General features: G+C 41.4%; 53 protein-coding genes, 1 tRNA gene and 1 pseudogene (2 of these 55 running past the window's edge). 32 read left to right on the top strand and 23 right to left on the bottom strand.

Translation table 11 applies throughout. The features are described from left to right. The 3 genes in view from G626_RS0101505 to G626_RS0101495 are tightly spaced (at most 51 nt apart) and all read right to left on the bottom strand, a layout consistent with a single transcriptional unit that may run on beyond the window. Positions 1–516: the 5' portion of an MBL fold metallo-hydrolase gene (locus tag G626_RS0101505; protein ID WP_022931027.1), read on the bottom strand. Its footprint begins 465 nt before the window's first position; only the first 516 of its 981 coding nucleotides appear in the window; its start codon is at positions 514–516; its stop codon lies beyond the left edge, outside the window. Positions 517–567: 51 nt separating this feature from the next. Beyond that, positions 568–3321 carry a transcription elongation factor GreA gene (greA, locus tag G626_RS0101500; RefSeq protein WP_022931026.1) on the bottom strand — a complete coding sequence of 918 codons (2754 nt, stop codon included), beginning with the start codon at positions 3319–3321 and terminating at the stop codon, positions 568–570. A 19-nt stretch (positions 3322–3340) separates the two neighbouring features. Continuing rightward, positions 3341–4273: a hypothetical protein gene (locus G626_RS0101495; RefSeq protein WP_022931025.1), complete on the bottom strand. Its 933-nt coding sequence runs from the start codon at positions 4271–4273 to the stop codon at positions 3341–3343. 486 nt (positions 4274–4759) lie between these two features. On the opposite strand from G626_RS0101495, the gene rpe reads away from it, so the two are divergent. From rpe to G626_RS0101415, 15 genes and pseudogenes are all read left to right on the top strand, one after another. Then, a complete protein-coding gene (rpe, locus tag G626_RS0101490; protein WP_022931024.1) occupies positions 4760–5389 on the top strand; it encodes a ribulose-phosphate 3-epimerase in 630 nt (209 codons plus the stop codon). A gap of 5 nt (positions 5390–5394) precedes the next feature. After that, positions 5395–6339: a tetratricopeptide repeat protein gene (locus G626_RS17105; RefSeq protein WP_022931023.1), complete on the top strand. Its 945-nt coding sequence runs from the start codon at positions 5395–5397 to the stop codon at positions 6337–6339. After that, on the top strand, positions 6336–7769 hold the full coding sequence (locus G626_RS0101480; RefSeq protein WP_022931022.1) for a hypothetical protein: 1434 nt from the start codon (positions 6336–6338) through the stop codon (positions 7767–7769). Before G626_RS17105 ends, G626_RS0101480 begins: the two co-directional genes overlap by 4 nt. 6 nt (positions 7770–7775) lie before the next feature. Further along, positions 7776–8867, top strand: a complete 1092-nt coding sequence (locus G626_RS14960) for a tetratricopeptide repeat protein (protein WP_022931021.1) — start codon at positions 7776–7778, stop codon at positions 8865–8867. Between the two features lie 126 nt (positions 8868–8993). Beyond that, positions 8994–10091 (top strand): recombinase RecA, encoded by a 1098-nt coding sequence (gene recA, locus G626_RS14955; protein WP_022931020.1) that lies wholly within the window; start codon positions 8994–8996, stop codon positions 10089–10091. A 24-nt stretch (positions 10092–10115) separates the two neighbouring features. Further along, positions 10116–10667: a 2-amino-4-hydroxy-6-hydroxymethyldihydropteridine diphosphokinase gene (folK, locus tag G626_RS0101465; protein WP_022931019.1), complete on the top strand. Its 552-nt coding sequence runs from the start codon at positions 10116–10118 to the stop codon at positions 10665–10667. After that, positions 10648–11457: a segregation and condensation protein A gene (locus G626_RS0101460; RefSeq protein ID WP_022931018.1), complete on the top strand. Its 810-nt coding sequence runs from the start codon at positions 10648–10650 to the stop codon at positions 11455–11457. Before folK ends, G626_RS0101460 begins: the two co-directional genes overlap by 20 nt. 134 nt (positions 11458–11591) lie before the next feature. Further along, entirely contained in the window at positions 11592–12131 is a 540-nt protein-coding gene (gene scpB / locus G626_RS0101455) for an SMC-Scp complex subunit ScpB (protein ID WP_022931017.1), read from the top strand. A 31-nt stretch (positions 12132–12162) separates the two neighbouring features. Continuing rightward, the gene (locus G626_RS0101450) at positions 12163–12921 is read left to right on the top strand and encodes a pseudouridine synthase (protein ID WP_033421543.1); all 759 of its coding nucleotides are present in this window, start codon (positions 12163–12165) and stop codon (positions 12919–12921) included. Between the two features lie 109 nt (positions 12922–13030). Beyond that, positions 13031–14065, top strand: a complete 1035-nt coding sequence (locus G626_RS0101445) for a hypothetical protein (RefSeq protein WP_156003131.1) — start codon at positions 13031–13033, stop codon at positions 14063–14065. 89 nt (positions 14066–14154) lie between these two features. Then, positions 14155–14859 (top strand): phosphatase PAP2 family protein, encoded by a 705-nt coding sequence (locus G626_RS17100; protein WP_022931014.1) that lies wholly within the window; start codon positions 14155–14157, stop codon positions 14857–14859. A gap of 74 nt (positions 14860–14933) precedes the next feature. Continuing rightward, positions 14934–17297: pseudogene (gene rpsA, locus G626_RS0101430) on the top strand (30S ribosomal protein S1). Positions 17298–17353: 56 nt separating this feature from the next. Then, a complete protein-coding gene (locus G626_RS0101425; RefSeq protein WP_022931013.1) occupies positions 17354–18262 on the top strand; it encodes a sigma 54-interacting transcriptional regulator in 909 nt (302 codons plus the stop codon). A gap of 33 nt (positions 18263–18295) precedes the next feature. After that, positions 18296–18967, top strand: coding sequence for a tetratricopeptide repeat protein (locus tag G626_RS17095; protein ID WP_022931012.1), 672 nt, complete (start codon positions 18296–18298; stop codon positions 18965–18967). A gap of 27 nt (positions 18968–18994) precedes the next feature. Further along, the gene (locus tag G626_RS0101415) at positions 18995–19711 is read left to right on the top strand and encodes a hypothetical protein (protein WP_022931011.1); all 717 of its coding nucleotides are present in this window, start codon (positions 18995–18997) and stop codon (positions 19709–19711) included. A gap of 32 nt (positions 19712–19743) precedes the next feature. Here G626_RS0101415 and G626_RS0101410 read toward each other — a convergent pair. The 6 genes from G626_RS0101410 to sufC all read right to left on the bottom strand — a co-directional run bounded on the left by G626_RS0101410 (position 19744) and on the right by sufC (position 25090). Then, positions 19744–19817: transfer RNA gene (locus tag G626_RS0101410), tRNA-Arg, on the bottom strand. An 87-nt stretch (positions 19818–19904) separates the two neighbouring features. Then, positions 19905–20333: a Fe-S cluster assembly sulfur transfer protein SufU gene (sufU, locus tag G626_RS0101405; RefSeq protein WP_022931010.1), complete on the bottom strand. Its 429-nt coding sequence runs from the start codon at positions 20331–20333 to the stop codon at positions 19905–19907. Positions 20334–20459: 126 nt separating this feature from the next. Next, a complete protein-coding gene (locus G626_RS0101400) occupies positions 20460–21704 on the bottom strand; it encodes an aminotransferase class V-fold PLP-dependent enzyme (RefSeq protein WP_022931009.1) in 1245 nt (414 codons plus the stop codon). A 68-nt stretch (positions 21705–21772) separates the two neighbouring features. After that, positions 21773–22855 carry a SufB/SufD family protein gene (locus tag G626_RS0101395; protein WP_022931008.1) on the bottom strand — a complete coding sequence of 361 codons (1083 nt, stop codon included), beginning with the start codon at positions 22853–22855 and terminating at the stop codon, positions 21773–21775. A gap of 80 nt (positions 22856–22935) precedes the next feature. After that, the gene (gene sufB / locus G626_RS0101390; RefSeq protein ID WP_022931007.1) at positions 22936–24348 is read right to left on the bottom strand and encodes a Fe-S cluster assembly protein SufB; all 1413 of its coding nucleotides are present in this window, start codon (positions 24346–24348) and stop codon (positions 22936–22938) included. A gap of 4 nt (positions 24349–24352) precedes the next feature. After that, entirely contained in the window at positions 24353–25090 is a 738-nt protein-coding gene (gene sufC / locus G626_RS0101385; RefSeq protein ID WP_022931006.1) for a Fe-S cluster assembly ATPase SufC, read from the bottom strand. A 265-nt stretch (positions 25091–25355) separates the two neighbouring features. Here sufC and G626_RS0101380 point away from each other — a divergent pair, with 265 nt between their 5' ends. Genes G626_RS0101380 through G626_RS0101370 form a run of 3 tightly spaced genes read left to right on the top strand, consistent with a single transcriptional unit; the run spans position 25356 to position 27055 of the window. Next, a complete protein-coding gene (locus G626_RS0101380) occupies positions 25356–25784 on the top strand; it encodes an acyl-CoA thioesterase (RefSeq protein WP_033421540.1) in 429 nt (142 codons plus the stop codon). Beyond that, positions 25785–26402 carry a hypothetical protein gene (locus G626_RS0101375; RefSeq protein WP_022931004.1) on the top strand — a complete coding sequence of 206 codons (618 nt, stop codon included), beginning with the start codon at positions 25785–25787 and terminating at the stop codon, positions 26400–26402. Between the two features lie 14 nt (positions 26403–26416). Beyond that, the gene (locus G626_RS0101370) at positions 26417–27055 is read left to right on the top strand and encodes a thiamine diphosphokinase (RefSeq protein WP_022931003.1); all 639 of its coding nucleotides are present in this window, start codon (positions 26417–26419) and stop codon (positions 27053–27055) included. A gap of 27 nt (positions 27056–27082) precedes the next feature. Here G626_RS0101370 and G626_RS0101365 read toward each other — a convergent pair whose 3' ends face one another. The 4 genes from G626_RS0101365 to G626_RS0101350 form a co-directional block, all read right to left on the bottom strand. Then, complete coding sequence (locus G626_RS0101365; protein ID WP_022931002.1) at positions 27083–27904, bottom strand: sugar phosphate isomerase/epimerase family protein; 822 nt, start codon at positions 27902–27904, stop codon at positions 27083–27085. A 110-nt stretch (positions 27905–28014) separates the two neighbouring features. Continuing rightward, positions 28015–28902: an alpha-hydroxy acid oxidase gene (locus tag G626_RS0101360; protein ID WP_022931001.1), complete on the bottom strand. Its 888-nt coding sequence runs from the start codon at positions 28900–28902 to the stop codon at positions 28015–28017. Between the two features lie 110 nt (positions 28903–29012). Further along, positions 29013–30569, bottom strand: coding sequence for a GH39 family glycosyl hydrolase (locus G626_RS0101355; RefSeq protein ID WP_022931000.1), 1557 nt, complete (start codon positions 30567–30569; stop codon positions 29013–29015). Positions 30570–30654: 85 nt separating this feature from the next. After that, a complete protein-coding gene (locus tag G626_RS0101350) occupies positions 30655–31701 on the bottom strand; it encodes a Gfo/Idh/MocA family protein (protein WP_022930999.1) in 1047 nt (348 codons plus the stop codon). Positions 31702–31873: 172 nt separating this feature from the next. Between G626_RS0101350 and G626_RS0101345 the strand changes: the two genes are divergently transcribed. After that, positions 31874–32632: a hypothetical protein gene (locus tag G626_RS0101345; protein WP_022930998.1), complete on the top strand. Its 759-nt coding sequence runs from the start codon at positions 31874–31876 to the stop codon at positions 32630–32632. A gap of 135 nt (positions 32633–32767) precedes the next feature. Here G626_RS0101345 and G626_RS0101340 read toward each other — a convergent pair whose 3' ends face one another. After that, positions 32768–33787 (bottom strand): glycoside hydrolase family 130 protein, encoded by a 1020-nt coding sequence (locus G626_RS0101340; RefSeq protein WP_022930997.1) that lies wholly within the window; start codon positions 33785–33787, stop codon positions 32768–32770. Positions 33788–33952: 165 nt separating this feature from the next. Between G626_RS0101340 and G626_RS0101335 the strand changes: the two genes are divergently transcribed. Beyond that, a complete protein-coding gene (locus tag G626_RS0101335) occupies positions 33953–35050 on the top strand; it encodes an SGNH/GDSL hydrolase family protein (protein WP_022930996.1) in 1098 nt (365 codons plus the stop codon). Here the strand turns inward: G626_RS0101335 and G626_RS0101330 are convergent. After that, positions 35025–36053 carry a LacI family DNA-binding transcriptional regulator gene (locus G626_RS0101330; protein ID WP_022930995.1) on the bottom strand — a complete coding sequence of 343 codons (1029 nt, stop codon included), beginning with the start codon at positions 36051–36053 and terminating at the stop codon, positions 35025–35027. The genes G626_RS0101335 and G626_RS0101330 overlap by 26 nt on opposite strands. 338 nt (positions 36054–36391) lie before the next feature. Between G626_RS0101330 and hisIE the strand changes: the two genes are divergently transcribed. The 8 genes from hisIE to G626_RS0101290 all read left to right on the top strand — a co-directional run bounded on the left by hisIE (position 36392) and on the right by G626_RS0101290 (position 45578). Next, entirely contained in the window at positions 36392–37687 is a 1296-nt protein-coding gene (gene hisIE, locus G626_RS0101325; RefSeq protein WP_022930994.1) for a bifunctional phosphoribosyl-AMP cyclohydrolase/phosphoribosyl-ATP diphosphatase HisIE, read from the top strand. Between the two features lie 79 nt (positions 37688–37766). Continuing rightward, complete coding sequence (gene hisD / locus G626_RS0101320) at positions 37767–39134, top strand: histidinol dehydrogenase (protein ID WP_022930993.1); 1368 nt, start codon at positions 37767–37769, stop codon at positions 39132–39134. Continuing rightward, a complete protein-coding gene (def, locus tag G626_RS0101315; RefSeq protein ID WP_022930992.1) occupies positions 39131–39706 on the top strand; it encodes a peptide deformylase in 576 nt (191 codons plus the stop codon). Before hisD ends, def begins: the two co-directional genes overlap by 4 nt. 11 nt (positions 39707–39717) lie before the next feature. After that, positions 39718–40668, top strand: a complete 951-nt coding sequence (gene fmt / locus G626_RS0101310) for a methionyl-tRNA formyltransferase (protein ID WP_022930991.1) — start codon at positions 39718–39720, stop codon at positions 40666–40668. A 27-nt stretch (positions 40669–40695) separates the two neighbouring features. After that, positions 40696–41787 (top strand): PASTA domain-containing protein, encoded by a 1092-nt coding sequence (locus G626_RS14940; RefSeq protein ID WP_022930990.1) that lies wholly within the window; start codon positions 40696–40698, stop codon positions 41785–41787. A gap of 81 nt (positions 41788–41868) precedes the next feature. Next, positions 41869–43371, top strand: coding sequence for a type I 3-dehydroquinate dehydratase (locus G626_RS0101300; protein ID WP_022930989.1), 1503 nt, complete (start codon positions 41869–41871; stop codon positions 43369–43371). Between the two features lie 77 nt (positions 43372–43448). Next, entirely contained in the window at positions 43449–44174 is a 726-nt protein-coding gene (gene rpiA / locus G626_RS0101295) for a ribose-5-phosphate isomerase RpiA (RefSeq protein WP_022930988.1), read from the top strand. A 72-nt stretch (positions 44175–44246) separates the two neighbouring features. Further along, positions 44247–45578, top strand: coding sequence for an RluA family pseudouridine synthase (locus G626_RS0101290; RefSeq protein ID WP_231365045.1), 1332 nt, complete (start codon positions 44247–44249; stop codon positions 45576–45578). Positions 45579–45617: 39 nt separating this feature from the next. Here the strand turns inward: G626_RS0101290 and G626_RS0101285 are convergent, their stop codons facing one another. The 3 genes from G626_RS0101285 to G626_RS0101275 are packed head-to-tail and all read right to left on the bottom strand — an operon-like array spanning position 45618 to position 48196. After that, complete coding sequence (locus G626_RS0101285) at positions 45618–46430, bottom strand: phosphatidylserine decarboxylase (protein WP_022930986.1); 813 nt, start codon at positions 46428–46430, stop codon at positions 45618–45620. A gap of 3 nt (positions 46431–46433) precedes the next feature. Then, positions 46434–47144 (bottom strand): CDP-alcohol phosphatidyltransferase family protein, encoded by a 711-nt coding sequence (locus tag G626_RS0101280; RefSeq protein WP_022930985.1) that lies wholly within the window; start codon positions 47142–47144, stop codon positions 46434–46436. Further along, positions 47141–48196, bottom strand: a complete 1056-nt coding sequence (locus G626_RS0101275) for a lysylphosphatidylglycerol synthase transmembrane domain-containing protein (RefSeq protein ID WP_022930984.1) — start codon at positions 48194–48196, stop codon at positions 47141–47143. Before G626_RS0101275 ends, G626_RS0101280 begins: the two co-directional genes overlap by 4 nt. A 131-nt stretch (positions 48197–48327) precedes the next feature. Here G626_RS0101275 and G626_RS0101270 point away from each other — a divergent pair, with 131 nt between their 5' ends. Continuing rightward, positions 48328–49089: an EFR1 family ferrodoxin gene (locus G626_RS0101270; RefSeq protein ID WP_022930983.1), complete on the top strand. Its 762-nt coding sequence runs from the start codon at positions 48328–48330 to the stop codon at positions 49087–49089. 54 nt (positions 49090–49143) lie between these two features. On the opposite strand, the gene G626_RS0101265 is transcribed toward G626_RS0101270, so the two are convergent. Further along, positions 49144–50643, bottom strand: coding sequence for a glycine hydroxymethyltransferase (locus tag G626_RS0101265; protein ID WP_022930982.1), 1500 nt, complete (start codon positions 50641–50643; stop codon positions 49144–49146). Between the two features lie 183 nt (positions 50644–50826). Between G626_RS0101265 and G626_RS17090 the strand changes: the two genes are divergently transcribed. After that, on the top strand, positions 50827–52941 hold the full coding sequence (locus G626_RS17090) for an adenylate/guanylate cyclase domain-containing protein (RefSeq protein WP_051142180.1): 2115 nt from the start codon (positions 50827–50829) through the stop codon (positions 52939–52941). 5 nt (positions 52942–52946) lie between these two features. On the opposite strand, the gene cls is transcribed toward G626_RS17090, so the two are convergent. The 3 genes from cls to G626_RS18330 are packed head-to-tail and all read right to left on the bottom strand — an operon-like array spanning position 52947 to position 54951. Beyond that, positions 52947–54548, bottom strand: a complete 1602-nt coding sequence (gene cls / locus G626_RS0101255) for a cardiolipin synthase (RefSeq protein ID WP_022930981.1) — start codon at positions 54546–54548, stop codon at positions 52947–52949. Positions 54549–54566: 18 nt separating this feature from the next. Further along, a complete protein-coding gene (locus G626_RS0101250; protein WP_022930980.1) occupies positions 54567–54833 on the bottom strand; it encodes a DUF3781 domain-containing protein in 267 nt (88 codons plus the stop codon). Then, the gene (locus G626_RS18330) at positions 54823–54951 is read right to left on the bottom strand and encodes a hypothetical protein (RefSeq protein WP_022930979.1); all 129 of its coding nucleotides are present in this window, start codon (positions 54949–54951) and stop codon (positions 54823–54825) included. Before G626_RS18330 ends, G626_RS0101250 begins: the two co-directional genes overlap by 11 nt. 348 nt (positions 54952–55299) lie before the next feature. On the opposite strand from G626_RS18330, the gene G626_RS14930 reads away from it, so the two are divergent. Next, positions 55300–56850: an ATP-binding cassette domain-containing protein gene (locus tag G626_RS14930; RefSeq protein ID WP_022930978.1), complete on the top strand. Its 1551-nt coding sequence runs from the start codon at positions 55300–55302 to the stop codon at positions 56848–56850. A gap of 220 nt (positions 56851–57070) precedes the next feature. Here the strand turns inward: G626_RS14930 and G626_RS0101235 are convergent, their stop codons facing one another. Next, positions 57071–57499, bottom strand: a complete 429-nt coding sequence (locus G626_RS0101235; protein WP_022930977.1) for a hypothetical protein — start codon at positions 57497–57499, stop codon at positions 57071–57073. A 110-nt stretch (positions 57500–57609) separates the two neighbouring features. Here G626_RS0101235 and G626_RS0101230 point away from each other — a divergent pair, with 110 nt between their 5' ends. Continuing rightward, a protein-coding gene (locus tag G626_RS0101230) for a LytTR family DNA-binding domain-containing protein (protein ID WP_022930976.1) crosses the window boundary here: on the top strand, positions 57610–57671 show its 5' portion. It continues 376 nt past the right edge of the window; only the first 62 of its 438 coding nucleotides appear in the window; it begins with the start codon at positions 57610–57612; its stop codon lies off the right edge, out of view.

Below are 57671 nucleotides of genomic sequence, written 5' to 3'. Positions count from 1 at the left end.
GAAAGTCTGGTAACTGTGACCATTAAGCTCCATAAAGGAAAGTCTACGGCCGCCTGAAAGTTCGATAATTTCATCAGCCTTAATTGCGTGGTCTAAATAAGTTGGGGAAGGCATAAAGAAGAGGGTACGCATTTCGTGAGGAGGGTAGCCGCCCCATAAAACGGTTCCCTGTATTATTGGAGTTTCCATAGCTCCCTGTTCATGCTTTGCGGCCCAGAGCTGACAGCCTGTTTCCTGTTTTAAAAAATTATGGGCACCGCAGTGATCTGGGTGCCCATGGGTTGTTATAATTGCTTTTACGTTAAAGGTCTGTCCCAGCTGTTCAAAAAAAGCTTTAAGTACGTCTAAAACGTATTCTCCGTCAATTTCTGTAGAGCCGGAATCAATAAGATATACATCTACAGAGGAGCCGTTAGAAGAGAGATTTTCATTTGTAACTACACCAACATTTGTTGTACCGGGAATTACATAAACACCCGATGACAATTCAATGATTCTTGCTGTAAGGTTATCCACTTGAAAATCTCTCCTGTCTGACTTTTCCTGCCCGCTTAGCGGGCAAGTTTATTAGAAATCCTTTGCCTTGTTAATAGACTTAATTGTGTAATCGTAGCTGTGCTCGTTGATTACGAACTTAGCATTGTCTCCAACCTTCTTGTCGAGAATTGCGTTTCCGAATGGTGACATGTAAGAAATGATGTTGTTATCCGGATCAGATTCCCAAGGTCCAAGAATTGTATAAACTTCATCTTTGTTTTCGATGTTGTCGTGGAGTGTAACTTCTGTAGCAAAAGAAACAATTGCAGTTGTGCTTGTTGTAGGGTCAAAGATAACGGCGCGGTTAAGCTCTTCCTGAAGCTTAGAAAGTCTAAGTTCAAGCTGATGCTTCTGTTCCTTAGCAGCCTGGTATTCAGCGTTTTCTTTAAGGTCTCCCTTTGCCTTTGCATCTGCAAGTTCAACCTTGTTCTTTTCGAGCTGAACATTCTTAATGTCGTCGATTTCTGCCTTCTTTTCTGCAAGCTTCTTAGAAGTTACGATCATGCCCTTAGGCTGTGTAAGCTTTTCTTCAGATACACGGAACTTGAAGTCTGGGTATTTTTCAAGAATCTTGTTACGTGCAGTTGATTTGTAAGAAGGATCAATGTCTGCAATATCATCAATAAGAGTGTACATCTTCTTAACAGTGTCTTCGTCTTTAGCGAACATGTAATTAAAGATTGTATCATTATCGAAAAGAAGCTCAGTTGCTTTCTTGTTAATCTTCTTGTTTTCTGTTGTATTAACGTGGTTGTTGATTTCGCGGAATGTAAGTTCAATTACGTTGATGAGGGTAATCAGCTGTTTTTCGTAAGAAATACCAGCATTCTTGAACCATTCGAGGTTCTGACACTTCTCAAAGAAGAAAAGAACAGTTTCGCGGTAATCTTTGTATGCTTCAAAGCTTGTTTTTGCCAGCTTCTGAACATCTGCTGTAAAGCCTGCATTAATAAGCTCGTTGATAAGCTTCATGTCGAGTACAGTAGGGAAGAGGCGGATATATTCCTTGTTCCAGTCTGGAAGCATCTTAATGCATTCAAGGAAGTCTGCCTTGAGGTGAGTATTCTTAGAATCCTTGAGTTCCTTGAAAAGCTCACGTGGATCTTCAATGCGGCTGTAGATTTCTGCGAATGTTTCCTTTACAGGGTAGAGGAAGCGTGAGTCCTGAGCGCTTACATAGCGTGCAATAAGGTAAGAAGCAATAACCTGTTCTGTAATCTTAGAAATATTCTTGAGGAAGCCTGTGAAGTATGCGTACATTTCGGCAAAGTTGTCGTTTGTGCGGTCCATATCTTCATCATTAAAGAACTTCATAAAGATATCTACACGGGCAAAGAATGCTTTCTGAGCCTTGAACTCGTTTGCAAGCTTTTCTACAGGAGTAATGTTTCCTTCGCGAACAGTGTACATATTGATGTCGTTAGGATTTACACCGAATACAGGATTTGTTTCGAGAATCTTTTTTGCTGCTGCATTCCATGAAGTCCATTCTCCGGAAGTAAGAATACCGAGTTCTTTCTTAGTTTTTCCGTCTTTTTCTGTAACTGTGTGTACAAGTTCGTTTTTGATTGTCTTAAGGTCACAGTTGTTGTCGTAGCTCTTGATGATTGTTTTAAGAGTCCATTCCTTATCCTTCTTGATTTTTTCAGCAAGAGGAACCTTCTTGTCACCTTCTTTTACATAGTTGAGGGCTTTGAGTACCCAGATGTGGTCTTTTGCAAGAGGTTTGAGGGCTGTAACGGCCATAGAAAGCTTAATTTCGTGGATGCCTGCAGCCTTACCAAAGTTGATTGTAAGAGTATCGTTATCAAGGCTCTTGATGATACCAACGCCCCAGTTTCTGTGGAATACAAAACCGCCCTTGTCAAAAGCGATGTGCTTTTCAAAGTCGTTGATAGCTTCGAATACGTTTCTGTAGCTCTGTGAAAGGTTAGAAGAGCGGATGTAGTCTTCGAGGTGGCTGTGTGCAGCATATTTACCGCGGAAACAGTCTGTAATTTCTTTACGAGCCCATGAATCTTTAGGATCAATTTCGAGATTCTGCTTAAGAATGATGATTGCAGTATCCCATTTTTTGTTGTCTTTATAGTAGTTGTAGAGTTCCTGCATGAGGGTAGTAGTTTTAATATCACCCATCTGCTTAGAAATCTTTCTTCTGATGTTCTGGAAGAAGTCGAATTCATCCGGCATAAGCTGAACGAGCTTTGTCCATACTTCCTTACATGCATTGTAGTTGTTTGCGTTGATGTAGCGGAGAATTGCTTTCTTGTAGTAGCTGATTGCGTTGTCTGCATCGCCTTCATTTTCGTAGTGCTCAGCAAGGAGCTTTGCAAGGTCAGCTTCTTCAAAGTCTATGCGTACGATTTTTTCGTAAAGCTCCCAAACCTTAGAGTTACCTTCTGCAAGGTAGTTGTCTGCGAGGGTTCTGAGGGCAAATTTGTTATTTTCATCATCATTGAGAATGCTTTCACAAAGATATGTTACAATGTTTTCCTTGTGGTTCTTCTGGAAAATATCTACGAGAGTTACAAGGTTTGAGTTATCTAGAGAGCTGTTCTGCAGGTCAAGGATACCGCAGATGTAAAGGGCGATGATACTGTCCTTAGAATGAGAGAGGTGTTCCTGACAAATCTCATGAACCTCTTTAATGATTCCTTCGCTCTTTGCCTGTTCTACGAGGTCTGCAAGTTCCTTAAGATTGTTCTGAGTGTAGTTACTGATTGTTGCACGAGTCCAAGTCTCTTCCTTGAGCATGTCCTGAATTGACTGCATTAAATCTGCCATTTTAATCTCCTTGTCTGGGCTATTTGATATACATCTCGTATACAGAAGTATCCAGAAGTTTTATTCGTAATAACACTTCATTAATCTTGGCCTGATTTTCGTTTGCCAAGTCATAATGATCCATAAGCCAGAAATAACAGTTCAGCATACGCGGAATAAGAATCTCGCTGTTGCACGAAGGATCCTTGATTTCATTTTCCATTGCGTAGATGTCTTTTTTTAGTCTGGCGACTTCCTGAGAAGTCAGCTCTCTCTTAATGTTGAAAACTCCGCCGAGAACTCCGTATACCGGAATCCAATAGAGGAGCGCTTTTCCTGAATAACCTTTGCTCTTTGTCTTTTCTATAAGACATTTAATGAGCTCAGAATCAAGAAAATCGAGGTCAATGCTGTCCGGGTCTTTAAAAAAAGCTTCCCGATACAGTACTTTTCCAAATTTGTCTTCGCCGCAAAGAGAGTAGCAGTCTGCCAGCTCTGCAAGTACCGAAGAAAGATTCGGATATATATCGTTTGCTTCTCTGAGAAAGGCCCTTGCATTTTCGAAATCTCCAAGCTTCTTGTAGCAGATGCCTGTTTTTTTGTAGATTTCTGCTTTTTGCAGAGGATCTTTTTCATCCAGCATTTTTTTGTATTCTTCCAATGCGTTCTTAAAAAAGCCCTGCTGAACGGCAAATAAAGCCGGTTCGTAAGGTTTATTTTCGCGGGAAATATAATCCTGAAAGTTTTTCCATTCCAGAAGTATGTTTTCGCTGCGTTCGAACGAATCGTTCATACTCTTAAGACGCTTTATGGAATCTATCCAGAAGATGCAGCACTTATTTGTGTACATAAGCTCTGTGCTTTCCAGGTCATGCTCGAAGAGAGAACTTATGATTTTTTGTGCCTCTAAAGGGTTTCCCTGCTGCAGAAAGCCCAGGGCAACCTTAAGTTCAGCTTCTGTCTGAAAGTCCATAGTGTCTAAATTCTATTTTATACAAGAAAAGATTTTTAATCAATAAAAAATATGAGATTTTGTTAAAATTGGGACAATATTTATAAAGCGAAAGTGTTAATCTGTCAAGTAAAATTTCTGTTAAAAGTAACGAAAATTCTTAAAGTTTGCCTCCTCTCGTGAAAAATGACACTCGCCAACGGGGGAGGTGGTAAAGCTAACAATTGCTTTCGCAATTTTTTTAACGCTTTGCTATTGAACACCGGCCGCCAGCGGCCTTACACATGTTGGCGAGTATCATTTTTCACTACGGAGTCAAACTTTACATTTCCGTGTTATTTGAAATTTTACTTGGAGATTATTTTGAAGGAGGGGATGTGAAGTTACAATAATCCTCGGTGGTGTAAAAAAAACTGCCTGCTCCGCCCGTCAGATTTTTCTGCAGAATTGTCCAATTTTTACAATTATATTGTAAATTCTAGTTTTTCTTGTTAAAATATATACCAAATGAAAACTCAAATTCTTGCACCATCACTTCTTTCTGCAAACTTTGCTGACTTGGGAAGTGAGATTAAAAAAATAGAAGACAACAAGGGCGGGGCAGTTCATATCGACGTTATGGACGGTTCTTTTGTTCCCGAAATCACATACGGTGAGCCCGTAATCCGTTCAATCAGAAAACTTACAGAGCTTCCTTTTGATGTTCATCTTATGATTGAAAAACCGGAACTTCATGTAGAATCTTTTGCAAAGGCAGGCGCAGACTGGATAACCTTTCACTGGGAAGCAACAAATCATGCTCACCGCGTAATTCAGATGATTCATGAAATGGGTAAAAAGGCCGGCGTTGCAGTGTGTCCTGGTACACCTGTATCATTACTGTCGGAAATACTGCCTTCTGCCGATATTATATTAGTGATGACTGTCAATCCCGGCTGGGGCGGACAGAAGATTATTCCTTCCTGTGTGGAAAAAGTTGCCCAGTTGAAAAAGTATAGGGAAGAGCATGGATTAAACTATCTGCTTTCTGTAGACGGCGGTATTAACAACGAGACTTTGAACTCTGTAATTGACGCCGGTACAGACATAGTTGTTTCCGGCTCCTGCTTTTTTAACGGCAGCCTTAAATGGAGTTGAGAAGATTGTTAAAAGCTTTTAAGAAAATCACTGCAGTGGCAGTGATTTGTACATCTGTTTTTATGTATGCATCGGCCTCAGAATCTGCAGCTTCTGCTTTTGTAGAAGCCTGTAAGTCATATTCGAGGGGAGATTGGACCGATGCAAAGTTCATGCTGAAAAAAGCAGTTTCCTATAAAGAGAATTTAAATCCGGATACTTATTTTATGCTGATTATGGCAGAAGTTTACGACGGCGATAATAAAGCTGCCCTCGACGACTGCAATTTCTTTCTGGAAAACTTTTCTGACTCTCTTTATTACTCAAGAGTTTACTACCAGAAGGGAAAGCTTTTATATCAGCTTGGTGAATATGAAAAATCAATTGTAGTGCTCAGCGACTTTTGTCATCTTTATACAGATGATGAATTATACTCACATGCACTTTTCTATATCGGCGAATCACTTTTTGCCGGCTATAAATATGATGAGGCAGGAGCTGTTTACGAGCGTATTGTAACCGAATATCCGGAATCTCCAAAAACACCTGCTGCCCAGTACCGCCTTGAAACAATTTTACAGCGCGGCCGTGAAGAAAAACTACTTTATCTCTTAAAGCAGACTGGAGAAGAATATCTTTCTGCAAAGGAAGAGTATGAACGTCAGCTGCGGCTTTATAATTCCGAGGCAATGGATTCTACAAGACAAAAGCTTTCTGCTGCCCAGGCGAGAAACGAAACTCTGGAAAAGCAGATTGCTGAACTTGAACAGCAGATTGCGGCTCTTAAAAACAATCAGGAAGAATCTGACCGTATAATTCAGGAATTAAAAGAGGCTGGAGAAAAGGATGTACCGGCTCCGGAGCCTTTTGATGAAAGAAAATATCAGTTAAAGCTTCTTAAGGAAAAGGCCCTTGAAGCACAAAAAATGCTTGATAAGAAGAATTCTACTTCTGGAACGGAGGGGCAATGAAAAAGATAATTTGTTCAGCAGCAATAATCACTCTGCTTCTGGCTTCAGTTTTCTGTAAAACTTCAAAAGCAGAAAAAAAAGCTGCAAAGAAAAAGGCTAAGAACAAGACTGCAGTAGAAGCTCCTGCAGAAGAGCAGGCTGCTGCCCAGACCGCAGAAACACTCACAGCCGCACCCGCAGAAGGGGAGGCCGCTGCTGCTGTTACAGCAGGCGAAGCCGGCACTGAGGCTGCTCCTGAATCAGAAACAGAATCTAAAGACTATACCGGCTGGATTAAATCTTCAAAAAAGAATTTAAACGAGCGTTTTGGTAAGATTCAGCTGAAAGTTAAATCCGGAATTGGAGCTTATACAATTGCAGTTCTTAACGAAAAGGATAAGCCTATTCCTGTTTTGAATACAGCAAACGAATATATTACAAATGCTTTTTATCTTAAGACTTCAAAGAAGACTTATAACCTTGTAACAGACAGCAGTGTGCGTACCGGTGCAAGACAGACAACAGATGGCGTAGTTATCAATTATGAAGTTCCTTCTGTTGCTCAGGTCAGCGCATATTTCGGCTGCCTTGCTTCTCAAAAGAAAAAAGATATAGATATGATTAAGGTAACGGTTACTGTAAAGAATATCAGTAAACGTAACGACGAATTTTCTGTAAAAGCAATTCTTGATACTGTTCTTGGTGAAGCGGCTGCCTTCCATTATTATACCTGGGAAGATATTCCGGTAAAGAACGAAGTTTTATACAGAACTCTGCAGAATCAGAAATGGTTTGTTTCAAAAAATATGAATGCCGCAATGCAGCTTTTCTTTACAGGGGCAGACTGTACGGCACCTGAACTTGTTGCACTTGCAAATTATTCTACTTTTGAAAAAAACAGCTGGGAACCTGATATGCTTAGTTACCGGGTTTTTGATACAGTTCTTTCATATAATAACTCTGGTGTTTGTGCAATCTGGAAGCCTATGAAACTTGCTCCGGGAGAATCTGGCAAAGTTGTTTTCTATATGGCTCTTTCTGGAGACGGTACTCCTGCAACAGGTGAAAAATATATTTACAGCAAAGACTTTACTGAAAAAGAAGAGAAAACTTCTGATGTAAAGGCTGCAGGTAATCTTGAAGTTATAACTCCTTTCTCTGCAGATGAAAAAGAAGCAGCAGAACCGTCTGGCGTTACAGAGTTTACCGGCCTTACAGAAACAGTTTCTGATCTGCCTGCAGCACAGTCTGCACCTTCTGCTCCAGCAGAAATTCCTAATGTAGATTTCTATATAAAGAATATGTCTAAAGAGCAGCTTACTCCGGAATATATTCAGTCTCTGCTGGACCGCATTGCTGCTCTGGAAGAAGATTCTCCTTCTTTGAATCGTCAGGAACTGCTTCAGCTTAATGCAGAGCTGGATGCTATTCTTACTTATTTGAGGCAGTAGTTCTTTATGGCAAAAGATGCACTGAGTCTTGCCTGGCTCGATATGAGGCGCCGGCATTTTGCAACAGCAATCAAGCGGCTGGAAGCAAAAAAAGAGATTTACGACGAAAACTTTGAATATTACCTTACTCTTGGAATTGCATGTCTTTATGTAGGTGATATTGGTGCATCTTCTTCATATTTTCAAATGGCCCGCAGAATCAAATTAACTGATACAAGACTTTTGCTGGGCCAGGCTGCAATTTTTCTGCGCAGGGGTGATACAGCCCGTGCCCTTCAGTATTATCTTGAAATAAAGGAAAATGATCCTCAGAATAAAACTGCTGATGAGGCTATGGAGTTTATCCGTGTTCACGGCAATTATGATACTATCTGCCGCTGGGTAGATACAGGCAAAATTGAACAGTTTTATCCGCCGCTGGGATCTAACCCAGACCGGATTGCCCTGATTGCGGTTGCCGGAACAGCTTTTGTGCTTGGCTGCCTTTTTGCCTTCATCTTTTTCCCGAGGGGACAGATTTATAATGGTCCCCGCGCAGATTTAACAAAGCTGGAACTTTCTTCAGACGAAAAATCAGATGCTAAGGAAAAAGATTTATCTTCTCAGTCTTATGCCTTTGTACTTTCAAGCAAGGAAATCAATAAGCGCTACAACAAAGCCCTGCAGTATTTCCAGGCTCACAGAGATAATGCAGCCCAGGTAGAAGTAAATGTAATTTTGAATTCAGATGCGTCGGTTGCAGTAAAGAAAAAGACGCGGCTCCTTATGGGCTATTTTGAAATTCCTGATTTTGATTCTATTACTGATGTTCCGTCTTTCGCTGAGGTTGCAGAAAAGCCTGCCGTTTATCTGGACTGCTGGGTAAACTGGGGTGGTAAGATTTCTAATGCCGTAACCTACGAAGACGGTTCTTATACCTGCGACCTGCTTGTTGGAGATGAAACTCTTACAAAGTATGAAGGTACGGTGAGGGTTCATTTTGATTCAGCCCAGACAATTGATACAAGCAGGGCTGTAAAGGTTTTGGGAAAGATTGTACTGGAAGACGGAATGGTCTGTCTTGCAGGACGCGCAGTCTATCAAAGTGTGCATAAATAGCAGATATATAAAGCTGTTTTTTTGATAAAAAAACGGAAAAAATGAAAATTTTTCAACTTTTTTTCATAAAAACTGCCTAAAATGATTAGGTTTAGCCCATATTATATGTGGGAGGAAGGTGGCTAAATGGCAAACACAAATGTAAGTCCGATGGACACATCGGAGAAAATGAAGGCTCTGGAGGCGGCTCGTCTTCAGATTGAGAAGCAGTTCGGCCAGGGCGCAATCATGAAGCTGGGCGACAAGGCAAATGCGGCCGGCATCGAAGTAATTCCGTCGGGCTCTATTTTGCTGGACGAAGCTCTGGGAATCGGCGGATATCCGAGAGGCCGTGTAATTGAGATGTATGGTCCTGAGAGTTCGGGAAAGACTACTCTTGCACTTCATGCAATTGCAGAGGCTCAGAAGCTTGGAGGCGTTGCAGCCTTTGTAGATGCAGAGCATGCTCTGGACCCGGTTTATGCAAAGAACCTGGGTGTAAATATTGATGAGCTCTGGGTATCTCAGCCGGACACTGGTGAGCAGGCTCTGGAAATTACAGAAAACCTTGTAAGAAGTGGCGCGGTTGATGTTGTAGTTGTAGACTCTGTTGCGGCTCTTACACCGGAAAAGGAAATTGAAGGTGAAATGGGTGACGCTGTTATGGGTATGCAGGCCCGCCTTATGAGTCAGGCTCTGCGTAAGCTTACAGCAATAATCGGTAAGTCAAACTGTATCGTAATCTTCATCAACCAGATTCGTATGAAGATTGGCGTTATGTTTGGTAACCCTGAAACTACTACTGGTGGACAGGCACTTAAGTTCTATTCTTCTGTTCGTCTTGAAATCCGCCGTGTAGAAACTATTGACGGTAAGGGCGATGAGGATGCAATCGGAAACCGTGTTCGCGTAAAGATTGTAAAGAACAAGGTTGCGCCTCCATTCAGAAAGTGCGAGCTCGACATTTACTTTGGTAAGGGAATTAACGCAAGTGCTTCGCTTCTTGATTCTGCTGTAAAGCATGGAATCATCGATAAGCGTGGCGCATGGTATACAATAGGCGAGGAGAAAATCGGCCAGGGTAAGGAAAATGCAGTTGCCTTTATCGAAGGAAACCCAGAGGTTGCAGCCAACATCGAAGCCAAGGTACGTGAATTAGTGTTCCCTGGCCAGGTGATTGAGAAAAAGGAAACTAAGAAGTCTAAGAAGGCCGACGCCGCAACTGAGGCTCCGGCTGAGGCGTAATAGACGCGACGGAGGTGAATTATTATGAAACGAGTGCTTCTGGGCCTTGGTTCAAACAAATCTTTCAATAATAAATCACCTCTTGAGCTCCTTGCCGCTGCTGGTCAGGAGCTTTGCAGCCTGATGAGTGACCTGCATTTTTCAAGCGTATACAAAACGCCTGCCATGTATGTTACTGACCAGGAAGATTTTTACAATGCGGCGGCCATCGGCTATGTGGCCGACTCTGCCGACGCATTTGATTTTTTACATAAAATAAACGAAATCGAGGCTAAGTACGGCCGGGACCGCGCGAAGGAAATACGCTTTGGTCCCCGCTCCCTCGATATAGATATAGAACTTTTTGGAGATGAAACAATCGACGCTCCCGACCTTCAGATTCCGCATATCCGGATGGAAGAAAGAGCCTTTGTTTTGATACCTTCCATTGAAGTTTTAAAATATTCTGCCGATGAATTAGTTAGGGAAAAATATATAAAATGCCTTGAGGCCGTCAAAAAAACGGGTGGGGCTGAAGGAATTAAAAAATTAATGGAATTCCCTAAGGCGGTAGAATATGGAAGAAATGGAAAATAACAATGACGGAACAGCAGTTGCAGTAAAGCATGCTTATAAGGCCGGTGAATTTGAAGGACCTCTCGACCTTCTCTGGACTCTTATCCGTGAAAGTAAAGTAAATATCTACGACATCCCTATTGCTCAGATTACAGAGCAGTATCTTGAATATCTTGATTACGCAGTACAGACAGACCTGGGTGACCTTTCGGAATTCTACAGCTGGGCTGCAAAACTCATTTACATTAAAAGCCGAATGCTTCTTCCTGTTGAAGTTGCTTATGATGATGAGGATGAAGAAGACCCACGTGCAGAGCTTGTAGAAAAACTTATTGAATATCAGAAGTTTAAGAAGCTTTCCTCTCTTATGGAAGAGCAGGAAGATGATTCAGAATGGAACTTTGAACGCAAAAAGATTCAGCGCGTTCTGCCATTTGATGATACAGAAGATATGTGGGAAGAGGTAGACACCTGGGAACTTCTGCAGCAGATGCAGGATATCTTCAAGTCTATCATGAAGCAGTATTCAAACGAAAAGATTTTGAATATGTACGAGGAGATTTCTGTAAACGAGAAAATCACCCTCATGAATGAGCTTCTTGAAGACAAAAAAGAATGTATGTTCACAGATCTTCTTACAAGACCTGGCAACGAAATGGACGTAATCTGCGCCTTCATGGCAATCCTCGAAGCAGTAAAATTTAAGATGATTACAATTTTCCAGAATAAACTTTTCGGCGATATTAAGATTTGTGCCCGAGAAGATAATTCTGGATATATCCCTTCAGAAGAAGAGTTGACCTCAAATTAATATTTATGCCACACGGATTCGGAATTACTAACGTAATTCCATATAAAATTATAAAAAAGATTTTGCGTTAGCAAAATCCAATCCGTGTGGCAAATATCTTTTTTATTGTTCGTATTTGTGGTATTATCTCACTCATGGACTTTAATAAAGAAACTGCACTTGTTGAAACTATTTTATTTCTGGAAAGCGAACCACTTACCGCCAAGGTGCTTGCAAATAAAGCACAGCTTTCCGAAGAAGTAACAGAAAAGTGCCTTGAAAAATTAAAAGAAAAATACGGCGCAGAAGATTCCGGCATTGAGCTTGCAATGATTACAGGCGGCTGGTGTCTGGCACCAAAAAAAGAATATTGGGAAGTGCTCAAAGAATTTTACGGTTCAAAACGCGAAGGCCGCCTTTCCAAATCAGCTATGGAAACCCTTGCCATCATCGCCTATTCACAGCCAATTACCCGTGCAGAAATTGAACAGATTCGCGGCGTTGGCGTAGATAACATGATCCGCCTTTTGATGGAGCGAAACCTCATCAAAGAAGTCGGTAAAAAAGAGGCTCCTGGCCGCCCGACACTTTTTGGAACAACAAAAGAGTTCTTAAAGCTTTTCCGCCTGAACTCAATTGCAGAACTGCCAAAGCTCGACGAAGACGAGCAGGAGAGATTCGAACTTGCCCGCTAGTGATTTTAAGAAAAAGGCTCAGCCTGCCGCTATAGACGCTGCAGACTCTTCAGAAAAGACCCGCCTCCAGGCTTATCTTGCTCACTGCGGGGTTGCAAGCCGCCGAGCTTCAGAACAGATAATCCTCGATGGTCGCGTTGCCGTTAATGGCCAGACAGTTACAGAACTCGGTACAAAGGTAGGCGAGGGCGACAAGGTAACTGTAGACGGAAAGCCTGTTCATCTCGAAAGCCGCAAGTGTTACGTTCTCCTTAATAAGCCGGCAGGTTTTGTATGCTCTGCAAGTGACGAAAAAGGCCGCCAGGTAGCAGCAGACTTACTCCGCGACAGCTACAAGGAACGCCTTTACAATGTAGGCCGTCTGGACATGTATTCCAAGGGAATGATTCTCTTTACAAACGACGGCGACTTTGCAGCAAAACTCAGCCATCCATCCAGCCAGATTGAAAAGGAATATATAGTAGAAACAAGCCAGGATGTTAGCCCGGAAACAGCGGCACTTCTGGAACACGGTGTTCGTGTAGATAACGTTTTTTACAAGTGCGTCCGCTGTGAAGTCCTGAAACCACGAAAAATCAAAATCATTCTTATAGAAGGTAAAAACCGCGAAATCCGAAAAATGCTGGAAAGCCAGAATATCGGAACCCGCTCTCTGGTGCGCGTGCGAATCGGAAACGTAAATCTTGATGATTTAAGACCCGGTGAACATAGGGACTTGACCGAAAAAGAAATAAAAGGGCTTCTCCAACTTTGCAAAAAAATAATTGCCACACGGATTCGAAATGCCTAACGGCATTTCATAAAAATAAAAAAAATAGATTTTGCGTTAGCAAAATCCAATCCGTGTGGGAATCAATTTGACAAATCCACATTTCATATTTTATAATCTTTCTGTTACTATGAATAAAATCATAACAGCTTACCGCAACCGCTACTATATTTCGCCTGCAGATTTAGCAGACTCAGCAGAAACAAACAGACTTCATTTATTTTTTATAAGTCCATTTCTTTTTTTATTTGGAATCGTTAATCTTACTTTTTTTATTTTTTATTACCGCAATAATCTTTGTCAGCATCTGCCAACCTTTATTTATTATGGCGTTATTATTCTTGTAAGTCTTTATATGTATATAGCATCATTTCTTGCAAAAAAAGCTCCAAGAGAAAAGGCTTATATTGTCAAGAATATCCCCTTTTATGTTGGCTTTGTTGTTTTTCTGGCAAGTGGAATTCTGGGGGTTTATGATAATCAGCCTTTTAACGGTTTAATTACTTATGCACTTACAGATATTCTGGCCTTGTGTGTTTTTTCTTTTTCACCTTTTTTATTCCTGTTCAGTCATATTATCGGGGGCAGTATTATGGCTCCTGTTTTATATGATGCCTTTGGAATGACTGGTTTATTGAATGTTATCCTTACGGCTTTTCTGATGATCTGTCTTTCTTTGTATAAAAGACGTACTGAAAAGAAAATCATCATGCTTCTTAAAAAACAGAAGCAGAATCTTGAGGCAAAAACCTTCGGAAGTTTTACTCTTTTGTACAATAATCAGGTAATTAAATTTTCACGTTCAAAATCAGAAGAACTTATGGCCTATTTGATTTATAAAAATGGCTGCTCTGTAAAAACAAAAGAATTGATTACAGCCCTTTACGGTAAAAGCGCAGACTCTTCGCGTTACGGTTCTAATATCAGAAATCTTATAGTTGATATAAAGCATACTCTTGCAGACCTTGATGTTCAGAACTTTTTTATTACAGAATACAACAATTTCCGAATTAATCCGGAAGTTATAAAATGCGATTATTATGATTTTCTTGCAGGTGATAAAGAAACTGTAAAGAACTTTGCCGGTCAGTTTATGAGTCAGTATAGCTGGGCAGAGAATGCAAGTAGCTTTATGGGATATAAGGTGCTGAAGAATAAAGTCTAAATATGATATAATATAAACTCTTCGCCGCTGCAATCTTTGCAATGACGAAAAAAAATGATAGCTTCGCAAAAGACGAAGGGGAGATTAGTATGACAAAAAAACAAATCTTATCTTTACTTGGAGTTTTTATTCTTGGATGTGCCCTGCTGCTTACTGCAAGCCTTGCTAAAAAGCACAGAAAGGCAGTTGAATGGGATGGAAATCCTTATAATATTGAAAATATAAACGCTTTTGATGCAAAGCTGGCTCAGCCTTATAACAGAACTTTTGACAAAATTGGAGATGTGGGAGTTATGCTGGCGGGAGCTATAGTTGCAGCCGCTGTAATTGCTGCTTTTTTTACATCATTATCAAAAGACAAATTAAAAGCCTTTAAGGTTGCCGTAACAGACAGCCTTTATTTTGGCATAAGCGGGGTTTATGCCAACAGCATTTACAGAATCTTAAAAACTGCTGCAGGAAGAATTCGCCCTTATATGTATTTTGCAAATCCAAGTGAGAAGGGCATTGCAGAAGGTGACTTTTTCCGTTCCTGGCCAAGCGGACATTCTGCAAATGTTTTTATTGCCTTTGGATTTTTACTTACCTGGTTTGCAGTTCGCTATTCAGATTCAAAATTCAAAAAGCCGGTGCTGACCTTTACTCTGCTGGTATGTCTTGCAACAATGCTTTTAAGAATGCTCAGCGGAAATCACTTTTTAACAGACGTGCTTTCGGGCGCGGTTCTTGGTTTTGTAATCAGTTATGGAATTTCAAACTTGTGTTATAAGATTTATGGAAAGGAGATAGAATAGTGTCATTCCGAACTTGTTTCGGAATCTTTATAAAGATGCTGAAACAAGTTCAGCATGACATATCTGGAGGAAATATGATAATTGCAATTGACGGACCTGCTGGAACAGGAAAGTCTACTATTGCCAAAATGCTGGCAGAAAAGCTGGATTTTACCTTTTTGAACAGCGGTGGTTTTTACCGTACCCTTACAATGGCCGTTTTAGATGCCGGGGTTGATTATAAGGATGAAAAAGCAACCCTGGATTTTTGCCGTAAGCAGAAAATCGAATATACAAAAGAAGGTCATTTCATCCTTAATGGAACTGATGTTACGGACCATCTGCATGATGACCGGGTTACTGCAAATGCAAGTCAGGTTAGTTCTATAGTAGAAATCCGTCATCTGGTAAATGACCTTATGCGGGAGATAACAAAGAGTATGAACATCGTGTGTGAAGGCCGCGATATGACAACCGTTGTATTCCCGAATGCCGAAGTAAAGGTTTATCTGGATGCTTCTGCCGAGGTTCGCGCCCGCCGCCGCTTTGACCAGGGCGTAAGTGATATGACCCTCGAAGAAATCAAGGCTGCCATAGAAAAGCGCGACGAAATGGATAAAAACAAGAAGGAAGGCTCTCTTAAAATTGCAAAAGATGCACTATATATAGATACTTCTAACTTGACGATAGACAATGTTTGTGCGATAATAGAAAAACAAATTTCATAAATTAAAGGTTTTAGAATGGAAGAAATGGAAGTGGAAAAGGAAGAAGCTCAGAACTCCAAGAGCGACTTTCAGACACAATTAGAGGAGTCCCTGAAAGAATTTAATGCACCACAGGCTGGTCAGATGGTAGAAGGTATCGTAGTACAGATTACCAATGACTATGTTTATGTTGACATTGGAGACAAGTCAGAGGGATTAATCCCTACAGAGGAGTTCGCAGACGATCTGCCGAAAGAAGGGGATAAGGTTCAGGCGTTTTTGTCAGGATACAATGCAAATGGTCCTGTATTGTCAAAGAAGAAGGCTGATTCAAAACGCTACATGAAAGAGATTCAGTCAGCATGGAAGGATAAAACTCCTGTTGATGGCGTTATCGTAAAAGTTGTTAAGAGCGGTTACGAAGTTGATTTGGGAATTGACCGTATGGCATTCCTTCCTATCAGCCAGGCCGACGCTGAAAAGATTGAAAAGCCTGAATCATTGATTGGTTTGAGATCTAAGTTCTATATTGAACGTCTTTATTCAGATAATAAACTTAACCCTGTAGTTAATCGCCGCAAGTATCTTGAAGAAGAAATCGACGAAAAACGCGATGCATTCTTCAACTCAGTACAGATTGGCGACACTGTAAAGGGTACTGTAAAGAGCTTTACAAGCTTTGGTGCATTCATTGATTTGGGAGGCTTCGATGGTCTTCTCCACATCAACGATATGAGCTGGGGCCACGTAGCTCGTCCTAAGGATTTCGTAAAGAAAGGGCAGGAAATCGAGCTTAAGGTTATCCGCCTTGATCCTGCTGAAAAGAGAATTAACCTCTCTCTCAAGCACTTTGCAGAAGATCCTTGGATTCACTTCGAAGAAAAATATCATGTTAATGACATCGTAAAGGGTAAGGTTACAAAGCTTACAGAATTCGGTGCATTCGTTGAACTCGAAGAAGGAATTGAAGGTCTTGTACACATTTCTGAGTTCTCTTGGACAAAGAAAGTAAACAAGCCAGGCGATATGGTTTCTGTTGGTCAGGAAGTTGAAGCAATGATCCTTGGTTATGATATCCAGGCTGGTCGTGTTTCTCTCGGCTTTAAGCAGGCTACAGAAAATCCATGGGATTCAATTGCAGAAAAATATGCTGTTGGAACAAAAATCAAGGGTAAGGTTGTTAAGATTACAAACATCGGCGCATTCATTGCTCTTGAAGACGGAATTGACGCTTTCCTCCATGCAGATGACATCTCTTGGACAAAGAAAGTTAAGCATCCGGGCAGCGAATTGACTGTAGACCAGGAAGTTGAAGCTGTAGTAATTGAGTGCGACCCAGAAGCTCACAGAGTTAAGGTCGGAATCAAGCAGCTTACAGATAATCCTTGGAAGGCATTCGCAGAAGAATATAAGCCTGGTTCAACTTTGGAAGGTGAAATTACTTCTATCACAGATTTCGGAATCTTCGTAAAGGCTCCAAACGGAATTGAAGGTCTTGTAAACAAAGCAAACCTCAGCGACGACAAGGATGTTCCTTTTGAAGAGGCTGTTACAAAATACAAGGTTGGCGATAAAATCAACGTATTCGTTGTAGACGTAAAGGTAGACAAGGAGCAGGTTGCATTCTCAGTACGTGAGTATAAGAGAAAGCAGCAGCGCGACGAAATCTCACAGTATATGTCTAGTTCGAATGACGATGACGACGGAGCATACACACTCGGTGATATGCTCAAGTCTCAGAAAAACGACTAGATGAAGTAAGGTTGCCGGGTTCGCCTGGCAATCTTCTTTTTAACTTGCGGGTGGGAATGGAAAAAAAAGTAACTCCTTTTGCAGGGCAGAGCGCTTTTGCAAAAGAAACTGGTACGCTGGTACAAACTCTCTCTAAGAACAATGCTTCGGTATTGCTAATTGGCGAGCGGGGAACAGGCAAACGCCTTATTGCCCAGCATATTCATTTTTCAGCCGCAGGTAATTTTGGTTATTTTTTTGAGATAAACTGCAGGTCTTTCACAGAAGCCGAAGTTCTTGGTGCTTTTGAAACTGTAAGCCGACTGATTGCTTATGATCAGAAAATAACACTTTTTGTCTGTTTTGCAGACCGTCTTACACTTTCTTTACAGAAAGCCTTTCTTGAACTTATAAAAAAGGTAACGGAAAAAAATCTTAACTTCAGGATTATTTCTTCCGTTGAAAAACCGCTGGAAGAAGCTGTGGCTGCTGGATCTTTTCTTTCTGAATTATACTGCAGGCTTAATTCTGTAGTTTTGAATATTCTGCCTTTAAGGCAGAGAAAGGAAGATATAATTCCTATAGCGCAGAGTTATCTGACCAGCTTCAGCAAAAAGAGTGGAATTGCTTTTACTTCTTTTTCTGAAGGTGCACAAAAAGCCCTTCTTGCACATTTCTGGCAGGGAAATGCAGACGAGCTTATAAATGCAGTACAGAGGGCTTTTATTGTAGGAGAGCCTCCTGTAATCAGTGAATCTGATTTAGGCTTAAGCCAGGCTGCTACATCATCTATAGTTTCTGAAACTGTAGAAGGTATTGGCGAAGACAAGAGTCTTAAAACTGCAATAGATACCTTTAAAAAGGAATATCTTACAAAGATTCTGGAAGAAAACGACTGGAATCAGACTAAGACTGCTGCTGTGCTTGGAATACAGCGTACTTATGTGATAAGATTAATGAATGAACTGCACATTCGCAGGCAGTAAATTGTAAAACATTTATATTGAGGATTTTATAAAATGGCAGATTACGAAGAAATGACCGCAAGCAAAAAACTTGCAGCCTTTATTGAAAAAAACAAGAAAGCATTTATAGCATGCCTTATTGTTCTTGTATGTTGTCTGATTGGTTATATTGTTTTTGCTTCTGTAGCTGAATCAGGAAAAGAAAAAGGTTTACAGGCACTTGATGAAATCACTTTTGAAATGACAGACAAGAGCTCTGATATTGAAGAGGCTGAAATTGCAACAAGACTCAGCACTGCTTTTGAAAAGGCTTCTGCATATACAAACAAGGGCGGAATTGTAGGTGCACGTGCAAATATGCTTTGTGCTGAAATCACTTACCAGCAGAAAAAGTTTGCTGAATCAGCTGATTTCTGGAAGGCAACTGCAGAAAAGGGTAAGAAGACTTATCTTGCTCCTTTGGCATATTTTAATGTTGCTGCATGCCTGGAAGAAACTGGTAATACAGATGCAGCTCTGGAGAATTACAAGCTTGCTGCAGATAACAATGACTTTGTAATGAGAACTCATGCAAAGTTCAACTATGGCCGCCTTCTCGAATCAAAAGGTGACTATGCAGCTGCTGCTGAAGCATACAACGAATTGAACGATAACTATACTGATGATGCATGGGCTGACCTTGCAAAGTCTAGACTTATCGCTCTTAAAAAAGACGGAAAAATCTAATAATCCATTCTGAAATTTGATATATATATGAATAAGGTATTCTGTAGAATAAGAAATATTTCTTCTTTATTTTTTACAGGATGCCTTATTCTATTTAACCTTTCCTGTGGGCTGGATACTTTTTATGTTATTGATGGCCCTACAAACGTAATTCATAAACCTGACTGTTCATCCATCGACTATTCAGACAATTATTTTGATTTTTATACTACAGATAAAACTTATGATAATCTAAAGTTTCTCGGTACTGAAGTTTATTACAAAATATATAAAAGCCAGACCCGATTGAACTCAGAAGCAAATGATTTGATTTCAATTGCAAATAAATCTGATTCTGCCTCTTCTGCGGCAGAGCGTATGATTCAAAGCTATAAATTTCAGCCTTTGAGAGCTTCTGGTCATGAAGGCGAAAGTGTTCTTATCCCGACAAGCAGTGACAATGTACGCGTGAATATCCGCCTGAGTACTTATACTTTGTATCCGGCTCAGATTACAATTGATGGCTCTGAAAGTATTGGCATTCCTGTAAGAAATCTGCCTACTAAAACAGGATTTAATTTCAGATCTGCACTTCCAGATTCTGTTCCAAAATCTGATGATGTTGATGTAAATACAAGCGGCTCTTCTTCTGACTCTGACTGGTATGTAAGTTTATTTGCAGTTGCAATTGGACAGGATTATACATACTCTCCAATATACAGTAATATTTTATATCTTGGCTCTGTAAGAATCCCTTTAGAATAAAAAAAAGCTTCCCTGTTCAGGAAGCCTTTAAGTGACGCTTGGCAGAATCGAACTGTCGACCTACTGCTTAGAAGGCAGTTGCTCTATCCAGCTGAGCTAAAGCGCCGAAGTGATATTAAATATATCATAAAAGTCTGTTTGAATCAAGAGGTGGTTTCGATACACTCGCTTCGCGAGCTCTCAACCAGCGGCCTTATTTTACTCCTAACATTTCCTTCATTGTTCGCCAGCCGAGCATTGCGCATTTTACACGGGCAGGCATATGAGAAATGTCCTGAAGGGCAGCAGCCTCGTCAAGTTTTTCAAGATCTTCTTCTGTAACCTCACTTTTAATCATGCGGTCAAAGATATCTGCAAGGGCAAGGGCTTCTTCCTTAGTTTTACCAATTATAAGGTCTGCCATCATATCTACAGAGGCCTGGCTGATTGCGCAGCCGCTGCCTGTAAAGCTGGCATCGCTGATTTTTCCGTCCTCACCAAGCTTGAGCTGCAGGGTTATCTGGTCGCCGCAGCTTGGGTTTACGCCTTCCAGACAGAAGTCCGGAGAATCCATCTGGGCCTTGTGAGTAGGGTTTATGTTATGTTCATTTAAGATTTCTCGGTAAAGTTCTTTAGTGTCCATAAAATTAATATACTTGAAATGACAAAAATTGTCATCCTCGGGCTTGACCCGAGGATCTAGAAATCACTGCCATATCTAGATTCCCTGGTCAAGCCAGGGAATGACAAATGCAGTCAGGGAATGACATTAGTCTTTGTATCCCGACCACTCTCTTAAGTGGGATAACTTTTCGAGGAAGATATCAGCTTCTTCTTCTGTATTATAGAAGTAGAGGCTGGCACGGGCTGTTGCTGTTTGTTCCAGGTACTGACCAAGGGGCTGCGCACAGTGGTGGCCGGCACGAATGGCTATGTGTTCTTCGCTAAGGAGAGTTGCAACGTCGTGAGGGTGAACTCCGTCAACAGTAAAGGTTACGATTCCGCAGCGCTTGTTGCCGTCCTTAGGACCGATGATATTTATATGTGGAATATTCTTCATTCCTTCTATAATGCGGCAGGCAAGTTCTGCGTCGTGTTTTTCAATGTTTTCAAGACCAATGCTCTGAATGTAACGGATGGCGGCTGCCATTCCAACGGCATCTCCGGCGCTTACAGTTCCTGCTTCGAACTTGTGAGGAACTTCTGCCCAGGTTGCCTTTTCGCGGGTAACGTATTCAATCATCTCGCCGCCGCGGAGGAAAGGTTCCATTTCTTCTAAGAGTGCACGCTTACCGTAAAGAGCACCTATTCCCATAGGCCCGCAGAGCTTGTGGCCGCTCATGGCAAAGAAATCTGCATTAATTTCCTGTACATCTACTTTCATATGTGGGGCAGACTGAGCTCCGTCCACTATAAAAATAGCGCCGACTGCATGTGCTGCCTCGCCAAGCTTTTTTACAGGATTAGTAACGCCTAATACGTTGCTTACGTGTACAATGGAAACAATCTTTGTTCGTGGGCCGATCTTTGAAGCAATTTCTTCATCACTTATAATGCCGGTCTCTTTATCACATTCAAGGAATACAAGCTTTGCGCCTGTCTTTTTGCAGACCATCTGCCAGGGAACAATATTTGAGTGATGCTCCATGATTGAAACACAGATTTCGTCGCCTTCCTTAAGATTATTAAGTCCCCAGCTGTAAGCTACAAGGTTCAGGCTTTCGCTGGCATTGCGGGTAAAGACGATTTCTGCGGCTTCGCGGGCATTTATGAATTTTGCAACTGTGTCGCGGGCGTTTTCGTATGCCATTGTGGCGCGCTCGCTGAGGGAGTAAAGGCCACGGAGAGGGTTAGCGTTCTCTGTAGCATAGAAGTGTGTCATCGCATTAAGCACAATGAAGGGACGCTGGGCAGTAGCCGCAGTATCAAAATATATAAGTCCTTTGTTTTCACCGGCCTCGTTTTCATCGATAGCCTTAAAAAAAGGGAAGTCTTTTCTGTATTTATTTTCCATTACATACTCCGTCACCCTGAACTTGTTTCAGGGTCTCAGTCATAGATGCTGAAACAAGTTCAGCATGACTATTTTTGTAAAAACTCTTCGATTTCTTTGCGTACTGTTTCGTCTTCTATTGTTGCAGCGGCAGCAGTGACTTTTGCATTTGTGAGCAGCTCTTCTGCAGTTGTCTGGTCTATGCCACGGCTGTTCATGTAAAAGAGCATCTCGTTAGAAAGCTTACCGATTGTAGAACCGTGTTCCGCAGAAATATCTTCTTCACCGCAGAGAATAATTGGTGCGGCCTTTACTACTGCCTTTGGAGACAAAAGCAGGGTAGTTTCGATTTCGTTTCCAACTGAGCCTGCACAGCCCTTAATCATATCAATTGTACCGCGGTAGGTTTTTGTGGCTTCGTCCTTTGCTGTTCCATGAGTCTTCATGGCACAGACAGTTTTCCTTCCCTTGTGAACTACAACCTGATTCATATCAAGATACTGATTTTCCTGGCAGATGTAGGCTGTATCAGAATAGAAAGAAGACTGATAGCCCTCGAGACTAGCGTGGAAGCCTGCGTCAATATGAGAGGCTCCGAGTTCTATCTGAGTAAGGCTTACCTTTGCACGTTCGCCGCAAACTACAGCAGTGTCATCAATCTGATTTACTGCCTTTCCGCAAAGCTGAACCTTACTGATATGCAGTTTAGAATCATCTTCTGCATAAACCTTTGTGATTACGCCGGAAAGAACTTGTGGTTTCGATACGCCCTCCGGGCTACTCAACCACCCGTCATAAACGATGATGATATTAGCAGAAGTTTCTGCCTTTGCATGAATAATCTGATGTGTGGCAGAGTTTGAGTCCAGCTTGATTCTGATGATAAGAGGCTGATCTGGGCTTTTTTCTATTGTGTAGATTTTACCTTCAGAGGCAGCATCAGAAATCAGTTTAGCAGCCTCTTCTCCAATAGAAAACTGAGGCTCAGAAAGCTGTGTTTCTATTGTTTTACCAGAGCTTACCTTAATTCCTTCCGGAAGCTGAACTTCGCATCCCTGATTTTCTGAAAGGTTAAAATCATAACTCACTGAATCCTTGTTTATTTTAAGCCAGGTCCAGGTAAGATATGGAATCGGATTTATGTCTATTGTTGTTTCTCTTGTTTTATCCATTGTTATACCTCTAACATTATTTATGTGGTAAACTCTAAAAAATTGCTCCAAGTTTTCGCAATTATTTTTTTACGAGTTTGCTACATTGAACCCTTCATTTCAAGCTTAATCAAATTATTCATTTCAACTGCGTATTCCAGAGGCAGTTCCTTGCTTACCGGATTTGCAAAGCCGCTTACAATCATGCTGCGGGCTTCGTCTTCAGGAATACCGCGTGACATAAGATAGAAAATTGCGTCGTTGGAAATGCGGCCGATTTTTGCTTCGTGTCCTACATCACATTCGTCGGTTTTGATTACCATTGAAGGAATTGTATCGGAACGGCTTTCGCTGTCCAGCATAAGGCTTTCGCAGGAAACGCTTGTTTTACTGCCTGTTGCATTTTTATCAATATATACAGCTGAGCGGTAGATTGAAACGCCACCGCCTTTAGAAATTGACTTTGTGCTTATGAGGCTTGAAGTGTCCGGCGCAAGGTGTACCATTTTGGCACCTGTGTCCAGCTCCTGACCTGCACCGGCAAAGGTGATTCCTGTGAACTCTGATTTTGCACCACGGCCTACAAGGTCGCTTTCCGGGTAGAGGTAGCTTACGTGGCTGCCGAAGGAACCGCTTACCCATTCAATGGAAGCTCCTTCTTCTACGCGGGCACGCTTGGTGTTGAGGTTGTACATATTCTTTGACCAGTTTTCGATGGTAGAGTAGCGCAGGTGAGCGCCTTTTTTTACAAAAAGCTCTACGGCACCGGCGTGCAGGTTCGCTTCGTTATATTTTGGTGCAGAACAGCCTTCGATAAAGTGCAGGTCTGCTCCTTCGTCCACAATAATCAGTGTGTGTTCAAACTGTCCGGCTCCGCGGGCATTGAGGCGGAAGTAAGACTGAAGAGGGAAGGAAAGGTGAACTCCCTTTGGAACGTAAACAAAAGAACCTCCCGACCATACAGCTCCGTGCAGGGCTGCAAACTTGTGGTCCTTTGGAGTGATGAGGGTCATAAAGTATTCTTTTACCATTGGACCCCATTCTTCGGATTTTAAGGCTTCTTCAAAGCCAAGGTAAACTACACCCTGTTTTGAAACTTCGTTCTGTACGTTATGGTAAACTAACTCAGAGTCGTACTGTGCGCCAACGCCTGCAAGAGATTTTCGCTCAGCCTCGGGAATTCCGAGTTTTTCGAAGGTTTCCTTAATATCATCCGGAACATCTTCCCATTTTCCGCTCATCTGAGTTTTAGGACGAACGTAAGTTGCAATGTTATCGATATTGAGTCCGTCGATTGAAGGCCCCCATTTTGGAACCTTGAGATAGTTGTAAAGTTCGAGCGACTTGAGGCGGAATTCGCGCATCCAGTCGGGGTCGCCTTTTTCATCTGAGATTTTGCTTACAATTTCCGGGGTCAAACCCGATTCAAGACGGAAGGTATTTTCTTCTGTCTCTTCGTAGCGGAAATCGTAGAACTCTCTGTTTATATCTTCTATTATTTGTTTATCTTCCATAAAATTATTTAATGAATTCCTCGAATCCCTTTTCGTTGATTTCCTTGAATAACTGTCCGTCTCCGGTTTTTACGATGTGGCCCTTTACGAGGATGTGGGTTTTGTCTACTGCAAGGCCTTCGAGAATCTTTGTTGTGTGGGTGATAATCAGGAGAGAGCCGTTTGTCATTTTGCGGTACTCTTCGATTCCCTTTGCAACAAAGCGGATGGCGTCTACGTCCAGCCCGGAGTCTGTTTCGTCGAGGATGGCGAAATCCGGTTTGAGCATAAGAAGCTGAAGGATTTCTGACTTCTTGCGTTCACCGCCGGAAAAACCAACGTTGAGGTCGCGGCGGGCGTAATCCGGGTTCATGGAAAGAAGTTCCATGCAGCGCTTGAGCTCCTTCTGAAACTGGAAGAGTTTTACATGCTCGCCGGTTTTCTGCTGAATTGCAGAGCGGATAAAAGCTTCGAGGCTGATGCCTGGAACTTCGAGCGGGCTCTGGAAAGACATGAACATTCCGAGCTTTGCACGCTTGTCGGCACTTTCTTCTGTTATGTCGGTGTCCTTAAAAAGGATTTTTCCGCCTGTGATTTTATAAACGGGATTTCCCATTAAAGCGTTTCCGAGAGAAGATTTTCCGGCGCCGTTTGGTCCCATCAGAACGTGTGTTTCGCCCTGACCAATCTGTATATTAAGGTCTTTGAGGATTTCTTTTCCGTCTTCAAGACCTGCGTTTAAGTTTTGTACGTCTAACAACATAGTTATAATATAGTAAAAAAATAGGTTAAAAACAACAGTTTTTAAAAAAATATACCTATAAACATGGTAGTTAAAAGTATAAAGCGTACATATATTATTATTCTCTCCCGTAGAAAATGACCTGATCCAACGGGGGTGATGTTGTCTCAGGTCATTTTCTACTCCGAGAATAATAATGCAACTACTGAATTCTTCAAAAAACAGGTATTTTGTTTTCTATATTATTAAGATTGACAAAAAGAAGAAAAATGTCGAAAATACTCTTATGAAAACTATTAAACCTTATTTGCACAAAGTTAATTATTACGAAACTGACAAAATGGGAATTACCCATCATTCAAATTATATCCGCTTTATGGAAGAGGCCCGTGTGGATTTTCTGGATCAGCTGGGCTGGAGCTTTATTACGCTTGAGGAAGAGGGAATGGCTTCTCCGGTAATGTCGGTTGAAGGCGTTTATAAGAAGTCGACAACTTTTCCGGATACTATTGAGATTATGGTGGGAATTGAAAAACTTTCTGCTGCAAAACTGACTTTCTCTTATGAATTTAAGTGTAAGGGAGAAGTTGTTTTTCTTGGAAAGAGTACTCATTGCTTCCTTGATACCCGTGGTGTGCCAGTGCTGATTGAAAAACGATATCCGGAATTTTTTACTGATTTGAAAGAGATTTACGAGGCTGGAAAGAAAGAATAAATGGGACGTGAGATTGAAATAAAGATTCCGCTGACAGATGCGGAATATGATAAGATTTTTAAGATAATTTCCGGGGAGCATACTTTGCCTGGTCTTGAGGTTGAAGCTGATGGACTGGAGCATCTTTTAAAATCGGATACTTATTTTTCACGTTATGCTAGTCGTGAAGAGAGTAAGGCAGCTGGTGAGCCTCAGGTTATCCGCATAAGAAGTGAATCTTCCGCAGGTGATAAAACTAACGAACGTTCGTATTTTTGTATAAAGCGTAAGACAATTGAAAACGGAATTGAACTCAACCGCGAAGATGAAAGTTTTGTTGAAAAGCCAGAGGTTGTCCGCGACCTTCTGTTGTTTTCCGGTTATCATCAATTTTTTGAAAAGAACAAGGATGCCTATGGTGTACACTGCCGATCGATAGTTTTACCGGGCTGTGATTTTCACCTTGAGCTTGAAATGGTGAATGGTCTTAAGTATATCGAAGTTGAAGTAACTGACGGAACAGATTCAGCTGATGATGTCCGCGTAGCTCTGGAAAAGTTTATGGAGCTCTTTGGTCTTGATACTTCAAAAAGAGATAAGCGCAGCTGGATGGAAATAATTAACGGGAGCGCCAGATAAGGCGGGTGTACTTGATGAAGCGTTGCCTTATCATTTCAGCAGGTGAGATTCGAGATTATGAACGGGTTAAGTCTTTTTTACAGCCCGATGATTTTTTTATTTTCTGCGATGGCGGACTGATTCATGCTGATGGGCTTGGCCTTAAGCCTGATTTGATTGTTGGTGATTTTGATTCCTGTGATTCTGAAACTTTGGCACGCTGGAAAGATTCCTGCGAGACTGTCCGTCTTCCCCGCGAAAAGGATGATACTGATACTTTATTTGCCGTAAAGCTTGCCCTTGAACGCGGTTATTCTGATTTTCTTTTACTTGGTGCCATGGGCGGCCGTTTTGACCATGCTATGGGAAATGTTTCAATTCTTCTATATTTACACGGACTTGGAAAACGAGCGCTTTTAGTTGATGACTATTCTCAAATGCAGATTGTCGGTAAAGAACCTTTTTTTATTAAAGATAACTGCTCTTATTTTTCTGTTTTGACTGTTGCCGGCGATGTAAGCGGCGTGACAATCAAAAATGCAAAGTACCCGCTGGAAAATGCAAAACTGTCGGCAGACTTTCAGCTTGGAATAAGTAACGAAGTCTTGCCGGGAAAAGTGGCCGAAGTGAGTGTAGAGCAGGGAAAACTTCTGGTAGTTACGGTAGTTGAGTAGGCGAAGCCGTATCGAAACCACCTTGTGTTACAGCCCAAGTCTTTTCTTTACGTATTCCACGCTTTCAAGATATTCTTCGTCAGTTGTCAGGTGTTCGATAATCATTGGCATTTGCGGGTCTTCGGCAGTGGCGAGCTTTGCGTAGAGTTCAATATCTAAAGTTCCTTTGCCACATGCACATTCTTCCAGCTGGAAGGTGTATTCTTCCTTCAGATTAATGTCCTTTAGGTGGCAGCTGCAGATTTTTCCTTTAAGCTTTGTAAAGCATTCTTCGAGGAAGCGGTCATTGAAGAAATATCGTTCCGGCGAAGTAATCATATTTACAACATCCAGGTGGGCTCCAAAGGCTTCACGGTTTACAGCTTCCATAAGTCTTACGTATTCATCCGGGCTAGAAGGAATCATCCAGGGCATAGACTCAATGCTAAATTTTGTGCGAGTTGGTGCTGCGCGGTCTATTATTTTCTGAATCATTTTTACGGCCATGTTCCAGGCTTCTTCCGAAAAGTTCTCACGATAGCCGCCGTCCCAGCGGGGACCGTAAGGAGTTCCAACAACATTTACGCAGCAGCGGGCGTCAATGCGGTCTGCCATTTTCAATTGTTCTACGGCATAGTCTATCCATTTCTGGCGTTCTGCCGGATCGGCTGCAAGTGTGTTTCGCCAGACTCCGACTTCCGCTATTGTGAGACCGGCTGCATCGGCGGCGGCTTTATAGGCCATATAAGTTTCTTCGCCCGCGGTGTAATCTACGGGGAAGTTCACTGTTTTAAGACCTAACGCTTTATGTTTTGCGGCCCAGTCTTTCGGGGAGGTGTGATTAAGTGAAGAAGAGATTCCGAGGTACATTGTGGTCTCCTTAAGCGGTGGTTGAGTAGGCAAAGCCGTATCGAAACCACCGGGGGCTTTATAAATTGTGGTTTCGATACGGCACTTCGTGCCTACTCAACCACCGGTACTTAAAATGTTCTTTTATGAATAACTGTCGGGTCGAAGCTCTTGAGGTCTTTTATTCCTGTGCGGGCCATTGTTGCGGCTAATTCACCTGTCATTTCTTTAATGCGGGCAGCAGTTTTATCCGCTCCTTCCTTTAGAAGCGGCATAAGGTGACGGCCAACGCTTACGGCTATGGCACCAAGGGCGAGGCATTTATAAACATCCATGCCGCTTTCGATTCCGCAGTCAATGAATATCGGGATTTCTCCACGGGTAACCTGAAGAATCTCGCTCAGCATCATTAGAGGCGGAATGGCATAGTTCATTATTCCGTGATGGTGCGAAAGCTGGATTCCTTTGCAGCCGGCCTTAAGACATTTTTCTGCATCTTTTGTGCTGAGTACACCTTTTACGATAAAGGGTGTGTCACCTGCGGCCTGAACAAAATCGTGCAGTTCTTCGGTGCTTTTACTCTTCATAGGAAGCCCCAGTACATTGTCGTAGCCGCCGCTTCCGTTGAAGGCGTGGTCTATGTCCATGCCTAGGGCAAAGCAACCGGCCTTTTTCGCGTGCTCAATTTTACGGAAAACTTCTTTATTGTCTGCGTGAGGTTTTATGATTTTTATTGTGGCAGCGCCGGTTGCACAGATTTCTTCCAGTTCCTTGTCTTCTCCCATACCGACCCAGTGAACGGCATTGGCTTTTGCTGCGGCTTGAGCGTAAAGAACCATGCCGTTTTCTGTTGTGTTTCCAAGGTGGGAGAGAGCCGCTGTCATAACTGGGGTGTCGAAGCTTTGGCCGTAAAGCTCCAGTTTTGTTGAAGGTAAGTCAGAGTCGATATAGCGGGGCTCGATTAAGAGTGAGTCGAAGTAGTCACGGGTGATGGTATCGGAATTGGATGAATAGTTCATTGAAATCTCCTGATTACGGTGGTTGAGTAGGCGAAGCCGTATCGAAACCACCGAGGTTTTATAACAGGTGGTTTCGATACGGCACTTCGTGCCTACTCAACCACCGGGGATTATTTTAATCTTCCGTAGGTATAACCGCGGTCGCTCTTTATTGGTGCTGCTTTAATCTCAAAATAGCAGACTGCATTTTCTTTGAGTGTCAGGCTGATTTTGTTACCGCAGCGTTTTGTCTGAAGGAATGGCTGAGCGGCTGCGCGAAGAAGCTCCAGCTGCTCCTGACTCGGATTTGCAGGCTCTCCTAAATTGTGCCAGGCCTTAAGCGGATTGCAGACTTCTTCATCAACTAATTCTGTAATAAGAACGTTAGGAAGTTTTTCATCTGCAGTCTTTCCCTTTGCCTTATTTTCAAGCGGGAAGGTAAGGTCCAGCTTAAACTCTTTGCCTGTCATTTCTTCATCAACATTCCAGGCTACTCCAGAATAACTACCGTTAGTTTGTTTAACTACGACGCAGTTTTTTGTTTTGAGTACGCATTTTTCGTAGTTCTTTGTAAGTTTTTTATAAAAGGCGAAGGTCCAGAAGGTCGGCTTTGGAATCAGTCCGTTTGCAACCAATCCAAAGCCTCCGTGGAATGGAGTGTAAGGCACACCGGCTTCTTCGAAAATATCGCCAAAGGTCCAGTAAGAATATGAGCGGTGATTGTCACCGAAGGTAGAAAGCATGTTGGCAATGTAGGCGGCATTAAGGTTCATGTCGTGAACAGGAGCATTTGGAATATATGAGGTGTTAAACTCAGTAACGTTTATATCCATGCCCTTGAATTCCTTGAAAGAATCGACTATGCCACGGGTAGAATCAAGCTGACCGAAGCATTTCTCTTTTGGATGAAGTTTAGGGTAGCCGTAGTGGCCATCGTGGGCAGGCATTTCTGTTGTGTAATGATGACGGGTAACAAAGTCCAAGGGACACTTGTTTTTGCGCACAAATTCCAGAAAGGCTTTAATCCATTCTTTATCAGTACCGCCGCAGACTGCAGGTCCGCCAACCTTAAAGCGTTTATCAACTGCCTTTACTGCGCGGGAAGAAACATCATAAAGCTTAAAATATTCTTCCATGTTGGCATCCTTCCAGAAGCCAGGAAGATTCGGCTCGTTCCATACTTCAACCGGCCAGGTAACAACTTCGTCTGCTCCGTAACGGTCCATAAGATGTCGTAGAGTTGCCTGAATCAAGCCGGCCCAGCGGTCGTAGTTATAAGGTGGGGTGGTGTGGCCCTTCCAGTAGAAAATTGAATTGTCGCCGGATGCCAGCTGCTTTGGCATAAAGCCAAGTTCGATAAATGGCTTGATATGGAGTTCTTTGTAAGAGTCCATAACCATATCAAGATAAGTCCAGTTATACTCTACCTGAACTTTTTTTTCGTCTCGGCCTTCCCAGGCGTGAGGGCCAAACTCAGGAACTCCCGGCTGGAACTCGCGGTAAATTGCCATGTCGTCGTGAAAGAGTCCGTGGCCCCTTATATGCTCAAAGCCGATTTTTTCCTGTACAAGCTTTAGCTGTTCGAAATATTGTTTCTGCAAAGCCAGGCCCATGCGGCCGGTTCCTATGCAGTAGAAGGCGTTGTTGTTGAAAAGTTCGTTTTCGTTTCCTGTGATTTTGTAGTTCATTTTTAATTCCTTAAAGATTGTGTTGTCATGCTGAACTCGTTTCAGCATCTATGATATAGATCCCGAAATAAATTCGGGATGACGGTTAGGCTTCCCATGGATATTTAAAATTCCAGTCTTTTCTCAGTGTATCCATCATATCAATTAAATCTTCTGATTTTTTGAAGGTGTGTACGTCGGATTCTGTTTTGCCTGCGAGAATAAATTCTGTTGCGTGGGCGCATTCATATTCGTAGCCGTTTACTGCAAAAGGCTGGCGGATTTCGCGAACTACTTCTGAGTCTCCACCCCAGATGTTTTTGTAAACGTGAACATCGGCTTTCTGTGTGCAGAAAAAGTTTTCTACTGTGATGTAACCCTTTGTTCCGTAAATTACAGCGTCATGAGTTGGCACTGTAGAAGGCAGGTCCATGGCATCCTGGAAGGAGGTTACAATTCCATTTTCGAAAGTGAGGTTTACGCTGTTCCATGCATCAACTCCTTTGAGCATACGCACTGCAGAACTTTCGGCAGTTATCGGTGAGAAGTCTGCAAGCATCATGGCAAAGTAAATATTGTAAATGCCAAGGTCCAGCAATGCACCGCCAGCCTGTCTCGGGTCGTAGTTTCTGTCGTCAGGATCATAAGGATTTCTGTTGCAGAAACGGGAATCAATATTCTGAATCTGGCCGATTGTTCCGGCCGCAATTTCACGACGGATTTCTGCAATTGCCGGATTAAAAGCCGTCCACATTGCTTCCATAAAGAAAAGCTTTTTTTCGCGGGCAAGGGAAGTCATTTTATCCAGCTGGTCGCGTGAACAGCCGGCCGGCTTTTCACAAAGCACGTGCTTTCCGCCCTTAAGACAACCCAAAACTGATTCGAGATGGAAGGCATGCGGATTTGCAATATAAACCGCATCAACTTCCGGGTCATTATAGAGTTCTTCGTAGCTGCCATAGGCTTTTTCAAAGTTCCATTTTGCGGCGAAGTCTTTGGCACGTTCAAGGTTACGGCTTGCTACCGCATATAAACGGATTTTACTTCCGTCGATAGTTTTAAGTTTTCCGTCTTTAATTCCATTCATCGCTGTTGCCATAGCGTTGGCAATGCGGCCTGGGGCAAGAATCGCCCAATTAACATAGTTTTTCATATTAACTATTATACCACGGCTTAAAATATAATGGTGAACAATTCTCTATTATAATTGGAAGGAAAATATGTGCAGATTTTCAAAACAGATATTATATCAATTTAAAATATAACAGGATTTTAATATATTGAATAATTACTGATTTAGATTATACTGAAATCAGGAGTGTACTATGAATAAAATTAAAAAAATCTTTTTGACTTTAACTTTGATGTCTCTGGCATCCGGATTTATTTTTGCTCAAAATGAGCTTCCGTCTTTTGATGGAAATGGTTTTGTAATTGATGCAGATGCTGTAGAAGGAAAATTTAAAAGTCATCTTATAGTTATTAATAAAAATGATGCAAGCCCTTTAAATGTAAAAGTTTTCGCTTATGAAAAGAATGACTGGAAGGAAATTGATACTGCAGTTTTTAATTTCTTTGATGATGAATTGAATATTAAGCCGAGTAAGGATATTAAGCCTTCAGATTACCGTTTCTTTGCAATTGAATTAAATAAGGATGTAAAGGCTTCTTACAAAGCAGAAAAAAATCATAATGATCTTGTAATTGAAATCAGAAATGAGGGAAGTGATTTAACAAAGCCTGCAATTCCAACTTATACGGGAAATCCAAAAGCTTTCATCTTCGATTTATATTCTGTTGAGGATGGTGAAGACGCTGATGAGAATATGAAACTCAAGGGAAAGTTTCCAACAAAAAGTAGAACAGGTTTCTGGGTTTTTGCATATGATAAAAGAACTCACGAATGGATAGAGTTTGGTACTTCTTACATCGAAAGGAAAAATGATACAGACTCTGTTGAAGGGAAGAACAATGATTTGGGTAAATACAGGTATTTTGCAATAGAATCTATGGATGGCACTGAATATAATTACGAGCCTGAAGAAGATGATGATGATTTGATCGTTACTGTTACATTACCGTAAGGGACTGGGGGCGTTACGGGGGCTCCGCCCCCGTAGGGTGGGTAGCGTAAGACCGCCGAAGGCGGGCTGAAGCGAGGGAGGGGCTCCTCCCTACCAAAAGAGATTCCCGCGTCAAGCGCGGGAATGACACGGAGATTAGAATCTGCCTTCGTCTTTGTCGAGGCTGTTCAGTTCGTTGTGTTCTTTTACGTACTTAACAGCTTCGTCTACTGTTGTGAAGCAGAGGCCTACAACTGTGTCGGCACAGCCGTAGTAAATTGCAATGCGGCCTGTTGCCTGGTCGGTGAGGGCTGCTACAGGGAAGCAAACGTTGTCTACAAAGCCTGTTGTTTCGTATGGAAGTTCTGGTGTAAGCATGTAATTCTTGCAGCGGTATTTTACGATTGATGGAGTGTCATGGTCGAGGATAGCTGCAGAGAATGAATAAACATAACCATTACAAGTCTGGCAAACTCCGTGGAAGAAGAGGAGCCAGCCTTCGTCTGTTTCGATAGGAGCAGGGCCTGCACCAATTTTGAGGCCTTCCCACCATGCTCCGCCGCCTTTCTGCATTACGAGTCTGTGTTCGCCCCAGTACTTCATATCTGGAGAGTAAGAGAGGAGAATATCACCGAATGGTGTATGTCCTGAATCTGAAGGACGTGAAAGCATTGCGAATTTTCCCTTTATCTTTTTAGGGAAGAGAACTGCGTTGCGGTTGAATGGGAGAAATGGATTTTCGAGACGTGTGAAGTCTTTAAAATCTTTTGTACTTGCAACTCCAATGCTTGCTCCGTCAAAATCTCCACACCACATGATATAGTAGGTATCATCAACTTTTACACAGCGAGGATCGTAAGCATAGTATGGATCGTGTGGCTTTCCATCTGGATCATGCATGTGGATTTTTTCGCGCTGGAATTCCCAGTGGATTCCGTCTTCTGAGTCACCCAGGTAAAGGAAAGGATTTCCTGTAGGATCTTCTGAACGGAAAACTCCCTTAAATTTTCCTTCCCATGGAATTACTGCTGAATTGAAAATACGTGCCATGCCTGGAAATGGATTTCTTCCGATTACCGGGTTAGCGTCATAACGCCATACTGGAAGCCAGCAGTCTGCCGGTTTGTCCTGCCATGGAATGTTTGGTAAATTACCACCGCTGATGATTTTTGCCATAATATGCTCCTTGAATTAATATTCGTTGCCTCTAATGTACTGCTGACTAGTCAGATTGTCAAGAAAAATTAAGTTAATTAGGTAAAATGTATTAAGTTAAATTAAGTAAAATTAAGTTAAAAGTAGTGTTTGAGATTTATAAAAAAATAAGCTATACTCACACACATGAAAAATTATCCTGTTAAAGAAGTTAAAAATATCCGGCTGCTTGGCCGTAATGTAGAAGGCGGCATTTGTAAAGACGGAGCAGTTCGCCTTTTCTGGGCGGGTGCCAGTCTTGAAGTTGCTGTAAAAGCCCGCGAAGTCTGGGCAGAAATTTCCTGCAATTATGATTTTCACGAAATCTGGCTTGCAATTGAAGTCAACGGTTATCAGATTTCCCGCTTTATTGCTCCTAAGCGCCCAACCTGGGTTTGTCTTGCCCGTAATCTCAATCCTGAAAAGGAAAATCTTATTTCCATTATAAAAGATACTCAGCCAATGTCTGGTGATAATCTTCATGAACTTAAAATTACAGGCCTCAGACTTGATGATGCAGGCGAGTTCTGTACACCAAAAACTCATGACTGCAAAATTGAGTTTATTGGCGACAGTATAACTTCCGGCGAAGGGCTTGCCGGAAGCCCTGATGAAATGGACTGGATTACCCAGTGGTTCTGTGCAAGTAAAACTTACGCTGCTCAGCTTGCAAAGAAAATGAATGCAGACTGGTCTACAATCAGCCAGTGCGGCTGGGGACTTTGCTGGGGCTGGGACGGAGATGTAACTTCGAATATCCCTATGTATTATTCTCAGGTTTGTGGAGTTCTTAATGGAGAACAGCAGCAGGCTCTGGGAACCTGTGATGTAGTTCCTTACAACAATGGTGCCGATTATGTAATTTTGAATCTTGGTACAAATGATAATTCTGGCTTTAAAAGTCAGGCTGACGGAAAGGGTGCCGCAGGTGTAGCAGGGCAGGCAATTGTAGCCGAAGTCAAACGCTTCCTTGGTGAAATCAGAAGATATAATCCTAAGGCAAAAATTATCTGGACCTGGGGAATGATTCCTATTGATATTGTTCCAGCACTGATTCAATCTGGAATTAAGGAATATATTAAAGATTCTGCTGATATGGATGTATATCCGCTTGAGCTTGAGGGCATGGATAAGCTTGAAAAATCTGATGAAGATAAAGGTTCAAGAGGTCATCCGGGGCCTCTGACTCATAAAAAGGCTGCTGAACGCATTTATGAGTTTATAAAGACTTTACAGAATTCCTGATAACAAGGCTGCCGCTTACTAAGTGGCGGCCTTTTATATATGGCTGGCCTGTGATTTTACTGATAATCAGTTCTGCTGCCATACGGGTAGAATCTTCCGGCTTTATGTAAACTGTAGTGAGCTCTACGGAAGGCTGCTTTTGTGGCAGGTAGTTATCAAAACCTGTAACAGAAATATCCTGGGGAACCTTGTAGCCTTTTTCTTCCAGGGCTGTAATAAGATTCGAGGCTGTTTCATCGCAGTTGCAGACAAAGGCAGTAGGCATGTTTTTTGCCGGCGGTAAGTTGATTTTTATAAGGCTGCCGTTTTCATCCCTGTCATTTATTATATCATCACTTGAACAGCTGAGCTTATGCTCCAGCATGGCTCTTTGAAAACCCATAAATCTGTCTGAAATAGAAGTGGTTGCTCCAAAGTTTCCTACAAAGCGGATTTTTTTGTGTCCCTGGGAAATTACATATTTAGTCATAAGATAAGAGCAGAAGTAATCGTCGTTGGAAACACTGTCGTAGCTCTGCTTTGCAGAATAAAAATCAAAAAGAATAAAGCTCTGATATTTTGTATTCAGTTCTTCGAGGTAAGCGTCACTGGTCTGTCCAAGAATAATCAGCCCGTCTACCTTATTGTCGCTGATAAGGCGGGGGAGTGACATGGCTTCTTCATCTTCTTTTGAAAGCAGCTCCATAATGCTGTAGTAGCCGCGGTTAAGAAGCTCGGTTGAAAGGGTGTTGAAAATATGCCAGTAAAAAGAAACGTTAGGCGAAAAGAAGCGGGAAGGGATAAGGATGCCGATGTTGCCTGTGCCAGAGGTCTTTGTTATAGCAGAGGAAGGGACAGCGGATTTTTTTATATGATAGCCCATTTGTGCGGCGATTTCTTTTATCTCTTGTCGAAGTTCATCTCCAACACCTTCTTTATCTGCGAGTGCTTTAGAAACTGTAACGGTACTTATATTTAATTTTGCTGCAATATCAGATAATCTGACTTTCTTCTTCTGAGCCATAAGTAAATTATAACTAAATTTAAGTAAAAAATAAAGAAATGATTTTTTTAATTTTTTATTTTTTTTTGTAACCTCTTATCCCTGGTGTGGTTATATTAGTGAACACCAAAGCAATACTAGATGAAATAAATACCTCCATAATTTTTTTTAAGACTGCCGTTTTCCTCCTTTCCCGGCAGTCTTTTTTTTATTAGCGGCGTTTAGGAAGTGGTAGACCTAAAAATTGCTTTCGCAATTTTTTTAACGGTCTGCTATTTAACACCGGCCGCCAGCGGCCTTACACATCTTCTATATAATAATTATTTGTATAAAGTCTGAAAATTTGGTAATATCACACTATGGTAATAGCTTCTATTGATTTGAAAAACGGACATGTCGTTCAGCTTAAGAACGGCAAGGAACTGGTTTTGCAGCGTGATGACGCTGATGCACTTATCAGCCAGTTTGACATGTATGGCGAAGTTGCTGTAATTGATCTTGATGCAGCTCTTGGAAATGTTGATGCAAAGGGAAACACTGTAAATACCCCTCTTTTAAAATCACTTCTCCATCATGGAAACGTTCGTACAGGAGGAGGAATCCGCACTGTAAAAAGAGCCCGCGAGCTTATCAGCCTTGGCGCAGAAAAAGTTATTATCGGTTCAAGCGCATGGAAAGCTAATCCTCAGCCTGGCGAGTCGGTTTTGAATGAAGACTTTTTGAACGAACTTGCTGCTGCAATCGGTAAAGACAGAATCATCATTTCTGTAGATGCTATAAACGGAAAAATTGCCGTAAAGGGCTGGACCGAAACTGTTGATATTCCTTTGATTGAAGGTGCAAAACAGGCCGAAAAGTTCTGTTCTGAGCTTCTTTTCACCTGTGTTGAAAAAGAAGGCTGCATGCAGGGCACAAACATGGATTATGTCCGCCAGTTGCGCGAGGCAGTTCATTGCCGTGTTGTTGCGGCAGGCGGTATTTCAAGCGTTGAAGAAATCCGCGAGCTTGAAAAGCTGCACTGTGATGTTCAGCTTGGAATGGCCTTGTATACAAATAAGGTTAATCTTACAGATTCTTTTGTTGCCTGCCTTGATTTTGACAAAATGCCTTTGATTCCTGTAATTGCACAGAGTGTAAACGGGGATGTTCTTATGCAGGGCTATGCAAATGAGCAGGCTGTAAGAAAAAGCTTTGAATGCGGTAAGCTTACCTTCTGGAGCCGTTCAAGAAATGAGCTTTGGACAAAGGGCGAGACAAGCGGAAATTTCCTTCAGTTAGTGCGCATGCGTGCTGACTGCGACCGTGACTGTATTCTTGCAACAGTTCTTCCTGTTGGACCTAGCTGCCATACCGGAAGCTGGACCTGCTTTACAAGTGACCCTGGCGAAAAATCGAGCATGGGACGCCTTTACAATATTATTGCAGACCGTTTTGCAAATCCAAAACCGGGCAGCTATACAGCAACCCTGGACGCAAAGCGTGTTCGCGAAAAGGTTGAAGAAGAAGCAGAAGAATTGTGCGAGGCAGATGGCCGCGACGAGGTTATCTGGGAAGCAGCCGACCTTATTTATTTTGTAAACGTGCTGATGTACAAAGAAGGCGTAACCTGGAATGACGTATATGATGAATTAGATAAACGTCACAAAGAAAAGTAGACCCTGAAACAAGTTCAGGGTGACAAAAACTGTACACGTCATGCTGAACTTGTTTCAGCATCTATCAAGGAGTTTTACAATGATTAATATACAGAAATATGCAGATGTCGAGCCCGATTTTTTTAAGGGCCGTGCCTTCGGCGAGTCGAACGAGGTTGTAACTTCGGTACTCGAAGAGGTTCAGAAACGCGGAGATGCCGCTCTCCGTCTTTATGGACAGAAATTTGATGTTGCAGTTCCTGCTCAGTTTGAGGTTCCTCAGGAAGAACTCCAGGCAGCCGCAGAAAAACTCAGAATAGAAAAGCGCGATGTTTACGACGCCATCGTTTATTCACACGACCTGGCCCTCCGCTTTGCAAAGCTTCAGAAAAAATCATTTAAGGATTTTGAAGAAGAACTTGAACCGGGACTCTTTACCGGCCAGAAGACAATTCCTGTAGACACCGCAGGCTGCTACGTTCCTGCCGGTCGTTTCCCTCTGGTTTCTACAGTAATCATGACAGTAACTCCTGCAGTTGCAGCAGGTGTTCCAAATGTAATTATGTGTACACCTCCTCGTGTTCACCCTGATGACAAGGTAAAGGCCGGAAAGTCTGGAAGCGGAATTCCCGGCAAGGCATTTGTAGGCGGTAAGCCTTATGCTGATGAAGGAATCATGGCTGCTGCCTATATCTGCGGTGTAAATCACCTTTATGCTGTCGGCGGTTCTCAGGCAATCGGTGCTATGGCTTATGGTACTGAGAGTGTGCCAAAGGTAGACGTAATTGTTGGCCCTGGAAATAAATTTGTAGCCTCTGCTAAGAAAGCTGTTTACGGCGTTGTTGGAATTGATATGATTGCAGGTCCTACAGAGGTTATGATTATTGCCGATAAATCTGCAAATCCTGAATGGGTTGCCGCAGATCTTCTGGCTCAGGCAGAGCACGATGTAGTTGCCCAGCCAATTCTTGTAACTGATGATATGGATTTTGCTTCAAAGGTAAGTGAGGCTATTGAAAATCAGCTTGAAACTCTTACAACAAAGGCTGTTGCCCGCCAGAGTATTGATACTTACGGAAAAATCATCATTGTAGATAAACTTGAAGAAGCAATTGAAATTGCTAATAAAAAGGCTCCAGAGCACCTTGAGCTTGCAATGGAAGAGGGAAGCCTGCGCAATAAAATTGAAAAGGCTGTTCACAACTACGGTTCACTCTTTATCGGTCACTATTCTGCAGAGGTTCTTGGTGATTATGCAGCTGGTCTTAATCACACACTTCCAACTTCGGGAGCGGCTCACTATACAGGCGGCCTCAGCGTAAGAAACTTCCTTAAGACTGTTACAACTCTGCGTGCCGAAAAGGGCAAGCCTGGAACTCTTAAATCAACTGCTGCTGCAGGTTATCTTGGAGATTCTGAAGGTCTTGCAGGTCATGCCCGTGCAGCCCGCATAAGAGGTGAAAAATGATTCTTGAAATAACAAAGCTCGGCGAAGAGATTTTACGTCAGAAGGCAGAACCTGTTGCCGAAGTAAATGACGAAATCAGAAAGCTTGCAGAAGATATGTTTGAAACCATGATTGAAGCAAACGGAGTAGGTCTTGCTGCTCCGCAGGTTGGCTTAAGCCTCCGTATGTTTGTTGCCATGGCAGATGATGATGTTAAGCGTGTATTTATTAATCCTCAGATTATCAAAACTTCGGAAGAGGTTGGTGAATATGAAGAGGGCTGTTTGAGTATTCCACAGGTATATGAATCTATTACACGTCCTGTACGCGTAACTGTTCAGGCTCTAAACGAAAAGGGCCGTCCATTTACTCTGGAAGCAGATGGACTTCTTGCCCGTATCATTCAGCATGAATACGACCACCTCGATGGTATTTTGTATATAGACCGCGGCGACAAGGCTTTTGCAGATAAAACAGAAGCACAGTTTAAAAAACGTGCAGAGCGTGCTGCAGAAAAAGCCCGCGAAAAAGAAGCCAAAGCCCGCAAGATTGCGGCTAAGCTTGCTGCTAAGGAAGCTAAAAAAGCAAAGTAGGATAGAATCGAATGATTAAGGTTTTATTTGCAGGAAGTCCTGAAGCGGCTCGTCTGACACTTGAAAGACTCTATGAAGCACAAAGCGCCTGTGCTTTTGAAATTGCAGGTGTGCTGTCTAATCCGCCTTCTGCAAAAGGCCGTCATAGGGATCTGATTCCGACTCCGGTAGCAGCCTTTGCAATTGAAAAAGGCCTTCCTGTTTTTACACCAGAGCATTTGGACAGCGCGGCTCGTGAATCAATCAGCCCTCTTGGTGCAGACCTTCTTGTAAGCTTTGCTTATGGACATATTTTTGGCCCAAAATTTCTGGCGCTTTTTCCGCTTGGTGGAATCAATCTTCATCCATCTCTTCTGCCAAAATACAGAGGCTGTACTCCGGTTCCTGCTGCAATACTTAATCGCGATAAAGAAACTGCCGTTACAGTCCAGACTCTCAGCCTTAAAATGGACGAAGGTGATATTCTTGCCCAGACTCATGTTGACCTTAATGGCACAGAAACTACAGAATCTCTCTTGAATTACTCTGCAGAAGAAGGTGCCCGCCTTATCTGCGAAGTTATAAAAGAGACTTGTGCTGCAGGTAAACTTCCTGCTGGTACTCCACAGAGTGGAGAAGCCTCTTATACAGGAATCATTAAAAAAGAGGATGCAAAAATTAACTGGAGCGAACCTGCTTCTGTAATTGAAGCAAAAATCCGTGCCTACTATCCGGAGCCTGGCTGCTGGTGCATGGAAAACGGAGCACCTCTAAAAATCCTTGAGGCAAAAACTGTTGAAAGCAAGTCAGAACAGTCAGAGGCTGGAAAAGTTATAGATTTTTCAAAATCAGAAGGTATTCTTATTCAGACAGGTGATGGACTGCTTGCAGTGCGAAAACTACAGCGTCAGGGAAAAAATGCCATGGATTATAAAAGTTTTATGAATGGGGCGAGAAATTTTCTCGGTACCGTGCTACAATAGAAAATCAGTTTTTATATAGAGGAAAATATGGACGATTACAAAGATTACGAAACTGAGGATAAAAAAGAATCAGGGGCTTCAAAAATCAAAAACTTATTCAAAAACAGAAAGAAGCCGCAGCTTACTGTTAAATTTTCTGAATCTTATGATAAATTTCAGTCAAGCATTCCTGCCTTCCTTATAATCTGTCTTTGTGCCTTTGCACTTATGTGCTTTGCCGCCTTTGCAATTTTCTTTATGAACGTAAAGGGGCCGGAAAAAGTTCTTGTTCCAAATGTTGAAGGAAAAAAGCTTGAAGATGCTTTACTTGAAATGCAGGTAAAGGAGCTTTATCCGAAAATCAGTTTGCGCTATTCAGATATTCCTGGTGATGAAGGAACTATCCTTGACCAGTCTCCGGATGCAGGTGCAATCGTAAAAGGTTACAGCCGTGTTTCTCTTGTTGTAAGCCGTGGTGTTATTGTAGATAAGGTTGATGAATATACAGGCATGAATATTGAAGACCTTCGTATGAAACTTCAGACTCTTTTTGCAGGTTCTACAAAACCTCTTATCGTGCTTGCAGAACCTGAGTATAAACCAGATGCTTCTGATGCCGGAACAATCCTCGAACAGGATCCGCCTGCAGGAACCAGAATCTCTGAGCCTGTTACAGTTCAGCTTGTTGTAAGCCGTGGTCCTAATTTTGAAAATACAAAGGCTCCATATCTTATTGGCCAGACTGTTAATGACCTTCTTCAGATTATTACCCGCAGCAAACTGGTATTTGATATTACATCCCATAAGGCAAGTGATGATGAAAAGCCTGGCACTGTTGTAGACCAGCAGGCCTTTGAAGATGAGTTTATTCCAAACTATACCCGTGTAACTCTTGAAATGGCTTTGCCTGCTGGAGAGTACAACGACAATATTTACGGAATCTATGAGGAAAAGGTTGCAGATTATCCATACCCTGTTCCAATGAAGATAGAAGCTTATCCTGCAGAAGGAAATTCTTATACTCTGCTCAGCTTTAATCATCCGGGTGGAACTGTAACTGTACCTTATGCTGTTCCAAAGGGAACAAGACTTGAACTTACAGTTGTAAATAAGGTAGTTTCTAAAAAGACTGTTAATTAAAAAAAACGTCATTCCGAACTTGTTTCGGAATCTCAGGTTATAGATGCTGAACCAAGTTCAGCATGACAAGAAGGGATTGTAATGAATCAGCCGCTGGTATGCATGACACTTACAGGTAAGACTCTCGAAGAGAATCTTAGGCTTGTAAAGAAGTATGAAAAATATATTGATTTAGTAGAGCTGCGTGTTGATCATCTTAATGAAGATGAGCAGCTTTCTGCCCGCCGCTTTCCGGCAATGATATATCAGCCTTGTATTCTTACAATCAGACGTGATATTGACGGAGGTCAGTTTACCGGTGGTGACTTTGCACGAACAAATCTTTTTGCCCGTGCCCTTGCTTTTGCAAATCCGGATAAATCAAAAAACTTTGCTTTTGTAGATTTTGAAGAGGACTTTCATATTCCAAGTATTCAGGATGCGGCAATGGCCTTTGGTGTTAGAATCATCAGAAGCTGTCATAATATGACTGAGCCGATTTTGAATATCCGTGAGCGCTGCGATATAATGCGTAAGACCGGTTATGAAATTCCAAAGATTGCTTTTATGCCTCATTCCCTTTCGGATGTTTTGAATCTTCTTAGGGAAGGTGAGGCAATGACCCAGTATGAGCATATTCTTTGTGCTATGGGGCCGGAAGGTTTTCCATCTCGCGTTCTTGCCAGTCGTACTAATTCCTTTCTTACTTATGTTTCGCCGGAAGAGGTTATTGAAAATACTAAGGCAATTGGTCATATAGATCCGATTACCCTGAATGATATGTATCACTTTAAATCAATCAATCAGGATACAACTCTTTATGGAATTACAGGCTGGCCTCTTGTAAAAACTTCAAGCCCTGAGATTCATAATAAAGGTTACGCTGCAAAAAAAATGAATGCAGTCTATATTCCTTTCCGTTCACCTTTGATATCTGATACTCTTTCTTTCTGTGAGGGAATTGGTGTAAAAGGTCTTTCTGTAACAATTCCTCATAAAGAATCGGTGATGTATTATCTTCATGAGCAGTCTCCCGAGGTTGCTCAGATTGGAGCCTGCAATACTATCGTACGAAAAAATAATAAATGGCTTGGTTATAATACTGATGCACCTGGCTTCCGACGCGCACTGGAAGAGTTTCTTGGGCCTGTAAAAATTAAGCATAAGAAGGTTGCAGTTATTGGTGCCGGTGGTGCAGCTAAGGCGATTGTATATGTACTTAAACAGATGGGAGCGCGTGTTTGTATTTTCAACCGTACAATAGAAACAGCGGCTCAGCTTGCAGAGAAGTATGGTTTTAATTACTGCCAGCTTGATCCGCATTGCATAGCAAAACTCGATGAGTACTCAAACCTTATTGTTCAGACTACTTCTGTAGGTATGAATTCTACTGGACCTAGTAATGCAGAGAATGACCCGATTCATTTTTATGATTTCAGGGGTAATGAACTGCTCTTTGATATTATTTATGAGCCTTCTACAACGCCGGTTATGAAAAGAGCTGCAATTGCGGGCTGCCGTGTATGTAACGGATATAAAATGCTTGAATATCAGGCCTATGAACAGTTTAAGCTGTTTACGGGTCAGGATTATGAAACAGTATAGATGCTGAAACAAGTTCAGCATGACAGGTCACCCTGAACTTGTTTCAGGGTCTTAAATATAATAACACGAGGAATAATATGCTTTCACAATCAGAACAGAAAACACTTGTTGCAAACACTGCCATTGATACACTTATTGAAAAAGGCTTGATTTTCAGCGGCATGAAAATTGGTCTTGGAACAGGTTCAACTGCCATGCCTGCTGTAAAACGCCTTGCAGAACGTATTGCAGACGGCACTCTAAAGGATGTAAAAGCTGTAGTAACCAGCTTTCAGACACAGAATGCCTGCCAGGATTACGGTATTCCTGTTTATTCTATGAATGACAGAATTATCGGTGGTCAGCTTGATCTTGCAATTGACGGAGCAGACGAAGTTGATCCAGACTGTAACTGTATTAAGGGTGGCGGTGCAGCACATGTTCGCGAAAAGATTGTTGAATACAATGCTAAGATTTTTGTTGTAATTGCTGATTCTTCTAAGTCTGTTCAGACAATCGGTACTAAGTTCCCGGTTCCGGTAGAAATTATCGGTGATGCAAGAGTTCCTGTAATGAATGCTCTTGCAGCACTTGGTGCAACTGCAGTTCTTCGTGAAGGTGTTCGCAAGGCTGGTCCAGTAATTACAGATAACGGAAATCAGATTCTCGACTGTACCTGGAAGGAGCCTATTAACGTTCCTGAGATGGAAACTAAAATCAATTCTATCGTTGGTGTAGTTGAAACAGGTCTCTTTACCCAGAATAAACCGATTGTATTTATTTCAAAAGAAGACGGTTCTGTAGAAATCAGAAACCTTAAATAAGGAATTGCCCCGTAAATGTTTCCCCCTTTTCCCCAGGAGTCTGCCCGACATTACTGCAACAAACTCATTTCTTTGATCGAGAAGGGGGATGTAGAACTTAAGCAGTGCGGGCGGGAAAGTCTGGAGCGTAAAGGGCAGGGGCTTATGATCGGAGCTCTTGTTTGCTGGGAAACTGGCTGTGACGGACAAGAGAAGAGTGGACGGCGGGTTGTCCTTTATGCAGTCAGTGGTAATAATAAAGAACTTAAGGCTGCAGTCTCACTGGAAAAACTTTTTACAGAAAAATCAATCTTTGTTCCTTCTATCGTTTCTTCAGAAAAAATTGAAGCAGCCCTTGAAGAAAATGATTTTAAAATCCATCAGCTTACAGATCAGATAAACAAACTAACGTTAGTTAATAAATATTCCACAGAAAGACAAACTTTAATAACTGAACGTACAGCCCTTACAGATGCTTCTCTTAGAAAAGTTTTTTCACTTTATGAGTTTATTCGATTTGACGGGAAAAAGATTTCTCTTAATGCAATAATCAACCGGCATAATGGTCATCTTCCGCCTACAGGTACCGGCGACTGCTGTGCACCAAAGCTTTTAAGTTACGCTTTTGCCCATGGACTTGAACCGGTAAGCATGGATGAAGTTTATTACGGACGCGATACTGCTCATAAAAAAAACGGTACTTCATATACTCCCTGTGATGAACGCTGTGGCTATATTCTGCCTGACATTCTTGGGCTTGAGATTTTATACCGGGACAGTGACCTTGTTATTGTAAATAAACCAGGAGGCCTTTTATCTGTGCCAGGAAAAGGGGAAGAAAAGCAGGATTGTGTGGAAACAAGACTGCGAAAACTTTTTCCGGAGGCACCTGCTCAGCCTGCTGTTCACAGGCTTGATATGGAAACATCCGGAATACTCATTATGGCTCTGAATAAGAAAACTCATATTGCAATGAATGAAGAGTTTGCTTCAGGTCTTGTACACAAAAAATATATTGCCCTTTTGGATGGCATTCTCCGCGGAAAACCTGAAGGACATACTGAACTGCCTTTCCGACTGGACACAGAAAACAGACCGCATCAGATTTACGATGCAGAAAATGGAAAGCTTGGAATTACTGAGTGGAAAAAAGTTGGGGTAGAAAAACTTTCCTGCAGCACAACAGGCGAGGTAAAACAGGTAACCCGCATTGAGTTCTCTCCATTGACCGGCCGTACACATCAGCTGAGGCTGGCTGCAAGCTGCCCGGTAGAGCTTGGTGGACTTGGGCTTCCTATTGTTGGAGATTCTCTTTATGGTCATTGTGAGAATGGACAGCGGCTTATGCTTCATGCTGCAGAAATTACCTTCCGCCACCCGACAAGCGGAAAAGAAATGCATATAGTTTGCAATACGGATTTTTAGGAAACAACTTTCTGGAGTGAGGGGCTTTTTTGCAGACCTTTACAGTTTAGCGCCGATTACCTGGCCCATTTTTACAGGGCTTTCTATTCCTGCCTGTGAGTTATTAATAATCTCCTGATTCAGCTTTACCATATCTTTTTTTACAAGCAGAATAATTGTTGAACCGCCATATTCAAAAAAGCCTTTTTCTTTACCACGTTCTGCCATGCCTTGACCTTCAAGGTTTACAATGCGGCCAACCAGCATTGCTCCAACTTCCATCTGAACAAGCTTTCCAAAGGTAGAACTTTCTATAACAGTGTACTCGCGGCAGTTTTCTACAAAAACTGGCCTGCTTTCCAGTGCAATAGGACGAACTGTGTGTAATACGCCGGGAATAAAAATATTTGGTCCTTTTTTTCCGCTGTCAGCATAAGCATATCTGTGGTAGTTATCAACACAAAGACGGAAAACAAGGCAAAGTCCGCCATCATATTCTGCTGCGAGCTCTTTGTTCCTTAAAAGAGAACTTACCGTGTATTCAGACTGCTTTACCGGAATTACAGTGTCTTCAGAAATATTCCAGACAGAAAGAAGGCCATCGCAGGGGCAGCAGAGCTTAGAAGGTTCCATATCGAAAACTCTTCGACCTTCTTTTATCTTTCTTCTGAAAAACTGATTGAAGGTTTTGATTCCTTCAGTTTCATAATCATCAAGATTTATATTATTATTACGGACAAAACTCTTGATTAAGAAAGTAGAAAGTCGTGAATCTAGAAAAGCCCCGCACAACTTTGAAAGAGGGCGGGAAGCTAAAGGTTTTAAGAAAAATCTTCCGGGAAATGTTTTATAAAGGAAGTGTAATGAATCCATAAGTTACTGTTTTTTCATTACAATAAAAATCCAGGCAAGGGCAGCTGCTTCAACAAGACCAATTGCAATCATAATTAAAACGCCTTTTGTAGTTGGCTTTTTAAATTGAATTCTGGAAATAAAAAGAAAGCCTACAATTGCAAGAAAAACAAAGTAAAGAATTGTAAGGTCAGCCTTACAGAAAATATGAACTAACAAAATTGTTGGGAATACAAGGGCTGCACTAGTTACCGGGAGCCCGAGGTAAGTTTTATTTACTCCGCCACCTTCTGTCTTCTGTCTTTCTTCTTCAAGAACATTAAAGAAAGCCAGTCGAATCATAGCGGCAAGGGCGTAAAGTATAGCGATTGCTGTAAGAATAATTTTAATGATAGTTGTTTTATCTGCAAGGTGAAGAAATTTAAAGTCAGGGAAAATTGAAAACTCAATGCTGCTGCGAAGCATTGCAATTCCAATACAGGCAGGAAGAACACCAAAAGCAACAAGATCAGAAAGGGAATCAATCTGAATGCCAAACTGCTTCATCTGTTCTGTACGATTCTTTTTTGTACGGGCAACTTTACCGTCAAAGGCATCGCATAAACCACAGAACATTAGAAAAAACATTCCAAGATAGGGATGACCAATGTCATTGAGACACAACATAATTCCTGTTGTTGCCGAAAGCATTGAAAGGTAAGTGAGCACTACAGTGTAGTCATAAAATCCAATCATTTTGATTCCTCATTTAGGGCTGATTGTTCCCTTGCTTTTTTATAGCGGATTATTATATATCCAAATAATACCGTAATTATACTAATAATGCTACAAGTGTAGAAGGAAATGCCTCTGCCAAGAATGGCGAGAGAATAGGCAGCTTCTTCTTCAAGCAGCATTGTGTATCCCAAATACATAAGAAATTCCGAAATGCCGACAGCACCTGGAACAGGAATGAAATTAGAGCCCATTACAACATAGGTCTGAATTGCAAAAACTAAAAGTCCGTGTGTCAACTTTCCATGAAGTGCATAATAAGAGAATACTGTAACAAGAATCTGCGATGCTCTCTGCATAAGATTTAGAAGGAATGTTTTTACAAGAAGCTTCTTTTTGCCGGCAAGTGTTACAACGCATTCATTGTAATTTTCGATGATTGTTTTAAGGCGTGCTTCAAACTTTCCGGCAGCGGTTTTAAAATGCATACGGCGCATAATTCTGATAATGATGTTACCCATTGTTACAAGAATGCTTTGTCTTTTCAAAAGAATGATAAAAAAAACGGTGAGCAGGAACATCATCACTATACCAATCAAAATCATTATTTTACATGGGAGTTCAAAGTTCATAAAAACACGAGGAAAAAAGATTATTGAAAGCAGACCAAGGGTAATGATTGCAATTGTGTACATGGTAAGATTCAGAATTAATGAAACCGTAACTGCAACTCCGGAGATTCCGTCTTTGTGCATAAAGTAGGCACTTGCAGGTTGTCCACCAGTTGCTGAAGGAGTAATGGAAGAAAAATAAATGTCTGCTGAGGCATATAAAAAGCCACGTCGCTTTTTGGCAGGGTAACCAAGCGTTCGAAGAATTAATACAAGAGAACGACCTTCAAAGAAAATGTATCCGAACATGCAAAGTACAGCTGGAATAAGCCATACTGGAGATGCTTCTTTTACATTAATCCATAATTCAGAAAGAGAAAGTCCACTATTATAGAAAAGGGCATAAAATGTAAGAATTGAAAGAAAAAGGGAAAATAAAGCCCAGAACACTTTCTTTTTCATGATGATATAATACCATATTATACGTGGGTGGAAAAGGGGATAATCGTGTGTGACAATCGTGTGACAGGGAACAATTGTGTGAAAGGTTTTTTAAATTGACAGCAATAAAATAGTGTGCGATTATTATATTTATGGTACTTTATTTTTCTGCAACTGGTAACACTGAGTTTGCTGCAAAAGAAATTGCGCGTATTACTGATGATACAGCTTTAAATCTGCTTCAAAAAATCCGTACAGCTGACTATTCTGAAATCAGATCTGAAAAGCCTTTTGTAATCTGTACGCCGATTTATGTTTGTGAAATTCCTTATTTTATGAGCCGTTTTTTAAAAAGGGTAGAACTGGCCGGAAGCCGGGAGGTTTATTTTGTCTTTACAAGCGGAGGCTATAGCGGCTGCGCAAGTGTACTCGCAAAAGGCCTTTGCAAAAAGAAAGGGCTGATTTACAAGGGCAGTGCAGACATCATAATGCCAAGAAACTATATTGCAAGCGATATGTATCCTATTCAGGATTCAGAAACAATCCATCAGCGTATTGAATCTGCAAAACAACAGACAGAGCAGACTGCTTCGGTTATAAAGGAGGGCGGCATTTTAAAATCGCGCCACGTATTCCTTTTTGAAACTCTGATTATACTTCCTTTTGTTCCTTTATGGATAAAACTAAAGCTTACGACAAAAGCATTTTATGTAAAAGATTCCTGCATCGGCTGCGGCAAATGTGCAAAAGTCTGCCCTTTAAATAATATTGATATAGTAGAAAAGAAGCCTGTATGGGGAAAAAAATGTACCCACTGTATGGCCTGTATCTGCAACTGTCCTAAGGATAGTATTGAATACGGCAAAATTACAGTGGGTAAAGAACGTTACCTGTTTAAAAAATACGGTGGTTGAGTAGTACGGTGCTAAAGCACCTATCATATCGAAACCACCGAAAACTTCGTCTATTTATTTAACGAATTCCTTCTTCAAGAAGTCGAGGTCGAGCTCTGGGTACAATACGTGAGCACCAAGCAGCTTGTTTACACGAGCGCGGGCTGCATTTACTGTATCGTCGCTGATTTCAATCTTACCCTTAGCAGGCTTTCCTTCTTTTGTTACGCCTGGCTTTGTGTTCTTAAGAACGAAGTCGATGATGTCTGCAACTTCCTTCATATCAGCTTCATTCATACCAAGAGTTGTAAGACCTGGAGTTCCGATACGGATACCAGATGTCCACCATGCACCGTTCTTGTCGTATGGAAGAGCGTTTGCGTTAGCAGTTACACCGCACTTGAACAATGCAGCTTCTGCCTGCTTTCCTGTAAGACCATAAACAGTTACATCGCAGAGCATAAGGTGGTTGTCTGTTCCGCCAGTCTGAAGTGGAATGTTGTGAGACTTACAGCCTTCAGCAAGAGCCTGAGCGTTCTTAACAACCTGTTGTGCCCAAGCCTGATAAGCCGGAGTACGTGCCTCTTTGAAAGCAATTGCCTTAGCGGCCATGATGTGTCCAAGTGGACCACCAAGTACCATAGGACATCCCTTGTTTACGTAATCAACAAATTCCTTCTTACAGAGAATCATAGCACCGCGTGGACCACGGAGAGTTTTATGAGTTGTAGTAGTAACAATGTCTGCCCATTTTACAGGATCATAGTCGCCAGTGAAAACCTTACCTGCAACAAGACCTGCGAAGTGAGCCATATCTACCATGAGAACTGCTCCGCACTTGTCTGCAATTTCGCGGAAGCGCTTGAAGTTGATTTTGCGTGGATAAGCAGAGAAACCAGTCAAAAGGATGAGAGGCTTAACTTCCATAGCCTGCTTTTCGATTGCGTCGTAATCGAGGAGGCCTGTTTCCTTATCAACTCCGTATGGGTGACTTTCGAACATGCGGGCAGAAACGTTCATCTTATATCCGTGAGTAAGGTGACCACCACAAGAGTAGTCGAGACCCATAAGCTTCTGATTTCCAAACTTCTTGCGGAGGGCGTCGAACTGTTCGTCAGTCAAATCATTCAAAGATTTAACACCAAGTTCTTCGAGAGTTGGAGTTTCAACCTTTGCACTCAAGATTGCCCAGTAAGCAACGAGGTTAGTATCTGCACCAGAGTGAGGCTGAACATAAGCGTAGTCAGCACCAAAAAGAGCCTCTGCTTCGCGGGCAGCAGTATTTTCAACAGCGTCAATATTTACACAGCCGCCATAGTAGCGGTGCTCAGGATATCCTTCAGCGTATTTATCAGTAAGAAGGTTTCCCATAGCAGCCTGAACGTTGAGCGAACAATAGTTTTCGCTGGCAACAAGCTTAAGGTGGCTTCTCTGATTTTCAAGTTCGTTTACAATGCTTGCAGCGATATCCGGACCAACTGCAGCAACCTGCTGAAGATTTGCAACATAGGCACACATAGCGGCATTTGGCTTACCGTTTGTGGCAGCAAGATAATTTTCCAAAGGTGTTGACATATTATAACCTCGTGTTTGTGATTTTAATTATATTAAAGTATTTTAGCGGATTTTAAGATTATAGGGAATAGGGCAGTAAAAATCATGCTTAAAAGCCTTTATTATTAAATAAGAAGTTTTCTTCTTTTGAAATTTGATTTTTGCCTTTATAATAGAATAATCTTTTATAAGGGGAGCATTTACGTGTCCGATTTAATTAGAACTATAAGCATTTCATGTCTTCTTTTTCTTTCATTCTTCTGTTTTCAGGTAGGAATCTTTTTGTGGTCTGGTCATAGACTCAAGCAGAACGGACGACGAACACTTATTTTTGTAGAATTGTTTACAGGCTTTATGCTTCTTTTTGATGCCCTTGCTTATATTTTCCGCGGAAATACAAGCCTGCTTGGCTGGTATATGGTTCGCCTGAGCAATCTCTTTGTTTACATCTGTAATTTTTCAATTTCATTTTTCTTCTGTTTTTATGTCTGCGAATTTATCAAGCAGTCGCGTCTTAGCCTCTGGCTGATTTTCCGTCCAAAAACTTCTATTAAAAACGGAATCCCTGTACAGCTTTATATTGTTTTCTTTTTGTGCCTTGCAGGAATCTTTCTTATTATAATCAGCCAGTTTACAAATCTTTTCTATTATTTTGATGAGAATAATTTTTATCACAGAAATACCTTGTTTCCAATGGGTGTAGGACTTGGACTTTTACCAGGCCTGATTACCCTTACTGTACTTTTACAAAACAGAAAGAAGATGCCTGTAAATGTTTTTGTTTCTCTCCTGCTTTATTTTGCACTTCCACTGGTTGGTGTATTTCTGATTCTTGTTTCATACGGATTTTCATGGATTAACATTTCTCTTGGTTTGGGTGCTTTACATCTTTTCTATTCTTCAATCAAGCTGATGGAACTTGAATTCTATTCCGGTGAAAGAGCCCAGACAATTGTTAGTCCGGTTTATAAAACAGAGCCTGTTTCAATAGAGAATAAAAAAAGAGTTAGACGAAATCATTTCTGGCAGGCTCTTTCTATAAGTCTTGGTGGAGTGCTTGTAGTGCTTTTGATTGTTTCGGTTAAGGGAATATCAATGCCGGAAAAAACTTTGACAATTGAAAAACCTTATACAGAAAATGATTCTTCAAAAGCCGTTTGTGTAACCTTTGCCCGCAATGCAGAAAAGCACTGGATTGATGAAGGAGATCCTGACAGAACCGGCGCCCAGTTTGATGGTGTGATTTTCAATAACATGAGCAGCACAATTATCACAGACTGGCACTTTTCTATTAATGTTCCTGCCGGCTGTTCAATTGATCCGGGGCCATGGAACGGAAGCTTTACACTTTCTCAAGGTTTCTTAAATGTAAACAAGCCTCACGCAGAAGATGCGGAAAATATTCACGGAGAAGATTTTTATACAATCACTCCATTAAAGACACTGGGCTTTGGCTGTATCATGTATACACCGCATAACTATCAGCCGCTTGAAGAAAAAATTACATTCACATATTCAAGTATCTTAAAACCGCTTACAAACAGAGTTTTTAATATTTTCCTCGCCCTGATTTTTATAGTCTTTGTAATCTCTACTACAATCACTTTGCTTGAAGGGAAGCTTATTAAAGTTGAAGAGGAAAATCAGAAGCTTGAAAATACTGTAAAGGAAAGAACAAAAGAACTCGAAGCAGAAAAGAACCGTTCTGAAAATCTTCTTTTGAATATCCTTCCTAAAGAAATTGCAAAAGAGCTTACAGAACATCCTGAAAGAACAATAGCTAAAGAGTATCCTAATGTAACTGTTTTGTTTACAGATATCGTTGGCTTTACAAAAATCAGCGGTGAGATGACTGCGGAAGAAGTTGTTACCATGCTCAACAAAATGTTTACGATGTTTGATGAGCGTGCCCAGCGCGAAGGAATTGAAAAGATTAAGACAATCGGTGATGCCTACATGGCTGCGGCCGGCCTTACAGAAGAAGAGTATAATGACGGGGCTTTAAGAATGATGCGTTTTGCAAAAGGCTTGCTGGAGGATGTAGAAACCTTCAACGAGACTTCGAACATTAAACTGCTGATAAGACTTGGCGTAAATTCCGGTCCGGTAGTTGCAGGTGTAATCGGTAAAACAAAGTTCATTTATGACATCTGGGGCGACACTGTAAATGTTGCAAGCCGAATGGAAAGCACCGGTCACCCTATGAGAATTCATGTAACAGAAACAACAAAAGACCAGACTATCAGCCGTTACCAGTACAGCGCCAATACAGAAATTGATGTAAAGGGTAAAGGCATGATGAAGACTTTCTTCTTGTAGGGAAATTAAAATAGCGGTGCAAAGATTCTGAAGAGCCGGCCAATAAAACGTATGTGAGGTTTTATCTTTTTATAGTCACCTGGCTGCATCTGAATGCAATCTTTCAGAGTCTGATCAAAATCATTTTTTACAGAATCAACAAGAGGAGAATCAATAAAGACAACTCCATTTTCAAAATGATGATATAAACTTCTATAATCAAGATTAACAGAGCCTACAGTTGCAATCTGATTGTCAGAAATAAAGGTTTTGGCATGAATAAAGCCCTTCTGGTAAAGATAAACTTTAATTCCTTTATTCACAAAAGTTTCAAGAAAAGTTTTTCCAATACAGAAAGTAATTAAGTGATCTGGGATGGCGGGAACAATAATCGAAACTTCAACACCACGGGCAGCTGCAAATATCAAATCTTCCTGCAAGTGGTTATCAACGAGAATATATGGTGTTGTTATCATCAGATATTTTTTTGCATTATTAATAATGTATAGATAGATATCTTCTGCAATATCTTTGTTGTTAAAAAAATCATCTCCGTAAGGAATTGTAATTCCCTTGCTGTCATAAGTCTTATAAGAAGGCGGCAGATATGGAGTAAAATCTTCAATATCTTTTGCAAAGAGATTCCAGTTTTGCAAAAAGAGCTGCAGAAAAGTGTGAACGGCCTGGCCCTGAATCTGAACGGCATTGTCTTTCCAGTAAGCAAAACGTTTTTTATTTCCACGGTTGAAATATTCATTTGAAAGATTAAGGCCGCCGGTAAAGGCAAGCTGCCCATCCACAATCAGCATTTTTCTATGGTCGCGGTTATTAAGATGGGTTGAAAAAACTGGAATAATAGGAACGAAGACTCGAGATTTAATGCCATTCGCTTTTAAGTATTTTTGATAATATGAAGTTGAAAATACAGGAGAGCCAAGGCCATCACAAAGAATCCTGACTTCCACACCTTCGTGAACCTTTTCTTTAAGCACATTAAAAATCTCATTCCAGGAAGCATCAGGCTCAATAATAAAATATTCCAGAAAGATATATTTTTTTGCGCTGCGGATTGCGTCAAGCATGTGAGGAAAAACTTCTTCTCCGCTAGAAAAATATTTTACTTCACAATTGGCATATGGAAAAAAGAAATTGTTAGTCAGATAATAAATCAAATCAGATGCGTGATTTTTCGAAAGTTCATTTACGTAGTGAGTCTGAGATTCTAAAGAAGGAGTTAAACTTTCGGGAATCAGAATCTGAGTTTTTTCTCTGAGCATTGTAAGTTTTTTTGAAACTCGAATTGATCCCCGGTTTGTATGATACATAAAATAAGCAGCAATGCTGAAAAGCGGCACAAAAATCATAGGAATAATCCAGGCCAGTTTAAATTCGTTGCGACCGTTTTTATTCACCATATAAATCATGAAACTAGCTGAAAGAACAAGGGAAAGTCCAAAATAAAGCTCAAGGTATTTTTCAAGACGAAGAACAAAAAGGGCCATTACAAAAATTTGAATGGCGATAAAAAGAAAGTTGATTATGAGACGGCTGTAAACGCTTCGGTAAAATATTTTAAGCCGTTTTTTATCTTTGATATCAATAAACTTTTTTGTATTTGAGTTTTTCATTCTCTAACTATAATAAAGCTAATGACGGGTTTTGTCAGTAGATAATTTGTGCGCTGTAATTATCGTAAAACTGTAAGCATTCACAGTGAACTCACATCCGTCAATTGTGACATACCAGTTCTTGCCCTGCTGGGTAATGACTGCGTTGCTATCCAGAATTTTCTCGCGACACCATTCAACAACATCTTTGACATCATCACCAAGCCGGAGGTTACGGCGAATACGGTCTAGGCCCATCGGTGTTGTGTGAAGTTTTTCGATGTTTTCTAAAAGTTCATTTTTCATTATATACTCTCCTTATTGGATGTCTTATGACAGTCCTTAATTTTTCAGGAGATGTTTTTCGCGGCTTTGTCGGCGGTAGATAAAACTCTTTAAATCCTTTTTTGTAATCAAATGGCATTGAAGGCCTCCTGTATAACCCGGCAGATTTTTGTCCAACCGGATAGTTACAGAATAGCATATTAAATATGACAACTAAATGTCATATTTAGAAAAATAAACAATATTGGTTTTGATTTTTACATTGACATAAAATCATTTTTCATAATAAAATTAATTAACTTTTCTTAAGGAGACGCATTGCCGATGAGACTGTAAATCTGATTTCCCTACATTTTTTTCTCGTTTGAGATTTCATTTTTTGGAAGTCGGTTACAGTATTAATTTTATCTGGGTTCTGCGAATCTGTTCGTTGTATTATTTTCCTGCATAATTTTATTATGATTACTGGCTTCCTCTGGAGGTCATTATGTCATTAGAAATTCAAAAGCTTTATTTTTCATATCCCTCTTCGCACGTAACTTTGTTCGAGGATTTTTCTCTACAGTTTAATGATGGCTGGACTTGTATTGCCGGAAGCAACGGCTGTGGTAAGAGTACACTTCTAAAACTGATTGCAGGTCTGCTTAAACCTGATGAAGGACGAATCGTAAGGGGCGGGCAAAGCACCACCGGCTGTGTTATTTACTGCCCTCAGGAAACTGCCGAGGTGCCGGAAAATATTTATTCTGTTTTCTGGAGTGACGATAACGAAGTGCGTCGCTTCTTTTCCATGCTTCATATCACAGAAGAAATGATTGCCCGCTATGATTCTCTTTCTGGTGGGGAGAAGAAGCGAATCCAGATTGCCTGTGCGCTGGCAGAGCAACCGGCTGTGTTGCTTCTGGATGAGCCTACAAATCATCTTGATGAGGGAACTGTCCGTATGATTTCTGACACGCTTGCCCTTTTTGATGGAATCGGAATTATTGTAAGCCATGACCGCTCTTTTGCGGACTCTCTTTGTAAGCACACAGTTTATCTTTATAATGAGGCTCGTGCTTTTTCCGGCGGGCGTGAGTGCGTGGTTTGTGAAAGCTATTCCGGAGGACTTAGCAAGGCTCTGGAGCTTCGCGAGCAGAAGGCTTCTCATAATCGCGGAGAATGGGAGAGGCTCAATTCAAAAGCGGCAGGCGAAAAGCAGAGGAGCCGCAGGCTTGCAGAAGAAAACGAACGATCTAAAAGCCGCCTTGCTAAAAAAAATATTGACCCGCGTGATCATGATGCAAAAAGAAAAATTGATGTTGCAAGACTCGGTGGAAAAGACAGAAGCACTGGAGATGCAAAAGCAAATCTTGATAGTCAGATTCAAAGAACAGAGGCTGCCCGCGATTCTGTAAAAAAATCACTTATGAGAAAAGAAGGTTTTTCGGTTGAAGGAGCAGGCTTTGCAAAGGCTATAGTTATAGAAGAAAGTGATATTTTTGCATCTGAAGAAAAAACTTCTTATAAGCTTCACATTCCGAGGATTGTAATTAATCCTGATTCAAAAATTGCTTTGACCGGGCAGAACGGGACCGGGAAAAGTCTTTTTATAAAACATCTGATTAGTGAACTTGAAAAATCCGGCAGGACGAAAGAAGTTATGTATCTGCCCCAGGAGATTCCAGAAGTCTTAAAGAATCAAATTCTTTCTGACTTCAATGAGCTTGAAGATGCGGAAAGAGGAGCTGTTCTTTCGACTTTATACCGACTCGGAAGTGAACCGGATAATCTGCAGCAGGGCTCTGTTAGTCCCGGCGAACTTAGAAAGCTGATGATTTCTCTGGTGGTAGAAAAGCCGCTATCTCTTTTAATTCTGGATGAACCAACGAATCATATGGATATAACAAGTGTGCTTGCTCTGGAAAATGCACTGTCATCTCTTTCCTGTGCACTTATTGTTGTGAGTCATGACAGGGCTTTTCTGGAAAAAGTTACTGATGTAAAACTGCATGCAGAGAGAATCGAAAATGAAGGTAGAATCTTTTATGATTTATAAAATATTTAGTTCGTTGAGTAAGTTGTGAGAATTCTTCGAAGGTCTTTATTTCAGAAAAGTCTGGACGTGGCATTGGTTCTTTCCTTTGAGATGTCCGGGTCAAGCCCGAACATGACATTTGTAGTCGAGTGCCATTGTCGGGCTTGACCCGACAAACTTTATTAGCTACAGAATACACCCAAAATATGACAACTAAATGTCATATTTATCGATATCCGACTTATTCAATCTCCATCACAGAAAAATTATCCGCTGAAATTACAGTTGGCGTCACGGTATTTCCCTGCTGTAGATATTCCTTGAGAGTTTGAATTTTCTGCTGGAGATGTTTGTAAATCGACTGCTTCTCAAAATCATCAATCAAATCAAAAGCGCTATATATTGCTTCAATATTTTCTTTTTCGATTTTACAGATGGAATTGTCTCCCTGAATCAAAGAAAAAATATTGAAGGTATTCTGCGGCATAAAGAAAATAGCGGCTGAAGTTTTCTGATTTTCAAGACTTGCTTTGAGGCGGCTCAGCACTTCCACTGTCGCCTCTTTTTGTTCTTCATCTGCTATCAGCGGCAAAAGCTTTTCTTCAAGAAAGTTTACTTCATCGTAAGTATAGGCTTCTTCTTTTTTTATGATTGTAATTTGTCTGCTCATTTGCGTTTATATTAACAAATCACACTTTTTTCGTAAACAAAAAACTTTACACCCTCTATTCTGCAAGATACAATATAAATAGTCTCAGAAGAACCAGTTTGAGGAAAAAAATGAAAGTAACCATTCTTGAGAAGAAGACAGATGAGGAAGATGAGTTAATTGTTAGGTGTGA

It is taken from the genome of Treponema bryantii NK4A124, assembly GCF_000421345.1.
Lineage (GTDB): Bacteria > Spirochaetota > Spirochaetia > Treponematales > Treponemataceae > Treponema_D > Treponema_D bryantii_B.
This window is presented reverse-complemented; position numbering and strand designations above follow the sequence as displayed.

What these genes read in the sequence shown, in the direction of transcription:
- G626_RS0101380 (WP_033421540.1), top strand. Translation starts at nt 25,356, where the DNA reads ATGAAAACTATTAAACCTTATTTGCACAAAGTTAATTATTACGAAACT.
- sufU (WP_022931010.1), bottom strand. Translation starts at nt 20,333, where the DNA reads ATGGACACTAAAGAACTTTACCGAGAAATCTTAAATGAACATAACATA.
- G626_RS17095 (WP_022931012.1), top strand. Translation starts at nt 18,296, where the DNA reads ATGGCAGATTACGAAGAAATGACCGCAAGCAAAAAACTTGCAGCCTTT.
- G626_RS0101415 (WP_022931011.1), top strand. Translation starts at nt 18,995, where the DNA reads ATGAATAAGGTATTCTGTAGAATAAGAAATATTTCTTCTTTATTTTTT.
- rpiA (WP_022930988.1), top strand. Translation starts at nt 43,449, where the DNA reads ATGCTTTCACAATCAGAACAGAAAACACTTGTTGCAAACACTGCCATT.
- G626_RS0101280 (WP_022930985.1), bottom strand. Translation starts at nt 47,144, where the DNA reads ATGATTGGATTTTATGACTACACTGTAGTGCTCACTTACCTTTCAATG.
- G626_RS0101425 (WP_022931013.1), top strand. Translation starts at nt 17,354, where the DNA reads ATGGAAAAAAAAGTAACTCCTTTTGCAGGGCAGAGCGCTTTTGCAAAA.
- G626_RS0101480 (WP_022931022.1), top strand. Translation starts at nt 6,336, where the DNA reads ATGAAAAAGATAATTTGTTCAGCAGCAATAATCACTCTGCTTCTGGCT.
- recA (WP_022931020.1), top strand. Translation starts at nt 8,994, where the DNA reads ATGGCAAACACAAATGTAAGTCCGATGGACACATCGGAGAAAATGAAG.
- fmt (WP_022930991.1), top strand. Translation starts at nt 39,718, where the DNA reads ATGATTAAGGTTTTATTTGCAGGAAGTCCTGAAGCGGCTCGTCTGACA.
- def (WP_022930992.1), top strand. Translation starts at nt 39,131, where the DNA reads ATGATTCTTGAAATAACAAAGCTCGGCGAAGAGATTTTACGTCAGAAG.
- G626_RS0101270 (WP_022930983.1), top strand. Translation starts at nt 48,328, where the DNA reads ATGGTACTTTATTTTTCTGCAACTGGTAACACTGAGTTTGCTGCAAAA.
- G626_RS17100 (WP_022931014.1), top strand. Translation starts at nt 14,155, where the DNA reads ATGACAAAAAAACAAATCTTATCTTTACTTGGAGTTTTTATTCTTGGA.
- G626_RS0101365 (WP_022931002.1), bottom strand. Translation starts at nt 27,904, where the DNA reads ATGTACCTCGGAATCTCTTCTTCACTTAATCACACCTCCCCGAAAGAC.
- rpe (WP_022931024.1), top strand. Translation starts at nt 4,760, where the DNA reads ATGAAAACTCAAATTCTTGCACCATCACTTCTTTCTGCAAACTTTGCT.
- G626_RS0101460 (WP_022931018.1), top strand. Translation starts at nt 10,648, where the DNA reads ATGGAAGAAATGGAAAATAACAATGACGGAACAGCAGTTGCAGTAAAG.
- G626_RS0101300 (WP_022930989.1), top strand. Translation starts at nt 41,869, where the DNA reads ATGAATCAGCCGCTGGTATGCATGACACTTACAGGTAAGACTCTCGAA.
- G626_RS0101285 (WP_022930986.1), bottom strand. Translation starts at nt 46,430, where the DNA reads ATGGATTCATTACACTTCCTTTATAAAACATTTCCCGGAAGATTTTTC.
- G626_RS0101355 (WP_022931000.1), bottom strand. Translation starts at nt 30,569, where the DNA reads ATGAACTACAAAATCACAGGAAACGAAAACGAACTTTTCAACAACAAC.
- G626_RS0101350 (WP_022930999.1), bottom strand. Translation starts at nt 31,701, where the DNA reads ATGAAAAACTATGTTAATTGGGCGATTCTTGCCCCAGGCCGCATTGCC.
- G626_RS14960 (WP_022931021.1), top strand. Translation starts at nt 7,776, where the DNA reads ATGGCAAAAGATGCACTGAGTCTTGCCTGGCTCGATATGAGGCGCCGG.
- G626_RS0101330 (WP_022930995.1), bottom strand. Translation starts at nt 36,053, where the DNA reads ATGGCTCAGAAGAAGAAAGTCAGATTATCTGATATTGCAGCAAAATTA.
- G626_RS0101375 (WP_022931004.1), top strand. Translation starts at nt 25,785, where the DNA reads ATGGGACGTGAGATTGAAATAAAGATTCCGCTGACAGATGCGGAATAT.
- cls (WP_022930981.1), bottom strand. Translation starts at nt 54,548, where the DNA reads ATGAAAAACTCAAATACAAAAAAGTTTATTGATATCAAAGATAAAAAA.
- hisIE (WP_022930994.1), top strand. Translation starts at nt 36,392, where the DNA reads ATGGTAATAGCTTCTATTGATTTGAAAAACGGACATGTCGTTCAGCTT.
- G626_RS0101395 (WP_022931008.1), bottom strand. Translation starts at nt 22,855, where the DNA reads ATGGATAAAACAAGAGAAACAACAATAGACATAAATCCGATTCCATAT.
- G626_RS0101400 (WP_022931009.1), bottom strand. Translation starts at nt 21,704, where the DNA reads ATGGAAAATAAATACAGAAAAGACTTCCCTTTTTTTAAGGCTATCGAT.
- sufC (WP_022931006.1), bottom strand. Translation starts at nt 25,090, where the DNA reads ATGTTGTTAGACGTACAAAACTTAAACGCAGGTCTTGAAGACGGAAAA.
- G626_RS0101445 (WP_156003131.1), top strand. Translation starts at nt 13,031, where the DNA reads ATGAATAAAATCATAACAGCTTACCGCAACCGCTACTATATTTCGCCT.
- G626_RS0101335 (WP_022930996.1), top strand. Translation starts at nt 33,953, where the DNA reads ATGAAAAATTATCCTGTTAAAGAAGTTAAAAATATCCGGCTGCTTGGC.
- G626_RS0101360 (WP_022931001.1), bottom strand. Translation starts at nt 28,902, where the DNA reads ATGAACTATTCATCCAATTCCGATACCATCACCCGTGACTACTTCGAC.
- G626_RS18330 (WP_022930979.1), bottom strand. Translation starts at nt 54,951, where the DNA reads ATGCCATTTGATTACAAAAAAGGATTTAAAGAGTTTTATCTACCGCCG.
- G626_RS0101495 (WP_022931025.1), bottom strand. Translation starts at nt 4,273, where the DNA reads ATGGACTTTCAGACAGAAGCTGAACTTAAGGTTGCCCTGGGCTTTCTG.
- G626_RS0101250 (WP_022930980.1), bottom strand. Translation starts at nt 54,833, where the DNA reads ATGAAAAATGAACTTTTAGAAAACATCGAAAAACTTCACACAACACCG.
- sufB (WP_022931007.1), bottom strand. Translation starts at nt 24,348, where the DNA reads ATGGAAGATAAACAAATAATAGAAGATATAAACAGAGAGTTCTACGAT.
- G626_RS0101235 (WP_022930977.1), bottom strand. Translation starts at nt 57,499, where the DNA reads ATGAGCAGACAAATTACAATCATAAAAAAAGAAGAAGCCTATACTTAC.
- folK (WP_022931019.1), top strand. Translation starts at nt 10,116, where the DNA reads ATGAAACGAGTGCTTCTGGGCCTTGGTTCAAACAAATCTTTCAATAAT.
- G626_RS0101265 (WP_022930982.1), bottom strand. Translation starts at nt 50,643, where the DNA reads ATGTCAACACCTTTGGAAAATTATCTTGCTGCCACAAACGGTAAGCCA.
- greA (WP_022931026.1), bottom strand. Translation starts at nt 3,321, where the DNA reads ATGGCAGATTTAATGCAGTCAATTCAGGACATGCTCAAGGAAGAGACT.
- scpB (WP_022931017.1), top strand. Translation starts at nt 11,592, where the DNA reads ATGGACTTTAATAAAGAAACTGCACTTGTTGAAACTATTTTATTTCTG.
- G626_RS0101340 (WP_022930997.1), bottom strand. Translation starts at nt 33,787, where the DNA reads ATGGCAAAAATCATCAGCGGTGGTAATTTACCAAACATTCCATGGCAG.
- hisD (WP_022930993.1), top strand. Translation starts at nt 37,767, where the DNA reads ATGATTAATATACAGAAATATGCAGATGTCGAGCCCGATTTTTTTAAG.
- G626_RS14940 (WP_022930990.1), top strand. Translation starts at nt 40,696, where the DNA reads ATGGACGATTACAAAGATTACGAAACTGAGGATAAAAAAGAATCAGGG.
- G626_RS0101370 (WP_022931003.1), top strand. Translation starts at nt 26,417, where the DNA reads ATGAAGCGTTGCCTTATCATTTCAGCAGGTGAGATTCGAGATTATGAA.
- G626_RS0101275 (WP_022930984.1), bottom strand. Translation starts at nt 48,196, where the DNA reads ATGAAAAAGAAAGTGTTCTGGGCTTTATTTTCCCTTTTTCTTTCAATT.
- G626_RS14930 (WP_022930978.1), top strand. Translation starts at nt 55,300, where the DNA reads ATGTCATTAGAAATTCAAAAGCTTTATTTTTCATATCCCTCTTCGCAC.
- G626_RS0101345 (WP_022930998.1), top strand. Translation starts at nt 31,874, where the DNA reads ATGAATAAAATTAAAAAAATCTTTTTGACTTTAACTTTGATGTCTCTG.